59 protein-coding genes, 1 tRNA gene and 1 pseudogene (1 of these 61 only partly in view) are annotated in these 55,073 nt (G+C 73.3%); 29 read left to right on the top strand and 32 right to left on the bottom strand.

Going from position 1 to position 55,073, the window contains the following annotated elements:
* The first annotated feature begins 185 nt into the window (after positions 1-185).
* Positions 186-1,601, top strand: a complete 1,416-nt coding sequence (gene sthA / locus FB388_RS06655) for a Si-specific NAD(P)(+) transhydrogenase (RefSeq protein ID WP_142098325.1) — start codon at positions 186-188, stop codon at positions 1,599-1,601.
* 9 nt (positions 1,602-1,610) lie between these two features.
* Here the strand turns inward: sthA and FB388_RS39815 are convergent, their stop codons facing one another.
* A complete protein-coding gene (locus tag FB388_RS39815; RefSeq protein ID WP_246121680.1) occupies positions 1,611-2,534 on the bottom strand; it encodes a M23 family metallopeptidase in 924 nt (307 codons plus the stop codon).
* A gap of 508 nt (positions 2,535-3,042) precedes the next feature.
* Between FB388_RS39815 and FB388_RS06645 the strand changes: the two genes are divergently transcribed.
* The 4 genes from FB388_RS06645 to FB388_RS06630 all read left to right on the top strand — a co-directional run bounded on the left by FB388_RS06645 (position 3,043) and on the right by FB388_RS06630 (position 6,921).
* Positions 3,043-4,233 carry a hypothetical protein gene (locus FB388_RS06645; protein WP_142098322.1) on the top strand — a complete coding sequence of 397 codons (1,191 nt, stop codon included), beginning with the start codon at positions 3,043-3,045 and terminating at the stop codon, positions 4,231-4,233.
* The gene (locus tag FB388_RS06640; protein WP_142098319.1) at positions 4,226-5,014 is read left to right on the top strand and encodes a GNAT family N-acetyltransferase; all 789 of its coding nucleotides are present in this window, start codon (positions 4,226-4,228) and stop codon (positions 5,012-5,014) included. Before FB388_RS06645 ends, FB388_RS06640 begins: the two co-directional genes overlap by 8 nt.
* Before the next feature lie 129 nt (positions 5,015-5,143).
* A complete protein-coding gene (locus FB388_RS06635; protein WP_142098316.1) occupies positions 5,144-6,256 on the top strand; it encodes a sensor histidine kinase in 1,113 nt (370 codons plus the stop codon).
* Positions 6,253-6,921, top strand: coding sequence for a response regulator (locus tag FB388_RS06630; protein ID WP_142098313.1), 669 nt, complete (start codon positions 6,253-6,255; stop codon positions 6,919-6,921). The genes FB388_RS06635 and FB388_RS06630 overlap by 4 nt, the downstream gene beginning before the upstream one ends.
* Positions 6,922-6,957: 36 nt before the next feature.
* On the opposite strand, the gene FB388_RS06625 is transcribed toward FB388_RS06630, so the two are convergent.
* Positions 6,958-7,356: a hypothetical protein gene (locus tag FB388_RS06625; protein ID WP_142098311.1), complete on the bottom strand. Its 399-nt coding sequence runs from the start codon at positions 7,354-7,356 to the stop codon at positions 6,958-6,960.
* Between the two features lie 122 nt (positions 7,357-7,478).
* On the opposite strand from FB388_RS06625, the gene FB388_RS06620 reads away from it, so the two are divergent.
* Genes FB388_RS06620 through FB388_RS06610 form a run of 3 tightly spaced genes read left to right on the top strand, consistent with a single transcriptional unit; the run spans position 7,479 to position 10,431 of the window.
* Positions 7,479-8,153 carry a response regulator transcription factor gene (locus FB388_RS06620; protein ID WP_142098308.1) on the top strand — a complete coding sequence of 225 codons (675 nt, stop codon included), beginning with the start codon at positions 7,479-7,481 and terminating at the stop codon, positions 8,151-8,153.
* Positions 8,150-9,394 (top strand): sensor histidine kinase, encoded by a 1,245-nt coding sequence (locus tag FB388_RS06615; RefSeq protein WP_246121678.1) that lies wholly within the window; start codon positions 8,150-8,152, stop codon positions 9,392-9,394. The genes FB388_RS06620 and FB388_RS06615 overlap by 4 nt, the downstream gene beginning before the upstream one ends.
* A 50-nt stretch (positions 9,395-9,444) precedes the next feature.
* Positions 9,445-10,431, top strand: coding sequence for a CapA family protein (locus FB388_RS06610; protein ID WP_142098305.1), 987 nt, complete (start codon positions 9,445-9,447; stop codon positions 10,429-10,431).
* A gap of 67 nt (positions 10,432-10,498) precedes the next feature.
* Here the strand turns inward: FB388_RS06610 and FB388_RS06605 are convergent, their stop codons facing one another.
* Positions 10,499-11,437, bottom strand: coding sequence for an NADP-dependent oxidoreductase (locus FB388_RS06605; RefSeq protein WP_142102662.1), 939 nt, complete (start codon positions 11,435-11,437; stop codon positions 10,499-10,501).
* A gap of 103 nt (positions 11,438-11,540) precedes the next feature.
* On the bottom strand, positions 11,541-11,945 hold the full coding sequence (locus tag FB388_RS06600; protein WP_142098302.1) for a PaaI family thioesterase: 405 nt from the start codon (positions 11,943-11,945) through the stop codon (positions 11,541-11,543).
* A 77-nt stretch (positions 11,946-12,022) separates the two neighbouring features.
* On the opposite strand from FB388_RS06600, the gene FB388_RS06595 reads away from it, so the two are divergent.
* From FB388_RS06595 to FB388_RS06585, 3 genes are read left to right on the top strand one after another with little or no spacing between them, the layout of a single operon-like run.
* Entirely contained in the window at positions 12,023-12,820 is a 798-nt protein-coding gene (locus FB388_RS06595) for a helix-turn-helix domain-containing protein (RefSeq protein WP_142098299.1), read from the top strand.
* A gap of 55 nt (positions 12,821-12,875) precedes the next feature.
* The gene (locus tag FB388_RS06590; protein ID WP_246121675.1) at positions 12,876-14,792 is read left to right on the top strand and encodes an ABC transporter ATP-binding protein; all 1,917 of its coding nucleotides are present in this window, start codon (positions 12,876-12,878) and stop codon (positions 14,790-14,792) included.
* A complete protein-coding gene (locus FB388_RS06585; RefSeq protein ID WP_142098296.1) occupies positions 14,789-15,559 on the top strand; it encodes an enoyl-CoA hydratase-related protein in 771 nt (256 codons plus the stop codon). The genes FB388_RS06590 and FB388_RS06585 overlap by 4 nt, the downstream gene beginning before the upstream one ends.
* Before the next feature lie 121 nt (positions 15,560-15,680).
* Here the strand turns inward: FB388_RS06585 and FB388_RS06580 are convergent, their stop codons facing one another.
* Positions 15,681-16,238 carry a TetR/AcrR family transcriptional regulator gene (locus FB388_RS06580; RefSeq protein ID WP_142098294.1) on the bottom strand — a complete coding sequence of 186 codons (558 nt, stop codon included), beginning with the start codon at positions 16,236-16,238 and terminating at the stop codon, positions 15,681-15,683.
* A 62-nt stretch (positions 16,239-16,300) separates the two neighbouring features.
* Between FB388_RS06580 and FB388_RS06575 the strand changes: the two genes are divergently transcribed.
* Positions 16,301-17,272 carry an SDR family NAD(P)-dependent oxidoreductase gene (locus tag FB388_RS06575; RefSeq protein ID WP_211361796.1) on the top strand — a complete coding sequence of 324 codons (972 nt, stop codon included), beginning with the start codon at positions 16,301-16,303 and terminating at the stop codon, positions 17,270-17,272.
* A 35-nt stretch (positions 17,273-17,307) separates the two neighbouring features.
* Here the strand turns inward: FB388_RS06575 and FB388_RS06570 are convergent, their stop codons facing one another.
* Both FB388_RS06570 and FB388_RS06565 read right to left on the bottom strand, forming a co-directional pair.
* Positions 17,308-17,730: a nitroreductase/quinone reductase family protein gene (locus FB388_RS06570; protein ID WP_142098292.1), complete on the bottom strand. Its 423-nt coding sequence runs from the start codon at positions 17,728-17,730 to the stop codon at positions 17,308-17,310.
* A 17-nt stretch (positions 17,731-17,747) separates the two neighbouring features.
* Complete coding sequence (locus FB388_RS06565; RefSeq protein ID WP_142098290.1) at positions 17,748-18,338, bottom strand: TIGR03086 family metal-binding protein; 591 nt, start codon at positions 18,336-18,338, stop codon at positions 17,748-17,750.
* Positions 18,339-18,566: 228 nt separating this feature from the next.
* Here FB388_RS06565 and FB388_RS06560 point away from each other — a divergent pair, with 228 nt between their 5' ends.
* Entirely contained in the window at positions 18,567-19,394 is an 828-nt protein-coding gene (locus tag FB388_RS06560; protein ID WP_246121673.1) for an NAD-dependent protein deacetylase, read from the top strand.
* A gap of 6 nt (positions 19,395-19,400) precedes the next feature.
* On the opposite strand, the gene trpS is transcribed toward FB388_RS06560, so the two are convergent.
* Positions 19,401-20,456 (bottom strand): tryptophan--tRNA ligase, encoded by a 1,056-nt coding sequence (trpS, locus tag FB388_RS06555; protein ID WP_142098287.1) that lies wholly within the window; start codon positions 20,454-20,456, stop codon positions 19,401-19,403.
* A 186-nt stretch (positions 20,457-20,642) separates the two neighbouring features.
* Entirely contained in the window at positions 20,643-20,834 is a 192-nt protein-coding gene (locus tag FB388_RS06550; protein WP_142098284.1) for a hypothetical protein, read from the bottom strand.
* A 43-nt stretch (positions 20,835-20,877) separates the two neighbouring features.
* On the opposite strand from FB388_RS06550, the gene FB388_RS06545 reads away from it, so the two are divergent.
* A complete protein-coding gene (locus tag FB388_RS06545; protein ID WP_142098281.1) occupies positions 20,878-21,843 on the top strand; it encodes a zinc-binding dehydrogenase in 966 nt (321 codons plus the stop codon).
* Positions 21,844-21,991: 148 nt separating this feature from the next.
* Positions 21,992-22,402 (top strand): MarR family winged helix-turn-helix transcriptional regulator, encoded by a 411-nt coding sequence (locus FB388_RS06540; RefSeq protein WP_170225501.1) that lies wholly within the window; start codon positions 21,992-21,994, stop codon positions 22,400-22,402.
* A gap of 29 nt (positions 22,403-22,431) precedes the next feature.
* Here the strand turns inward: FB388_RS06540 and FB388_RS06535 are convergent, their stop codons facing one another.
* The 3 genes from FB388_RS06535 to FB388_RS06525 are packed head-to-tail and all read right to left on the bottom strand — an operon-like array spanning position 22,432 to position 24,560.
* Positions 22,432-23,079, bottom strand: coding sequence for an MOSC domain-containing protein (locus tag FB388_RS06535; RefSeq protein WP_142098275.1), 648 nt, complete (start codon positions 23,077-23,079; stop codon positions 22,432-22,434).
* Positions 23,076-24,110 carry a nitronate monooxygenase gene (locus FB388_RS06530; protein WP_142098273.1) on the bottom strand — a complete coding sequence of 345 codons (1,035 nt, stop codon included), beginning with the start codon at positions 24,108-24,110 and terminating at the stop codon, positions 23,076-23,078. Before FB388_RS06530 ends, FB388_RS06535 begins: the two co-directional genes overlap by 4 nt.
* Positions 24,111-24,164: 54 nt before the next feature.
* Positions 24,165-24,560 (bottom strand): hypothetical protein, encoded by a 396-nt coding sequence (locus FB388_RS06525; protein ID WP_142098270.1) that lies wholly within the window; start codon positions 24,558-24,560, stop codon positions 24,165-24,167.
* A 69-nt stretch (positions 24,561-24,629) separates the two neighbouring features.
* Here FB388_RS06525 and FB388_RS06520 point away from each other — a divergent pair, with 69 nt between their 5' ends.
* Complete coding sequence (locus tag FB388_RS06520; RefSeq protein WP_142098267.1) at positions 24,630-25,016, top strand: hypothetical protein; 387 nt, start codon at positions 24,630-24,632, stop codon at positions 25,014-25,016.
* Here FB388_RS06520 and lepA read toward each other — a convergent pair whose 3' ends face one another.
* The gene (lepA, locus tag FB388_RS06515) at positions 25,017-26,855 is read right to left on the bottom strand and encodes a translation elongation factor 4 (protein WP_211361795.1); all 1,839 of its coding nucleotides are present in this window, start codon (positions 26,853-26,855) and stop codon (positions 25,017-25,019) included. It abuts the gene before it with no gap.
* Between the two features lie 206 nt (positions 26,856-27,061).
* Here lepA and FB388_RS06510 point away from each other — a divergent pair, with 206 nt between their 5' ends.
* Positions 27,062-28,774, top strand: a complete 1,713-nt coding sequence (locus FB388_RS06510; RefSeq protein WP_142098261.1) for a GGDEF domain-containing protein — start codon at positions 27,062-27,064, stop codon at positions 28,772-28,774.
* Positions 28,775-28,889: 115 nt separating this feature from the next.
* Here the strand turns inward: FB388_RS06510 and FB388_RS06505 are convergent, their stop codons facing one another.
* A complete protein-coding gene (locus tag FB388_RS06505; RefSeq protein WP_142098258.1) occupies positions 28,890-29,468 on the bottom strand; it encodes a TetR/AcrR family transcriptional regulator in 579 nt (192 codons plus the stop codon).
* Between the two features lie 97 nt (positions 29,469-29,565).
* Between FB388_RS06505 and FB388_RS06500 the strand changes: the two genes are divergently transcribed.
* The 3 genes from FB388_RS06500 to rpsT all read left to right on the top strand — a co-directional run bounded on the left by FB388_RS06500 (position 29,566) and on the right by rpsT (position 32,149).
* Complete coding sequence (locus FB388_RS06500; protein ID WP_142098255.1) at positions 29,566-30,525, top strand: NADP-dependent oxidoreductase; 960 nt, start codon at positions 29,566-29,568, stop codon at positions 30,523-30,525.
* 55 nt (positions 30,526-30,580) lie between these two features.
* Positions 30,581-31,795 carry an MFS transporter gene (locus FB388_RS06495; protein WP_142098252.1) on the top strand — a complete coding sequence of 405 codons (1,215 nt, stop codon included), beginning with the start codon at positions 30,581-30,583 and terminating at the stop codon, positions 31,793-31,795.
* 93 nt (positions 31,796-31,888) lie between these two features.
* Positions 31,889-32,149 (top strand): 30S ribosomal protein S20, encoded by a 261-nt coding sequence (gene rpsT, locus FB388_RS06490; protein WP_142098249.1) that lies wholly within the window; start codon positions 31,889-31,891, stop codon positions 32,147-32,149.
* A 75-nt stretch (positions 32,150-32,224) separates the two neighbouring features.
* Here rpsT and FB388_RS06485 read toward each other — a convergent pair whose 3' ends face one another.
* Complete coding sequence (locus FB388_RS06485; protein ID WP_142098246.1) at positions 32,225-33,091, bottom strand: LLM class F420-dependent oxidoreductase; 867 nt, start codon at positions 33,089-33,091, stop codon at positions 32,225-32,227.
* A 95-nt stretch (positions 33,092-33,186) separates the two neighbouring features.
* Positions 33,187-33,852 (bottom strand): B3/B4 domain-containing protein, encoded by a 666-nt coding sequence (locus FB388_RS06480; protein WP_170225500.1) that lies wholly within the window; start codon positions 33,850-33,852, stop codon positions 33,187-33,189.
* A 28-nt stretch (positions 33,853-33,880) separates the two neighbouring features.
* On the opposite strand from FB388_RS06480, the gene pdxR reads away from it, so the two are divergent.
* Positions 33,881-35,287 carry a MocR-like pyridoxine biosynthesis transcription factor PdxR gene (gene pdxR, locus FB388_RS06475; protein WP_211361794.1) on the top strand — a complete coding sequence of 469 codons (1,407 nt, stop codon included), beginning with the start codon at positions 33,881-33,883 and terminating at the stop codon, positions 35,285-35,287.
* Between the two features lie 25 nt (positions 35,288-35,312).
* Complete coding sequence (locus tag FB388_RS06470) at positions 35,313-36,047, top strand: TetR/AcrR family transcriptional regulator (RefSeq protein WP_142098239.1); 735 nt, start codon at positions 35,313-35,315, stop codon at positions 36,045-36,047.
* Here the strand turns inward: FB388_RS06470 and FB388_RS06465 are convergent.
* From FB388_RS06465 to FB388_RS06445, 5 genes are all read right to left on the bottom strand, one after another.
* Positions 36,037-36,483: a hypothetical protein gene (locus FB388_RS06465; protein WP_142098236.1), complete on the bottom strand. Its 447-nt coding sequence runs from the start codon at positions 36,481-36,483 to the stop codon at positions 36,037-36,039. The genes FB388_RS06470 and FB388_RS06465 overlap by 11 nt on opposite strands.
* A gap of 85 nt (positions 36,484-36,568) precedes the next feature.
* Positions 36,569-37,273 carry a DUF3618 domain-containing protein gene (locus FB388_RS06460; RefSeq protein ID WP_142098233.1) on the bottom strand — a complete coding sequence of 235 codons (705 nt, stop codon included), beginning with the start codon at positions 37,271-37,273 and terminating at the stop codon, positions 36,569-36,571.
* Positions 37,270-37,773: a phage holin family protein gene (locus FB388_RS06455; RefSeq protein WP_142098230.1), complete on the bottom strand. Its 504-nt coding sequence runs from the start codon at positions 37,771-37,773 to the stop codon at positions 37,270-37,272. Before FB388_RS06455 ends, FB388_RS06460 begins: the two co-directional genes overlap by 4 nt.
* Positions 37,770-38,549, bottom strand: a complete 780-nt coding sequence (locus tag FB388_RS06450) for a hypothetical protein (RefSeq protein ID WP_142098227.1) — start codon at positions 38,547-38,549, stop codon at positions 37,770-37,772. Before FB388_RS06450 ends, FB388_RS06455 begins: the two co-directional genes overlap by 4 nt.
* A 230-nt stretch (positions 38,550-38,779) precedes the next feature.
* Positions 38,780-39,661: a LysR family transcriptional regulator gene (locus tag FB388_RS06445; RefSeq protein WP_142098224.1), complete on the bottom strand. Its 882-nt coding sequence runs from the start codon at positions 39,659-39,661 to the stop codon at positions 38,780-38,782.
* An 87-nt stretch (positions 39,662-39,748) separates the two neighbouring features.
* Between FB388_RS06445 and FB388_RS06440 the strand changes: the two genes are divergently transcribed.
* The gene (locus FB388_RS06440) at positions 39,749-41,056 is read left to right on the top strand and encodes an FAD-binding oxidoreductase (protein WP_142098221.1); all 1,308 of its coding nucleotides are present in this window, start codon (positions 39,749-39,751) and stop codon (positions 41,054-41,056) included.
* On the top strand, positions 41,053-42,399 hold the full coding sequence (locus tag FB388_RS06435; protein ID WP_211361793.1) for an MFS transporter: 1,347 nt from the start codon (positions 41,053-41,055) through the stop codon (positions 42,397-42,399). The genes FB388_RS06440 and FB388_RS06435 overlap by 4 nt, the downstream gene beginning before the upstream one ends.
* Here FB388_RS06435 and FB388_RS06430 read toward each other — a convergent pair.
* From FB388_RS06430 to FB388_RS06415, 4 genes are all read right to left on the bottom strand, one after another.
* On the bottom strand, positions 42,366-43,160 hold the full coding sequence (locus FB388_RS06430) for an SCO1664 family protein (RefSeq protein ID WP_142098218.1): 795 nt from the start codon (positions 43,158-43,160) through the stop codon (positions 42,366-42,368). The two genes, FB388_RS06435 and FB388_RS06430, sit on opposite strands and share 34 nt — an antisense overlap.
* Before the next feature lie 12 nt (positions 43,161-43,172).
* The gene (locus FB388_RS06425; RefSeq protein WP_142098213.1) at positions 43,173-43,742 is read right to left on the bottom strand and encodes a DUF3090 domain-containing protein; all 570 of its coding nucleotides are present in this window, start codon (positions 43,740-43,742) and stop codon (positions 43,173-43,175) included.
* Between the two features lie 62 nt (positions 43,743-43,804).
* Complete coding sequence (locus FB388_RS06420) at positions 43,805-44,488, bottom strand: histidine phosphatase family protein (RefSeq protein WP_142098210.1); 684 nt, start codon at positions 44,486-44,488, stop codon at positions 43,805-43,807.
* The gene (locus tag FB388_RS06415) at positions 44,485-44,892 is read right to left on the bottom strand and encodes a winged helix-turn-helix transcriptional regulator (protein ID WP_142098207.1); all 408 of its coding nucleotides are present in this window, start codon (positions 44,890-44,892) and stop codon (positions 44,485-44,487) included. Before FB388_RS06415 ends, FB388_RS06420 begins: the two co-directional genes overlap by 4 nt.
* A 96-nt stretch (positions 44,893-44,988) precedes the next feature.
* Between FB388_RS06415 and FB388_RS06410 the strand changes: the two genes are divergently transcribed.
* Positions 44,989-45,834: an NAD(P)H-binding protein gene (locus FB388_RS06410; protein WP_142098204.1), complete on the top strand. Its 846-nt coding sequence runs from the start codon at positions 44,989-44,991 to the stop codon at positions 45,832-45,834.
* A 5-nt stretch (positions 45,835-45,839) separates the two neighbouring features.
* On the opposite strand, the gene FB388_RS06405 is transcribed toward FB388_RS06410, so the two are convergent.
* Positions 45,840-46,661, bottom strand: coding sequence for an undecaprenyl-diphosphate phosphatase (locus tag FB388_RS06405; RefSeq protein ID WP_142098201.1), 822 nt, complete (start codon positions 46,659-46,661; stop codon positions 45,840-45,842).
* A 51-nt stretch (positions 46,662-46,712) separates the two neighbouring features.
* On the opposite strand from FB388_RS06405, the gene FB388_RS06400 reads away from it, so the two are divergent.
* Complete coding sequence (locus tag FB388_RS06400) at positions 46,713-47,657, top strand: aldo/keto reductase (RefSeq protein WP_142098198.1); 945 nt, start codon at positions 46,713-46,715, stop codon at positions 47,655-47,657.
* A gap of 97 nt (positions 47,658-47,754) precedes the next feature.
* Complete coding sequence (locus tag FB388_RS06395; RefSeq protein ID WP_142098195.1) at positions 47,755-47,994, top strand: DUF5703 family protein; 240 nt, start codon at positions 47,755-47,757, stop codon at positions 47,992-47,994.
* Positions 47,995-47,998: 4 nt separating this feature from the next.
* Here FB388_RS06395 and FB388_RS06390 read toward each other — a convergent pair whose 3' ends face one another.
* Positions 47,999-48,835 (bottom strand): helix-turn-helix domain-containing protein, encoded by an 837-nt coding sequence (locus tag FB388_RS06390; RefSeq protein ID WP_142098192.1) that lies wholly within the window; start codon positions 48,833-48,835, stop codon positions 47,999-48,001.
* A 102-nt stretch (positions 48,836-48,937) separates the two neighbouring features.
* Between FB388_RS06390 and FB388_RS06385 the strand changes: the two genes are divergently transcribed.
* Positions 48,938-49,804 carry an aldo/keto reductase family oxidoreductase gene (locus FB388_RS06385; RefSeq protein ID WP_142098189.1) on the top strand — a complete coding sequence of 289 codons (867 nt, stop codon included), beginning with the start codon at positions 48,938-48,940 and terminating at the stop codon, positions 49,802-49,804.
* Here FB388_RS06385 and FB388_RS06380 read toward each other — a convergent pair.
* Positions 49,801-50,571, bottom strand: a complete 771-nt coding sequence (locus FB388_RS06380; protein ID WP_142098186.1) for an SDR family oxidoreductase — start codon at positions 50,569-50,571, stop codon at positions 49,801-49,803. The genes FB388_RS06385 and FB388_RS06380 overlap by 4 nt on opposite strands.
* Positions 50,571-51,887 (bottom strand): M20/M25/M40 family metallo-hydrolase, encoded by a 1,317-nt coding sequence (locus FB388_RS06375; RefSeq protein ID WP_142098184.1) that lies wholly within the window; start codon positions 51,885-51,887, stop codon positions 50,571-50,573. Before FB388_RS06375 ends, FB388_RS06380 begins: the two co-directional genes overlap by 1 nt.
* Before the next feature lie 71 nt (positions 51,888-51,958).
* Between FB388_RS06375 and FB388_RS06370 the strand changes: the two genes are divergently transcribed.
* Positions 51,959-52,042: transfer RNA gene (locus tag FB388_RS06370), tRNA-Leu, on the top strand.
* Here FB388_RS06370 and FB388_RS40240 read toward each other — a convergent pair.
* From FB388_RS40240 to FB388_RS06360, 3 genes and pseudogenes are all read right to left on the bottom strand, one after another.
* Positions 52,024-53,124 carry a recombinase family protein gene (locus tag FB388_RS40240; protein WP_246121671.1) on the bottom strand — a complete coding sequence of 367 codons (1,101 nt, stop codon included), beginning with the start codon at positions 53,122-53,124 and terminating at the stop codon, positions 52,024-52,026. The genes FB388_RS06370 and FB388_RS40240 overlap by 19 nt on opposite strands.
* 176 nt (positions 53,125-53,300) lie before the next feature.
* Positions 53,301-53,795 (bottom strand): annotated as a pseudogene (locus FB388_RS40235) (recombinase family protein); the annotation flags it as partial.
* A gap of 467 nt (positions 53,796-54,262) precedes the next feature.
* On the bottom strand, positions 54,263-55,073 hold the 3' portion of the coding sequence (locus tag FB388_RS06360) for a cell division protein FtsK (protein ID WP_142098181.1). The gene runs 1,187 nt beyond the window's last position; 811 of the gene's 1,998 nt are visible here — the last part of the coding sequence; its start codon lies beyond the right edge, outside the window; it ends in the stop codon at positions 54,263-54,265.

The raw sequence follows: 55,073 nt of genomic DNA, 5'->3' as shown, positions 1-55,073 counted from the left end.
TTCGGCTGTGGGCAACTCGGAGCTGAACGGGCTGGATCGGCGCGAGGTGGACAACCTCCGTTCGCTCTCGCCGATCTTGTCGTCGACGACTGTTAACCTCCCGCGCTTGCCGCGGGGCGGCAGTACGGCAACGCTGTCCTCCTGCGGGGCGTGAACGGCCCGCCGACCGTGGGGAGGAGCGCCGCGTGTACGACTACGACCTGCTCGTGATCGGCTCGGGCCCGGGTGGCCAGAAGGCAGCGATCGCCGGTGCGAAGCTGGGCAAGCGAGTCTGCGTCGCGGAGCGCCGGAACATGATGGGCGGCGTCTGCGTCAACACCGGCACGATCCCGTCCAAGACGCTGCGGGAGGCGGTGCTGTACCTCACCGGCTTCGCGCAGCGCGACATGTACGGCGCGAGCTACCGCGTCAAGAGCGAGATCACCATCGCCGACCTGCTGGCACGCACGCAGCACGTGGTCGGCCGCGAGGTCGAGGTGATCCGCAACCAGCTGCTGCGCAACCACGTCGAGATCATCGGCGGCACCGCCCGGTTCGAGGACGAGCACACCGTCACCGTGCAGGGCGACGCCCGCGGCGACCGCAGCACGGTCACGGCCGAGAACATCGTGATCGCCACCGGCACGAAGCCCGCTCGTCCATCCGAGGTCGAGTTCGACGACGAGCACGTGCTCGACTCCGACGGCGTGCTCAAGCTGCAGCGGGTGCCCGGGTCGATGGTGGTCGTCGGCGCAGGCGTGATCGGGATCGAGTACGCGTCGATGTTCGCCGCGCTCGGCACCCGGGTCACGGTGGTCGAGAAGCGGCCGTCGATGCTGGACTTCTGCGATCCCGAGGTGGTCGAGTCGCTGAAGTTCCACCTGCGCGACCAGTCCGTCACGTTCCGGTTCGGCGAGGAGGTCTCGAAGGTCGAGGTGACGCCGCGGGGCACGCTCACCAGCCTGGCCAGCGGGAAGCGGATCGCGGCCGACATGGTGATGTACTCGGCTGGCCGCCAGGGCGTGACCGACGAGCTCGACCTCGAGAAGGCCGGGCTGGCCGCGGACCGGCGCGGCCGCATCACGGTGGACAAGGAGTACCGCACCGAGGTGCCGCACATCTTCGCCGTCGGCGACGTGATCGGCTTCCCCGCGCTCGCCGCCACCAGCATGGACCAGGGCCGGCTCGCGGCCTACCACGCGTTCGGCGAGCCGGCCCGCGAGCTGCAGGAGCTGCAGCCGATCGGCATCTACACCGTGCCGGAGATCTCCTTCTGCGGCCGCACCGAGGAGGAGCTGACGTCCGCGGCCGTGCCGTACGAGGTGGGGATGTCGCGCTACCGGGAGCTGGCGCGCGGCGCGATCGTCGGCGACTCCTACGGGATGCTCAAGCTGCTCGTCTCCACCGACGACCGCACCCTGCTGGGCGTGCACGTCTTCGGCACCGGCGCCACCGACCTCGTGCACATCGGCCAGGCGATCATGGGGTGCGGCGGCACCGTCGACTACCTCGTCGACACGGTGCTCAACTACCCGACGCTCTCCGAGGCGTACAAGGTGGCCGCCCTGGATGCGACCAACAAGATCCGCGCGCTGGATGTGTTCGGCAACGAGCCGGCGTGACCGCGGAGCTCAGTAGCCGATGGCGTGCTGGTCGAGCCACGGACGCGGGTTGATCTTGTTGCCGTTCGGCGTGATCACCTCGATGTGCAGGTGCGGTCCCGTGGAGTGACCACGGTTGCCCACCTCGGCGATCTGCTCGCCGGCCGCGACCCGCTGGCCCTCGCGGACCAGCGAGCGGTTGATGTGGCCGTACACGGTGACCGTGCCGTCGTCGTGGCGCACCCGGACCCACAGGCCGAAGCCGCTCGCGGGACCGGTCTCGATCACGGTGCCCGCCAGCGGGGCGCGGATCGGGGTGCCGATCGGGGCGGCGATGTCGAGGCCCTGGTGGGCGCGTCCCCAGCGGGATCCGAACCCGGACGTCACGCGTCCGGCGATCATCTGCAGGGCGCTGCCGGCCGAGGTGGCCGCAGCCTTTTCCGCAGCCTTCTTCGCGGCCTCCGCGGCCACGCGCGCGGCCTCCGCCGCCTTGGCCTCCTCGGCGGCACGAGCCGCCGCCTCGGCCTCGGCGGCCGCGCGCTGCATGTCGGCGGCCTTGACCACCGACGCCGCGTCCGCCACGGCGAACTCGGCCGGCAGATCGGCCGCCACCTCGGGAACCACCGGCGCGAACGCCACCGACGCCGCTTCGGTGACGTCCGGCGCCTCCGCGGGCTCCGCGGCGGATCCGCTGCCGAACAGCTCCTCGACGGCGACGCGCAACGCGGCGCCGTCGGCAGCGACGGGGAGGGTCTGGGCGAGAGCGTGCTGGGCCGTGGCCGCGATCGCTCCGCCTGCCACGACGGTGGCGACGAATCGTGCGGGCAGCGACGAGGTCAACTGCTGGACGGGTATCGACCGGTGCGCGCCACCGACCCCCGCTGCCGCCAGTGCGGCGGACAGCGGGGGCCCGAGGTGCGCGTGCCGGCCCTGGGGGGAGCGGTGCCGAGCCACGACCTTTCCTTCCGGATCTCTTGGCGACCCGGCCGGACGTCCCGCTCGGGGGTGCGGGGCGGACCGTCGGGGGGCGGTGCGGTCCGTGTCCGGTTTTCGTGACCGGGTCGTTATCGATCCACGAGCAACGTTAACGGCCGTCGAGCGTTCTACAACGCGTCGGGACGCGAGCTGAGGTCGTCGGCCGAGGTCGCGCGCCGAGCGGCTGGTCACCCCGACCAGCGGCATCGGGGCCCGTCGACCGCCCGCCGTTCACCGCATGGTCACGTCCTGTCCCCCGCCGACGACCGCTCAGCACGTCGTTGAGAGGACAACGACGCGCATCGGTACCGGCGAACGGGGCATCCTCGCCCGCCGATCACCGCAGCTGCTGCGACGGGCGGCGATCGCCGATGATCAGGAACGAGTGGAACCGCGCCCGTCAAGCGCGGCGAACCGATCTCCCAACCGATGTCCCCACCCCCACCGTCCGGGTACCGTTGAGCCGCCGGCGCGCGAGGGGAGCGAGGTGTTCCGCAGGTCAGACCGTGGAGGCGAACTCCCCGACGAGCGCGTCCTGGCCGCGCGCAACGCGGCCACCCAGGCCTTCCTCGCCCTGGACGACGAGCAGCGCGCCGTCGCCGACACCGTGCGCACGGCGGCCGAGCTGGGCACCGGCTCCCGCCTCGCGCAGGAGTGGAACGAGATCGCGGCGGCGGGCGACGCCGCCACCAGCGCGTACCTCACCGCAACCCAGGAGCACCCGCTCGACGGCACCCGCCCCGTCCGCGGCGCACGGGATGCCGACGAGAAGGCGCTGCGCGAGATCGAGCGGGCCCGGGAGGCGATCCGCCGGTTCCGGGCGACGCACGCGCGCACGCTCGACGAGGCCGAGTTCGCGCTGAAGAACCTGCCGCGCATCGTGCAGGAGGCGCGCACCACCCTCGTCGACGCACGCGCGGCCGTGCAGAACGCTGCCGCGTCGGGCGTGCGGTCGCGGCGGGCCGAGGAGCGGCTCGCCGAGGCCGAACGCGCCGCCACCGCGCTGGATGCGCCGGTGAGCGGGCTGCGGGAGCGCCGGGACGCCGCGCAGCGCACCCTCGAGCTCGCCCGCTCTGCTGCGGCGCTCGCCGCCGAGGCACCCCGCACCGCGCAGCAGGTGCGGTCCGCACTGGCCAGCATCGCCACCCGCCGGTCCGCCGCGGAGACCAAGGCGGGCCGCATCCCGCCGTCGCTCTCGGCACTGCGGCGGGAGTTCTCCGAGCCCTGCTCCCGCGACCTGACCAACGCCGAGGCCGCCGCGCGTGCCGCCATCGCCGACGCCGAGCGCGCGATCACCGGGGCCGGTCGCCTCGCCGACGCGGGCGACTGGGACGAGGCGGCCGACCAGGTCAGCGCCGCCCGCTCCGCGCTCGCTCGCGCCGAGGAGCGGCACGACGCGGTCGTCGACCGGCTCGCCGCGCTGCGCGACATCCGCGCCGACCCGGCCCGCTACGCCGCCGACGCCCGCTTCGTGGTGCGCGACGCACAACGCCTCGTGGTGGACCGCGGCCTCGTGCGGGAGTACGGCGCGATCCTCGACGCGCAGTCGGTGCGGCTGGAGAACGCCCAGCAGCGGCTGACCGGCGTGCACCCCGACTACTGGCTCTACCTCACCGAACTGCGCGGCATCCGCGAGCGGGTGCGCGAGCTGGTCGGGCGGGTGCGCCGCCATGGATGACGATCTCGACCTCCGCGCCGAGCGCAACCTCGCCGTGCACGCGAGCCACCTGCACCTCGACACCCCGGGGATGGCGGTGCACGACCCGGGCGACGTCCTGATCGCCGACAGCGGGTTGCCCGACGACACCTACAACATCGTGGCCATGGCGCGGTTCGAGCCTGCGGTGGCCGACCGGCGGATCGCCGACGTCGTCGCCCGTCTCGAGGCCACGAGGCGACCCTTCTCCTGGTGGGTCGGCCCTGCCTCGCGACCGGCCGACCTCTCCGCCCGGCTGTCTGCGGCGGGCCTGCCCGCGGTGGAGAGCGAGACCGCCATGCACGCGGACCTGACCCGGCTGCCCCCGGCGGCCGTCCCGGACGATCTGGAGGTCAGGCCCGTCACCACGGCGGCCCAGCTGGCCGACTACGCCACGGTCCTCGCCGCGAACTGGGACCCACCGGCGCCGACCGTGCTGCGGTTCGCGGAGCTCACGGCTCCGGCGGCCCTCGCCGCCGGCGGCAGGGTCCGCTACTTCGTCGGCTACCACGACGGGATGCCGGTCGCCTCCGCCGAGGTGTGCTACGGCGGAGGGGTCGCGGGCATCTACAACATCTCCACGCTGGCGGCCTGGCGGCGGCGGGGGTACGGAACCGCACTGACCCTGGCCCCCCTGCACGCCGCGCTGGCCGACGGCTACCGGTACGCGGTCCTCCAGGCCTCGGCCGACGGCGAACCGGTGTACCGGGCCATCGGGTTCCGCGCCACGGGCCGGTTCGTCGAGCACAAGGCCGGGTCGTGACAGAGCTCGGTGGTGGACCCGACCCGGCCGGGCGCGTCCGCCCGGCAGCGGCACCCCGCCTACGCAGATCCGCGTAGCTCGCATCCGGCGAGGTCCGCTGCGTTCACGGGGCCGCTAGCCTCGGCGATCATGATCGGTCGGAGCGGGCACGGTGCGCTGCCGACCGGTCGCGTCGCCGCCGTGGCGGCGGGGCTCGCGGTCGTGGTGCCGGCCGGGACCGCGCTCGTCGCCCGCCTCCAGCCGCAGGCGGTGTTCGACGTCCGCGGGGTCGCGGCGATCCTGGTCGCCGCGGTGGCGTGGAGCTGGCACGGGCGGGCGCCCGCGATCTCTGCTGCCGCCGTCGTCGCCACCGTGGTCGGCTACGTGCTCGCGGGCCAGCCCTACGGGCCGATCCTGTTCTTCGTCGTGCTCGCGAGCTTCGCACTCGCCCGGCGGCGCAAGGCCCGCGTGACCGTGCCCGTCTGCGTCGGGGCCGGCCTGGCGCTGGCCTTTGCGTTGTGGACCCGGCTCGACACGCAGCCCGCCCACCTGGTCTGGACGCTCCTGCTGGCGTGGCCGACCGGGTTCGTTGCGGTTCCCGCGCTGGCCGGGGCGCTGACGCGCACCCGGGCGGAGGCCATGGCGCGCGAGCGCGCCACGCTGATCGCGCGGGGCGCGGACGAGGAGCGGCTGCGGGTGGCACGCGAGGTGCACGACATCGCGGGGCACGGCTTCGCGGTGGTCGCGATGCAGGCGGGCGTGGCGCTCACCGTGTTCGACGAGCAGCCCGCGCAGGCCCGGGTGTCCCTCGAGGCGATCCGGACGGCCAGCGAGCACGCGCTGGCCGAGCTGCAGGCCACGCTCGACACGCTGCACGCGAGCGCGCCCACCGCCCGGGACGTCCCGGACCTCGTCGAACGGGTCCGGGTCGGTGGGCTGCCGGTGGCGCTCACCGTCACCGGTGACCCGGGAGGGCTCGGCGAGCGCGAGTCGGCAACCGTGTACCGGCTCGTGCAGGAGGCGCTCACCAACGTGCTGCGCCACGCCGGTCCGACGACGGCGGAGGTGGACGTCGACTACGGCGCGCACGAGGTGTGCGTCGCCGTCCGCGACCGGGGCACCGGCGGTGCGGCGCAGCCGGGGCGCGGCCTGCGCGGCCTGCGGCAGCGGGTCGAGGAGCTGCACGGCACGTTCACGGCGCGGGAGCGGCCGACCGGCGGCTACGAGGTCGCGGCGACCATCCCCTGCGGAGGCCGGCGATGATCAAGGTCGCGCTCGCCGACGACGACGAGCTCGTGCGGATGGGCCTGCGCGTCCTCGTCGACCGCGAGGACGATCTGGAGCTCGTCGGCGAGGCGGAGAACGGCGAGCGCGCGCTCGCGCTGGTGCGTTCGGCGCGCCCGGACGTGCTGCTGCTCGACCTGAAGATGCCCGGCCTGGACGGGATCGGCGTGCTGCGGGCCATCGCGGCCGACTCCCGGCTGTCCGGGACGCGGGTGATAGTCGTGACGACGTTCGAGATCGACCGCTACGTCGCGGAGGCCCTGCAGGCGGGGGCGAGCGGGTTCCTGCTGAAGAGCAACGTGCCCGCCGAGCTGGTGCGGGCGATCCGCGTGGTCGCCGCAGGTCAGGCACTGCTCTCGCCGTCGGTGACCCGCCGGGTGGTCGGGATGTTCGGGCGGCACCTCGCCGGGCCGACGCCACCGCGGGTCGCGTGGGACTCCCTCACCACGCGGGAACGCGAGATCGTCGCCTGGGTGGCCACCGGCCTGTCGAACGACGAGATCGCCCGTGAGCTCGTGCTGAGTCCCGACACCGTTCGCACCCACGTGAGCCGGGCGATGGTCAAGCTGGCCGCCCGCGATCGGGCCCAGCTCGTCGTCTTCGCGATCCGGCAAGGCCTCACCATCCCCGACGTCGCCGGATGAGAAGGGGTGGCGGCCCCCCGACCGCCACCCCTGTCCTCAGCGCGGGCGGGCGGGCACCGCCGGCTCGACCCGGCCGACGCGCGGCGGCTCGGGCGGACCGTCGGCGTCGCACGTCACCGGCGCCGGCGACCCCGGTTCGGCGGGCACGACCCGGATGACTCCCCCGTCGGGCAGGACGCGGCTGTGCCGATCACCCGGCTCGACCCGGTGGCGCCTCCCCTCCTCCACACGCGGACGGTCGGGCGGGGCGGGCACGGCCCTGAGCCGCTCCCGGTCCTCCTCGGTCGGCTCACGCGTCACGAGATCACCGTTCTCGCACCTCACGATCAAGGGGCCGCGCTCGTCGTCCGGCTCTCCCGCCGAGGCGGCGCCGGTCGTCAGGACCGACAGACCCGCTGCCACCAGCAGTGCCGCTGCGATGCTGCGTTTTCGCACCGTTCACCCTCCACTCGTCTTCCAGGAACGGGAGGAGCCTCGCGGGGACCGGCTGAACCGGGGCTGAACGCAGCCGAACGCATCTTCAGGTTCACCTCAGCCCGGCGCGCGACACTCCGGCCGTGCGGATGTTGCTGGTGGACGACGAGCGGCGGCTGACCGACGTGCTCGTGAGCGGGCTGGCGAACGAGGGGTTCGCCGTCGACGTCGCCCACGACGGGCGGGACGGGCTCTGGCTGGCCGGCGAGAACGACTACGACGTGATCGTCCTCGACGTGATGCTGCCGCGGCTGTCCGGCTACGCCGTCTGCCGCGAGCTGCGGGCGGCGCGGAACTGGACGCCGATCCTCATGCTCACCGCGAAGGACGGGGTCCACGACGAGGCCGAGGCACTCGACACCGGGGCCGACGACTACCTGTCGAAGCCGTTCTCGTACGTCGTGCTGCTGGCGCGGCTGCGCGCGCTCGTGCGCCGCGGCGGCCCCGCCCGGCCGGTGTCGATCGCCGTCGGCGACCTCACGCTCGACCCGGCAGGCCTGCGCTGCAGGCGCGGCGAGGTGGAGATCGCGCTGACGCCGAAGGAGTTCGCCGTGCTGCACGGGCTGGCCCGCCGGGCGGGTGAGGTCGTGTCCAAGCGGGAGCTGCTCGCACAGGCGTGGGACTTCGCATACGACGGCGACCCGAACATCGTCGAGGTCTACGTGAGCGCGCTCCGGCGCAAGATCGACGCGCCGTTCGGCCGGTCCTCGCTGGTCACGGTGCGGGGCGCGGGCTACCGGCTGGAGGCGACGTCGTGAAGGTGCGCTCCCGGATGTCGGTGCGGCTGCGGGCGACGCTCGCGGCCACGGCCGTCGTCGCCGTCGCGCTCGGCGTGGCGTCCGCGGTGCTGGTGGGCGTGCTGGCCGGCAACCTGGCCGACAGCGCCGCCGCCGAGGCGGAGCGCCGGGCCGCCCTGACCGCCGAGCTGCTCACGGTGCCGAGCCCACCGGAGGTCGCCGGGGGCGCCCGGCTGGTGGTCGCGCCGGACATCGTCGTGCGGCCTGCGGAGCCCGGGGTCCCGCCGCCCACGTTCACGGACCGCTTCGCGGTGGCCAGCCGGCCCGCGCTGACCGCGGACGGAGAGGTGCTCGTGCAGGCCAGGGCGTCGCTGCACCCGGCAGCCGCGGCACTCGACACCCTGCGCTCGGTGCTACTGCCGGGCGTCCCCGCCCTGCTCCTGCTGGTCGCCGCGCTCACCTGGCTCGCGGTCGGTCGCGCGCTCGCGCCGGTCTCGGCGATCCGCCGCGAGCTCGCCGACATCACCGCCACCGACCTGCACCGGCGCGTACCTGTGCCGCCTGCCCGTGACGAGGTCCGGCTCCTCGCCGAGACCACGAACCGCACGCTCGACCGGCTCGAGCAGGCGGTCGAGCAGCACCGCCGGTTCGTCGCCGACGCGGCCCACGAGCTGCGCAGCCCACTGGCGGTGCTGCGCACCCGCCTGGAGATCGCCCCGCCCCAGCCGCTCGCGGCCGAGGCGCTCACCGATGTCGAACGGATCCAGGGGCTCACCACCGACCTGCTGCTGCTCGCCCGGCTCGACGCGGACGAGCCCGCCGAGCACCGCGAGGTCGACCTTGGGCAGGTCGTCGCGGAGGAGGCGGCGCTGGCCCGCCCGCGGACCGACGTCCGGGTCGACATGCGGGTCGACGCCGGCATCGTCGTGCGTGGCTCTGCGGAGCAGCTGCGCCGGCTGGTGGCCAACCTCGTGGACAACGCCGTGCGCCACGCCGCGAGCACAGTGACCGTCCGGTTGCGAGAGCACGACGGCGAGGCCGTGCTGGAGGTCGAGGACGACGGCCCGGGCATCCCGACCGACCGGCAGGAGGTGGTCTTCGACCGTTTCGCCCGGCTCGACGAGGCGCGCGCCCGCGACGCAGGCGGCTCGGGGCTGGGCCTGGCCATCGCCCGCGAGATCGCGGTGCACCACGGCGGTTCGCTCGCGGTTGCGGGCGGGCCGCCGGGCGCGCTGCTGCGGGCCCGGTTCCCGATCGGCTGATCACGCGCGGCCACCGAAACACCGGCTGCGTCCCGTTCGACGAGATCAGCATGAGGCTCCGTGCGATCGCCGCGGTCGTGCCGGCTCTGCTCGCCCTCGCGGCCTGCGCGGCGCCACCGGTGGAGCCCGCGGCCGAGCAGGAGGTGGTCGCCGGCGCGCCCGGTGCGGGCCGCGAGCGGATCGTCGTGCACGGCACCGGCGATGTCAGCCTCGATCCCGACTACATCCCGGCTCTTCGAGCAAATGGGTACGCCCACGCCTGGTCCGGTCTCGACGGCCTGTTCGCCGACGACGACCTCACGATCATCAACCTGGAGTGCCCGGTCTCGACGAGGGGCGCCCCGGTGGAGAAGGCGTTCACCTTCCGCTGCGACCCCGCCGCCCTGCCCGCAGCGCACGCCGCGGGCGTGGATGTGGCCAACCTCGCGAACAACCACGTCCGCGACTTCGGCCGGGACGCCATGCTCGACTCGATCCGGCACACGCGCGACGCCGGCATCGCCCCGGTCGGTGTCGGTACCGACCTCGCGGCCGCGACCGCACCCGCCATCGTCGAGCGCAACGGCTGGCGGATCGCGGTGCTCGGCTTCGGCGGAGTGGTCCCCGACGCCGGGTGGCTCGCGACCCCGCGCTCCCCCGGCCTCGCGTCCGGCGACGACCTCGACCTGATGGTCGAGGCGGTGCGCGCCGCTGACGCCATGGCCGACCTGGTGTTCGTCACCATCCACTGGGGGATGGAGCTGGACACCGAGCCCCGCTCCGACGACACCCGCTTCGCCGAGGCCATGATCGAGGCGGGCGCGGACGGCATCTTCGGCCACCACCAGCACCGGCTGGGGCCGCTCGGTGCCCACCGGGGCCGGCCGATCGCATGGGGCCTCGGCAACTTCGTGTGGCCCCGGCTGTCGCAGGAGTCGGCCACCACCGCCGTGGCGCGGTTCGTCGTCGAACCGGACGGAACCGTGCGCGGCTGCCTGATCCCCGCGATGATCACCGGCCACGGGCATCCGGAGCTGGTGGGCAGCCCGGCCTGCTAAGTGCCCGTTCCGAGGCGGTCGAGCGCCCTTCACAGGGCGTTGCGGCCGACACCGGCCGTGGTGCTCCTCAGACGGTCAGCACCAACTTGCCGGTCGTGTGGCCCATCTCCCCCGCCCGGTGGGCGTGCGAGGCCCGCTCCAGGGGGAAGGTCTCGGCCACGAGCACGCGCAGCCGCCGGTCGTCCACGAGACGGGCGAGCTCCTCGAGCCCGTCGCCGTCGGGCTCGACGAGCATCGCGGTCGCGCGCAGGCCGCGCTCGGCAGCGGCGGCGAGGGCGTCGGCCGCGGCGGCGGACGGCAGGCAGACGAGCCGGCCCTCCGGGTCCATGATGTCGAGGGAGCGCACCGACACCTCGCCGCCGATCAGGTCCAGCACCAGGTCGACTGGCTCGACGGCCTTCTCGAACGCCTCGGCGCGGTAGTCGATCGCCTCGTCGATGCCGAGGTCGTGCAGCAGGTTGTGCTTGCCGGCCGACGCGGTGCCGATCACGTACGCACCCCGCGCCTTGGCGATCTGGACGGCGAGGTGCCCGACCCCGCCCGCCGCGGCGTGCACGAGGACGCGCTGCCCCGGCTGCACGGCGGCGATGTCGACGAGGCACTGCCATGCGGTGAGGCCCGCGAGCGGCAGGCCGGCCGCCGCCACCTCGGAGAGGCCGGCCGGGCGGTGGGCGAAGTGGCGGGACGGGGCCGTGACGAACTCGGCGTACGCGCCCGCCTGGCGCGGGAACCACGGCATCCCGAACACCGCGTCACCCACCGCGAAGCGCGTGACGCCACGCCCGACCGCGTCGACGGTGCCCGCGACGTCCCAGCCGACCGTGAACGGCGGCGGCCCGATCACCGGGGCCATCCCGGCGCCTGCACGGGTCTTCCAGTCCACGGGGTTCACGCCGGCCGCCCCGACCCGGACGCGGATCTCGGTGGGCAGCGGCTCCGGGATCTCCGCCTCGCCGAGCTCGAGCACCTCCGGTCCGCCGGTCGACAGCTGCGTGATGACGCGCATCGTTCCCACGGCGGATGCCTACCACCGGCACGGCCCGCCCCGCGGGCTCGACCGGCCTCCCCGCACCCCCTGCGCGACGAACGGCAGCTTCGACGCGCCGGGACTATCCCCGGAGCACCGCCTGGGTCTGGGTGACGCGCGCGGCGAGGCGGCCCTCGGCGTCGCGCAGCTCGGTGTCGGCCACGACCACGGTCCGCCCGACGCTGAGCGGCCGGGCCGTCGCCTCGACGTGGCCGCTCGTCACCGGTCGCAGGAAGTTGGTCGCCGACGTCACGGTGGCGGTGCCGGTCGCGCCCTCGGGCAGGTTGAGGAAGGCGCACCAGCCGCCCGCTGCGTCGGCGAGCGCCATCAGCGCCCCGCCGTGCAACAACCCGCCGGTCGTGCAGCGGGTGGCGTCCCAGTCGAGCCGCAGCACCACCTCGTCCGGCGCCACCTTCAGCGCCGATGCGCCCAGCACCGCGGTGAACGGCATGGCGACGTGCAGCTGCGCGGTGAGCTCGTCGGTCATGCCGATCACAGTGCCACGCCGGTCCATTACCCCGGACGTCATCGAGCGGCCGCGCGTCGGCGGCTAGCGTCACGGGCATGACCGCCGCGACCATCACCGGCACCACGTTCGGCGCCATGCTGCGCGACTGGCGCCAGCGCCGCCGGCTCACCCAGCTCGACCTCGGCATCCAGGCCGACGTGTCCGCGCGGCACCTCAGCTTCCTGGAGACCGGGCGGTCCCGGCCGAGCCGGGAGATGGTGCTGTTGCTGGCCGAGGAGCTGGACGTGCCCCTGCGTGGACGCAACGAGTTGATGATGGCCGCCGGCTACGCCCCCGCGTACGGGGAGCACGCGCTGGACGACACCGAGATGACCGAGGTCCGGCGCTCGCTGAACCGGATCCTCGAGGGCCACTCGCCCTATCCGGCCGTGCTCGTCGACGGGTCGTGGAACATGCTGGGCGCCAACCGCGCGGTCGCGCTGCTCACCGACCTCGTCGACCCCGCACTGCTCACCCCGCCCGTCAACGTGCTGCGCGCGAGCCTGCACCCGCGCGGCCTCGCCCCGCACGTCGTCGACCTCCCCGAGTACGCGGCGCACCTGGTGTCCCGGCTGCGCAGGCAGGCCGAGCGCGCGGCGACCACGGGGCTGCGGGCCCTGCTCGACGAGCTCACCCGGTACTGCCGCGACGCCGGGCTCGACCCGAACGCCCAGCCGCGCGACCGGATCGTGCTGCCGCTGCGGCTGCGCCACCCCGACCAGGAGCTCACGCTGTTCAGCACCGTCGCGGTGCTGGGCGCCCCGCTCGACGTGACGCTCGACGAGATCGCCATCGAGAGCTTCTTCCCAGCCGACGACGCCACCGCCGCGTACCTGCGGGAGCGGTTCGGGTAAAGCCGCCCGGAATGTCGGTCCCACCCGGCACCATGGAAGGCCGGGGGTGGGGCGGGTGGCCGAGCCGCTGATCGGTGTCGAGGACATGGAGACCCCGCGCTGGGCCGAGGGCTACGCGGCCACGGCGAACGCGGGCTTGCGGGCAGTGGCCGCGAAGGTGCCGGGCACCGTCGCGCTGGCCGTCCGGTGGGCCTGGCGGGCTTCACCTCCGCTCACGCTGCTCGCGGGCGTCGTGCAGCTCGCCGCGGGCGCGGTCACCGCGTTCGGGCTGCTCGCCACGGCCGACGTCTTCACGCAGCTGCTGGCGCAAGGGCCCACGCCGGAGCGGGTGGTCGCGGCGCTGCCCGCGATCGCCACGGTCGTCGCGGCCGGGGCGGCGCGCGGACTTCTCGACGCCGCGGTGGCCGCGGTGCAGGGGGCGCTCGTGCCACGGGTCGAGCAGCGGGCGCAGGACGACCTGCACGCCGCAGTCCTCCGCGTTGACCTCGCGGCGTTCGACGACGCCGACTTCACCGAGCTCGTCGAGCGGGCCAGCTCGGAGGGGCCGTCCCGGATCAGGAGCTGCGCGCAGGACACCGGCGACCTGATCGCCAGCCTCGTGTCGGTGTCGGCGGCTGTCGTCAGCGCAGGCGTGCTGCACCCGGCGCTGGCCCCGGTGGTGCTGCTCGCCGCCCTGCCGCGGGGCTGGGCCACCGTGCGGTCCGCTCGCCTGATGTTCGCGTCCTTCGTGCGGATGACGTCCGCTCGTCGCAGGAGCTCCGTCACGGGCAGGTTGATCACCCACCGCGACTCCGCCGCAGAGGTGAGGGCGTTCACCACCCAGGCGGCACTGCTGGGAGAGCACCGCCGGATCAGCGATCTGATCACCGCCGATGCGGTGCGCCTCGAACGCGACCGCGCGATCGTCCAGCTGATCGGCCGCACCGTCTCCGGCGTCGGCACGGGCCTGGCGTACGGCGTGCTCGCGCTGCTGCTCTACGCGGGCGGCATGCCGCTGGCGCTCGCCGGCGCCGCGGCGCTGGCCATGCGTACGGCCGGCCAGTCCGTCGCCAACACGATCTACGAGGTCAACCACCTGTACGAGGCGAGCTTCTACCTCGACCTGTACCGGTCCTGCGTCGGCGAGGCCGGGCGCCGGAGCCGCGGGTCGGCCGGGGGACGGCTGTCCGGCGATCCGGCCGAGATCAGCCTCACCGACGTCTCGTTCCGGTACCCGGGGCAGGAGCAGCCGGCCGTCGACGGCGTCAGCTGCACGCTGCGCCGCGGTGAGGTGATCGCGCTCGTCGGGGAGAACGGGTCGGGCAAGTCCACGCTCGCCAAGCTCGTCACCGGGCTCTACCTCGCCGACGCCGGCACCGTCGCGTGGAACGGCGTCGACGTGGCCACGGTCGAGCAGCGCGAGCTGCACGAACGCGTCGCCGTGGTGTTCCAGGACCCGCTGCGCTGGCCGATGCACGCGGAGAACAACGTCCGCATCGGCCGGCTCGGCCACCCCGATCCCGACGGCGCACGGCTCGCCGAGGCCGCGGCCCGCTCGGGCGCCGACGCCGTGGTGTCCGAGCTGCCCGCAGGGTGGGCCACGGTGCTGTCGCGGCAGTTCCAGGGCGGGCGCGACCTGTCCGGCGGTCAGTGGCAGCGCCTCTCGGTGGCCCGCGGGCTCTACCGGGACGCACCGGTCGTGATCGCCGACGAGCCCACGGCCGCGCTCGACGCCCGGGCCGAGCACGCCGTGTTCGCCGCACTGCGGGGCCTCGCCGGCAGCGGCGGCGACCGGATCACCGTCCTCGTCACGCACCGGCTGGCGAACGTCCGGCACGCCGACCAGATCCTGGTGCTGGAGCAGGGCCGGCTGATCGAGCACGGCACCCACGAGCAGCTGATGGCGCGCGGCGGCACCTACCAGGAGCTGTTCACGCTCCAGGCCAGTGCGTACACCGGTGAGGGGGATGCGCGGGATACGGTCCCGGCATGACGGAGCTGGTGCACCTCGACGTCGCCGCCGGCGTCGCCACGATCACCCTCGACTCCCCCGGCAACCGCAACGCGCTCTCCGCCCAGCTGCGCGGGGAGCTGCTCGCGCACCTGCAGGCGGCGATCGACGACGCAGATGTGCGGGTGATCGTGCTGAGCCACACCGGGCGGGTGTTCTGCTCGGGGATGGACCTCAAGGAGTCGCGCGGCGCGGGAGCGCAGAACCAGGGTGTGAACGAGTTCCCGGCGATCCTGGAACTGATCTGGAGCTCGCCAACGCCGGTCGTCGCCCGGGTGGCCGGGCCGGCCAGGGCGGGCGGGGTCGGCCTGGTGGCTGCATGCGACATCGCGGTGGCGGCCGACGACGCCACGTTCGCGTTCAGCGAGGTGCGGATCGGCGTGGTGCCCGCGGTCATCTCGGTCACCGTGCTGCCGCGGCTGCTGCCGAGGGCGGCCCACGAGCTGTTCCTCACCGGCGAGACGTTCGACGGGCCACGGGCCGTGCGGATCGGGCTGATCAACAGCACCGTCCCGGCCGGCGACCTCGACGCCGAGGTCGCCCGCTATGCCGAGATGCTCCGGTTGGGCGCCCCGGGAGCGCTCGCGGCCACGAAGGAGATGCTGCGCCGCGAGCGCCCGGCCGCCCTCGGCGCGCAGTTCGCCGAGATGCAGCAGCTCTCCGCGCGGCTCTTCGCCGCGGAGGAGGGGCAGGAGGGCATGCGGGCCTTCGCGGAGAAGCGGCCACCGGCATGGGCGGTCGGGTCGTGACGAGCAACAGCACCACCGCCGTCGCTTCGCGGGCGCAACGCAGCGATGTGGATCGAACGGCGTCGTCGTGCCGACACCCAGGCGCCGCCGGGGTCCCGGCTCGCGCCTCCGGTGGCGCCGCTCATCCGGGCACGAGCAGGCGAACCGCGACGGCGAGACGCGCGAGGTAGCTGTCCCGGGTGTCGGCCTGGTACTTCAGTCCCAGCGAGGTGCTGATCAGTGTCTGCGCGATGTCCGTCGCCGACTGCCGGTCGGTGACCTGGGCGATCGCGTCGGTGACCGACTGCCGGAACCTGACCGGTGCCGTCTCGACGATCCCGCCGAGCAGGTCGGGGTTCTGCTCGATGACCGCCATCACATCGCGCGCCGGCCCGACGTAGCGGCCCGCCCATCGGTCGAAGGCCTCGACGAGGCGCCCCCGCAACGGTCGCTCGGAGTCCGCGAGCACCTGTTCGGCTGCGGCGAGGTCGCACTCCAGGGCTCGCGTCGCCGCGGCCCGGAACAGCTCCTGCTTGGACGAGAACAGGAAGTACAGGCCGGGCCGCGAGATTCGAGCCTCGCCGGCGATCTCCTCCATCGACGTCTTCCGGTAGCCGAAGCGGGCGAAGGTGTGCAACGCGGACTCCAGCACCTGGTCACGACGCCCCGCTTCGCCGCCCTGTCCCTCCGAACCGGCCATCGCCAGATCCTAGGCACACTAGTCCAGCTATACATAGTTCGTACTTTCCGTATAGTCGACGCGTGACGACACCCGCCCGCATCACCACGCCGTTCACCGCGTCGAGCACCGCGGCGGAGGTGCTGGAGGGACACGACCTGTCCGGCCTGCGCGCGGTCGTGACCGGTGCGTCGTCCGGCCTCGGGGCCGAGTCGGCGCGCGCCCTGGTCGCCGCGGGCGCGGAGGTCACACTCGCGGTGCGGGACTCCCGCGCCGGCGCTGTCGCTGCGCGCGCCATCGCGAGGTCCGCCGGTACGCCGGCTCCTCAGGTGGCGGTCGTCGATCTCGCCGACCGCAGGTCGGTCGCGAGGTTCGTCGATTCCTGGGCCGGGCCGCTGCACCTCCTGCTCGCCAACGCCGGCGTGGTCACCGGCGGCTTGGAGCGGACGTCCGACGGGTGGGAACTGCAGTTCGCGACCAATCACCTCGGGCACTTCGCCCTGGCGACCGGTCTGCATCGCGCCCTCGCCGAGGGCGCCGCCGGTCGAGGTGAGGCCCGGATCGTGGCGGTGAGCTCGACCGCGCACATGCGCGCCGACGTCGACTTCGACGACCTGCACTTCGAGCGGCGCGACTACGACCCCCAGATCGCCTACGCGCAGTCGAAGACCGCCAACTCCCTGTTCGCCGTCGGGGCGACGCAGCGGTGGGCTCGCGACGGCATCGTCGCCAACAGCGCCAACCCGGGCGGTGTCGCCACCGGCCTGCAGCGGAACTTCACCCGGCGCCAGAAGGAGTCACTCGCGGCGGCCGAGGCCGCGGGCATCTTCACGTACAAGACCGTCGAGCAGGGTGCGGCGACGATCATGGTGGCCGCGGTCGCCGGGGAACTGGCCGGTTCCGGAGGTCACTACCTCGACGACTGCCAGGAGGCGTACCCGGTCCCGAACGACGCCGATCTCGCCGACCACCCGCACGGCGTCAAGGCGTGGGCCCTCGACCGCGTTCGGGCCGACCGGCTGTGGAGCGTGTCGACCGCGTTGCTGCAAGCCTGATCCAGAGCCGACGAGGTCGGGGGTACCCGACGGTCCTACGGCTCCTCCACGGGTGTCAGTGCCACCACCGGGATGGTCCGCGTCGTCTGCCGCTCGTGCTCGGCGAAGAACGGGTAGGTCGCCTTCAGCATCTCCCACACCGGCTCGCGCTCGGCGCCTTCGAGGGTCCGCGCCACGGCAGGCCGCGGAGCCCCTGACTCGTCGCCCACCTCGATGGTGACCTGCGGGTCGGCCGCCAGGTTCAGGTACCAGTCGGGGTGCCGGGACGCGCCGATGTTCGACGCGATGACGAGCACCGCGTCGCCGTCGCGGTGGAACATCATCGGAGTGGTGCGGGGCTCACCGGTGCGGCGTCCGGTGGTGGTGAGCAGCACCAGGCGCTCGCGGTGCATCCCGTCGACGTCGCTGCCGGCGCGGAACTGCTCGACCACCCGCTTGTTGACCTCACGCACGTCCATCGGCACAGCCTGCCCCGTCACGGCGTCCACCGCGCATCACGACCGGACGCCGCGAGGGCACGTTCGAACGCGGGCGCGTCGGTCGGCACCGTGACCTCGGGACCGAACCACCCGCCCTCGCGCCCGGACGGTGCCATCGCGAGCACGCCGTCGAGCACCACGGCTCCGAGTCCCTCGGGGACGTCGAGGGAGCGGCCGGTGCCGCGGGCGAGGTCCCAGGCGTGCACGGCGAACTCGGCGCTCATCATCGAGCCGATCGCCGCCGCCGGCATCGCGGCCCCACCCATGCTCGCCTCGCCCTCCCACGCGGACGGCTCCGCCCACGCCCGGGCGGCGGCCGCTGCCTCGTCGGCGCAGGCCTGCGCCCACTTCTCCTCGGGCAGCCCGACGAGGTAGGGGGTGCGGTCCTCCCCGCTCCACGACGGGTCCCACGGCTCGCGCGCACCGGACCGGTGGGCCAGCAGGAACCCGAACGCCAGGTGGTTCACGACGTCGCGGACGGTGTAGTCCGCGCACGGCGACGGGTCGCCGTAGCGGGCGACGTCGGTGTCGCGGATCGTCGCGACGGCCAGTTCGATGCTGTGTCGGAGGTGGTCTGCCGAATCCATGCGTCGATCGTGCGCCGCCCGCAGGGCGCGGTATTGCACGAACGCGACAGCCAGTGCCCCCGACCGGAAGTCCTGCACGAATCTCGACGGCCCAGCTTCCCGCTGAACGCACCGCCGAACCGGCCGAGTACGCCCGGTACGAGGCCGGCTCGCCGGCACGCTCAGCGGAAACCTGGATCCGCCGATATACGCACCGGACTCCCGGCCGGGGGCACTAGCCTGGACCTCGTGGATGTGCTGCTCGACCGGGCGCTCGGTGTGCTCGCGCGCCGGCCGATCGTCGCGCTGACGGGTGCCGGCCTGTCCACCGACTCCGGTATCCCGGACTACCGCGGGCCGGGCTCCCCGCGGCGCACCCCGATGACCTACCAGGAGTTCCTCTCCGGTGAGGCCGCGCAGCGGCGGTACTGGGCGCGCAGCTACATCGGCTGGGCCCGCATGGCCCACGCCGCGCCGAACACCGGGCACCACGCGCTCGCCGCGCTGGAGCGGTGCGGTGCCCTGCACGGGCTGATCACGCAGAACGTCGACGGGTTGCACGGGGAGGCCGGGAGCCGGGCCGTGATCGACCTGCACGGCCGCATCGCCGACGTCGTCTGCGTGGGATGCCGGCGGCGCACCAGCCGCGCGCAGCTGCAGGAACGGTTCACCGCGCTCAACCCCGGGTTCGTCGAGGCGGCCGGCACCGCCGTCGAGGCGGCTCCCGACGGCGACGCCGAGCTCGCGGCCGTCGACGGGTTCCGGCTCGCGTGGTGCACCGAGTGCGGCGGCGTGCTGAAGCCCGACGTGGTGTTCTTCGGCGAGAACGTGCCGCGCGAGCGGGTGGCCCGCGCCTACGCGATGGTCGACGCCGCGGCGGCACTGCTCGTCGCGGGCTCGTCGTTGACCGTGATGTCGGGCCTGCGGTTCGTGCGGCACGCGCACAAGGCCGGCATCCCGGTCGTGATCGTCAACCGCGGCGCGACCCGCGGCGACCCGCTGGCCACCGTGCGGGTGGACGCCGGGTGCTCGGAGACCCTGTCCGCCCTGGCCGCGGTGGCGAGCACGGCGGCCTGAGCGGCCTCAGGGCGTCTTCATGGCGGCGCGAACCTCGCGCAGGGTCTCCTCGGCGATGGCGCCTGCGCGCTCGTTGCCGGCCCGGAGGATCTGGCGCAGGTGGTCGCGGTCGGCGAGGTAGGCGGCCCTGCGGGCCCGGACGGGCCGCAGGAACTCGTTGACCGCCTCGCTCGCGAGCCGCTTGAGCGCCGCCGCTCCCCCGTCGCCGACCTCGTCGGCCACCTCGTGCGGGTCGCGGTCCTGGCAGAGCGCGGCCAGCCGGACCAGGTTGGACACCTCGGGCCGGGTCTGCGGCTCGTAGGTGATGCGGCGGAGGGAGTCGGTCCTGGCGCGCCGGATCCGCTCCGCGGTCTCGTCGGCGGACAGGGACAACGCGATCGCGTTGCCGCGGCTCTTGCTCATCTTCTGCCCGTCCAGGCCGAGCAGGTGCGGGACGGACGAGAGCAGCGCGTCCGGAACCGGGAAGACCGGCCCGTACCGCTCGTTGAAGCGGCGGGCGACGGTGCGCGTCGTCTCCACGTGGGGCAGCTGGTCCTTGCCGACCGGCACCAGGTCGGCCTTGCAGAAGAGGATGTCGGCGGCCTGGTGCACCGGGTAGGTGAGCATCAGGCCGCTCACCGAGGATCTCCTGGACGCCTCGATCTCCTCCTTGACCGTGGGGTTGCGCTCCAGCTCGGCGACCGACACCAGCGACAGGAACGGCAGCATCAGCTGGTTGAGCGCGGGCACGGCGCTGTGGGCGAAGATCGTGCTCTTGCCCGGGTCGATGCCGACGGCCAGGTAGTCGGCGACCAGGCCGTCGACGTGCTCGGGCAGGTTCTCGGCGACGTCCCGGTCGGTGAGCACCTGATAGTCGGCCACGAGCACGAACAGCTCGACGCCGAGCTGCTGCAGGCGCACGCGGTTGGCCAACGTGCCGAAGTAGTGGCCCAGGTGCAGCGGCCCGGTCGGCCGGTCCCCGGTGAGGATCCGGAACGCCGCCGGTTCGTGGGCGATGCCGGTCTCCAGCTCGGCGCTGCGGCGCTGCGCGGCGAGCACGGTGTCGGAACTGATGGCGGTCACGGAGGCTCCTTCGGGGTCTTCAGGACCGCCCGGCCGCGACAGCCGACGAGAAGGAAGAAGGCCGCCCCGGCGGGACGGCCCTGTTCGTGCTTGGGAAGACGGCCGTCCTAGGACGGCCACCAGCTCAGGCACGAGAGGCTACGCACGCTGCCCAGGATAGAGGATTCCGCGACGCGGCGGCCGGGCTCAGTCCTGCCGGGCGGCCCGGCGGGCGGCGATCCGGGCGGTCGCGGCGTCCACCACGCGGTCGGAGAGCACCGCCGTGCCCCAGCACAGCGGCACCAGCACGACGGTGGCGAGCACGACCTGGAACCCGAACGGGAGCTGCGTGAGCCACAGCTCGACCGCGTCCCACCAGTCCGCCATCGCCCGCAGCACGACTCACACAGTAGACGGCCCGGATCGTCGCTAGATTCGCGCCATGTTCGCCGTCTACGCCGCAGAGCCCAACGCCGACGCTCCGCTCGACTCGCTCACCGTGGGCGAGCGCCCCGCCCCGGACGTGCCCGACGGGTGGGTCGCCGTGAACGTCAGCGCGGCGAGCCTCAACATGCACGACATCTGGACGCTTCGCGGCGTCGGGATCAAACCGGACCAGTTCCCGATGATCCTGGGCTGCGACGGGGCGGGCACGCTGCCCGACGGCACCGAGGTGGTCCTGCACTCGGTGATCGGCGACCCGGGGTGGGACGGCGACGAGACCCTCGACCCGAAGCGCACGCTGCTCACCGAGAAGCACCAGGGGACGTTCGCCGAGACCGTCGTGGTGCCCGCTCGCAACGCCGTGCCGAAGCCGGCCGGGCTCACCGCCGCCCAGGCGTCGGTGATGGGCACGGCGTGGCTCACCGCCTACCGGATGCTCTTCACGAAGTCGGGTCTGAAGCCGGGGCAGACGATGCTCGTGCAGGGCGCATCGGGCGGGGTCTCGACGGCGCTGGTGCAGCTGGGCCGCGCCGCCGGGATGCGGGTCTGGGTGACCGGTCGCACGGAGGAGAAGCGGGCCGTCGCCGAGCGGCTCGGGGCCCACGCCACGTTCCCGTCGGGCGAGCGGCTGCCGGAACGCGTCGACGCCGTCTTCGAGACGGTTGGTGACGCCACGTGGTCGCACTCGATGCGCGCCCTCAAGCCGGGTGGGGTGATCGTTGTCTCCGGCTCGACCAGTGGGCCCAACCCGGGGGCCGACCTCCAGCGGCTGTTCTTCCTCCAGCTGCGCGTGATCGGTTCCACCATGGGCACCCGCCAGGAGCTCGTTGACCTGCTGCGTTTCGTCGAGAACGCCGGGATCTCGCCCGAGATCGGGCTCGAACTGCCGATGGATCAGGCCGCCGAAGGCTTCCGCGCGATGCTCGACGGAGACACGTCTGGGAAGATCGTATTCACTCAATGAGGCCGTTTGTCGCGCTGAATCCGCCGTTCGTCTAGAGCTTCGGCTTCCTGAGAACCCCCTTTGGCCCTCTCAGGACGTACAGTCTGTGACCGTGTCTGAGCCACCAAGTCGAATGGCGCCGGGGAGCCGACCCGCCCCGGCGCCGCGAATGACAGGTCTCGTCGAGCTTCTCGACCGGCTGGACCGCGCCGTTGCCGCCGCGCTCTCGCCGGTCACCTCGGCGGAGGGCGTCAGTCGGGACGGCTGGCGCGTGTTGCTGATGCTGGCCCGCGGAGGTGGTCGGAGCATGGGCGAGATCGCGTCGCACACCGCTCTGCCCGCGCCCACGGCCACCCGCGTCGTCGACCGCCTGGTCGCCGCGCAGCTGGCCTACCGCCGCACCGACCCCATCGATCGTAGGCGCGTGCTCGTCCACCTCGCGGGCGGAGGCCGCGCCGTCGTCGAGAGAGTCTGCGGCCGGGTCGAGCGCCGGGCGAGTGAGGCGCTCGGCTCCCCCCACACCGCCGAACGCGCGCAGCTCGCCGAGCTCCTCGAAGCGCTGGCGAGCCAGCCCGCCTGACTCCCCGACCCCCGACCCCCGACCCCCGACTAAGCCCCCGACAACTCCAACGCCCGATCCAGCCAGGCCCGGACCCGCACCCCCATGTACTCCCGGGCCACGGCCACCTCGGGTACCCGCTCGCGCGCCACGGTGGACGCTGCCATCAGGTCGGCCACGGTCACCCCGTGGTCCGGCCGGTCCAGCAGCTCCACCGTGTCGCCCGCGCGCACCAGCCCCTGCCGCTCCACGGCCAGGTACGCCCCTGGCCGCCCGGCGGCGATGAACCGCTTGACGAGATCGGGTACCGCCCGGAAGCCGGCGAACACCCGGCACGGGGTGCGGCAGCTGCGCACCTGCAGCACCGCGTCGCCCACCTGCCAGCGCTCGCCGAGCACGGCGCCGGTGCAGTCGACGCCGGACACGGTGAGGTTCTCGCCCACCCCGCCCGGCCGGAACTCCTGCCCGAGCTCGGCCGTCCAGAACGCGAGGTCCTCGGCCGCGTAGGCGTAGACGGCCTGGTCGGGGCCTCCGTGGTGCTTCGTCTCGCAGATGGTGTCGCCCTGCACCCCGGCGGCCGTGAGCAGCACCGGCCCGTCGACCGGTCGCTTGTCGATGCCCGTGCGCCCGTCCGGGGCCCGGGTGTCGATGTCGCTGCGCACGAAGGCGACGTTGACGGACTCGACCCTCCCGGTCATCGGGCGAGACCCGCTGCGGCGCGGGAGGCGGCCTCGCGGGCCTCCGCCAGGAGCGTGGTCACCAGCTCGGCCGCCGGCAGCGGGCGGACCAGCGGGTAGGCCTGCCCCGCCCAGAAGTTCATCGAGGCGGGGTCGCCGTTGGCCCTGATCGGTCGTGTCATGTGATGCACCTGGGGGTAGCCGGCCGGGGCCGCGGCGGTGTGGTCGTCGAGGAACGGGTTGCGGATGCCGCGCGCTGGGCGGCCGGTGAACGCGCGCGTGATCGCCGTCGCGGCGCCGTCCGAGTCGAGGAGCGCGGCGCGGTGTGCGGGCTTCGTGCCGGCCTCGGGGCAGGCCAGGAACGCGGTGCCGAGCTGGGCGGCCACCGCGCCCCCGGCCAGCACTGCGGCGATGCCTGCGCCGTCGGCGATGCCGCCCGTGGCCACCAGCGGGAGGTCGACGGACGCCGCGACGAGCCGCAGCAGCGCGAGCAGCCCGTACAGCTCGCCGCCTGCGGGGTCGGCCGGGTCGTTCTCGAACACGCCCCGGTGCGCGCCCGCCTCCATGCCCTGCACGACGAGCCCGTCGACGCCCGCCGCGGCGGCGCGTCGAGCCTCGGCGGGGCTGGTGACGGTGGCGAGCACCTCGCTGCCCACTGCGTGCAGGCGCGACACGGCGTCCGGGTCGGGGCAGCCGAACGTGAACGACACCACCGGCACCGGGTCGGCGAGCAGCAGGTCGAGCTTCCCGGGGTACCCGTCGTCGTCCCACCGCGGCTCCCCCGGCTCGAGGCCCGCGGCGACGAGCCGCTCGCGGTACTCGGCCACGCCGGCGTCGCGCCGCTCGCCGGGGAGGAACAGGTTCACGCCGAAGGGCCGTTCGGTGCGCTCGCGGACCGCCGCGACCGCGGCACCGAGCGCGCCCGGGTCCAGGTAGCCCCCTGCGAGGAACCCGAACCCGCCTGCGCCGGACACCGCGGCGACGAGGTCGGGGGTGGTGGGGCCGCCTGCCATCGGAGCCAGTACGAGCGGGGAGTCCAGTGCGGTCAGCACCGCCTCACGCTAGCCCGGCCGTCCCGGCGCGGCACCGGAGTTGTGAGCGGCGAGTCAACGGCCGTGCAGGAAGGCGTCGGCGGTGGCCTGACCGGCCGCTGCGTACGGGAAGGCCACGAGCAGCAACGCCCCCACCGCGATGACGAGGACGCGGCGCAACCAGCCGCCCCGGACGAGGAGCCACCCGGCGACGTAGGCGATCACGAGCGGCAGGGTGATCGTGAAGAGCGCGGTGAGCTCGGCCGCCCCGTCCTGGACGGCACCGCCTTCACCGGCAGGCGGGTCCGCGACCGCAGTGAGCACCACGCCCGCGGCGGCGAGGACCACGAGACCGGCCGCGAGGAGCGTCCACCTGCCCTTCGCCCGCCCCGCCGCGACGCCGATGAGCAGCACGACCAGCAGGACCGCGCCCGTGACGGCAGGGGCGTACGGGAGGGGGCCGGCACTCATGGGTCTCATCGTGCCCCCGACCGGGTCATCCAGGCAGCCGCCGCGCCGGTGCTGATCTAGCGTCGGGGTATGCGCCGCTCGACCGTCGCAGCCGCCCTGTTCACCGCGCTCGTGCTGGGCGTGGCCGGTCCACCCGCCACCGCGTGGGCGCAGCCACCCGCCGGCGGTGACACCGACGTCGCCGCGTGCCTCGACGGGAACTGCACGCTGCGGGTGACCGGGCCGGTGAACATCCCCCTCGACGGCCGCGCCGGGGCGACCGGGCTCTCGGTGTCGTCGATCGGGCCGTTCGCGGTGGCGTTCTGGGTGCACCGGACCGGCGGCGGCGACGGGTTGGGCGTGGTCGGCCGCGCCGGCTCCGTCCGGTTCACGTCCGGCAGTGGTTCGCTCGCCGTCCGCGTGCTCGAGCTCGATCCCGGCGCCGCGGTGATCGAGCTGAGCACCCAGCCGGGTTAGCTACTTCTTCGCCTTGTCGGCGGTGGACTCGGTGGACAGCGCCGCGACGAAGGCCTCCTGCGGGACCTCGACCCGCCCGATGGTCTTCATCCGCTTCTTGCCCTCCTTCTGCTTCTCCAGGAGCTTGCGCTTGCGGGTGATGTCACCGCCGTAGCACTTGGCGAGCACGTCCTTGCGCATCGCGCGGATGTTCTCGCGGGCGATGATGCGGGACCCGATCGCAGCCTGGATCGGCACCTCGAACTGCTGGCGCGGGATGAGCTCGCGCAGCTTGGACGCCATCGTGGTGCCGTAGGAGTAGGCCTGGTCCTTGTGCCGGATGGCGGAGAACGCGTCGACCGGCTCGCCCTGCAGCAGGATGTCGACCTTCACGAGGTCGGCCTCCTGCTCACCGGCCTCCTCGTAGTCGAGCGAGGCGTAGCCGCGGGTGCGGGACTTCAGCGCGTCGAAGAAGTCGAAGATGATCTCCGCGAGCGGCATCGTGTAGCGCAGCTCCACGCGGCTCTCCGACAGGTAGTCCATGCCGCCGAGCTGGCCGCGCCTGCTCTGGCACAGCTCCATGATCGCGCCGATGAACTCCGACGGCGCCAGGATCGTGACCTTGACGACCGGCTCGTGCACCCGCGCGACCTTCCCGGTCGGCCAGTCCGACGGGTTGGTGACGATCAGCTCGGTGCCGTCGTCGAGCTCGACCCGGTACACGACGTTCGGCGCCGTGGAGATGAGGTCGAGGCCGGCCTCGCGCTCGAGCCGGTCGCGGGTGATCTCCAGGTGCAGCAGGCCGAGGAAGCCGCACCGGAACCCGAACCCGAGCGCGGCGGACGTCTCCGGCTCGTAGGTGAGGGCGGCGTCGTTGAGCTGCAGCTTGTCGAGCGCCTCGCGCAGCTCCGGGTAGTCCGAGCCGTCCACGGGGTAGAGCCCGGAGTAGACCATCGGGCGCGGCTCGCGGTAGCCGGTGAGCGGCTCGGTGGCGCCGCGGCGCTGGCTCGTGACGGTGTCGCCGACCTTCGACTGGCGCACGTCCTTCACGCCGGTGATCAGGTAGCCCACCTCGCCGACGCCCAGCCCGTCCGACGGCTTCGGCTCCGGGGAGACGATGCCCACCTCGAGGAGCTCGTGGGTGGCGCCGGTGGACATCATCTTGATCCGCTCGCGCGGGGTGATCTTCCCGTCGACGACGCGGATGTAGGTGATGACGCCGCGGTAGGTGTCGTACACCGAATCGAAGATCATCGCGCGGGCCGGCGCGTCGGAGTTGCCCTGCGGCGCCGGGACCACGTCGACGACCTGGTCGAGCAGCTCGACCACGCCCTCGCCGGTCTTAGCGCTCACCCGCAGCACGTCCCACGGCTCGCAGCCGATGATGTGGGCGATCTCGGCGGCGTAGCGGTCGGGGTCGGCGGCCGGCAGGTCGATCTTGTTGAGGACCGGGATGATCGTGAGGTCCTTGTCGAGCGCCAGGTAGAGGTTGGCGAGGGTCTGCGCCTCGATCCCCTGCGCCGCGTCCACGAGCAGGATCGCGCCCTCGCACGCCTCGAGCGCGCGCGAGACCTCGTAGGTGAAGTCGACGTGGCCGGGAGTGTCGATCAGGTGCAGGACGTGGTCCTTGCCGTCCACCCGCCAGGGCAGCCGCACGTTCTGGGCCTTGATCGTGATGCCGCGCTCGCGCTCGATGTCCATCCGGTCGAGGTACTGGGCGCGCATCATGCGCTCCTCGACCACGCCGGTGAGCTGCAGCATCCGGTCGGCCAGGGTGGACTTGCCGTGGTCGATGTGCGCGATGATGCAGAAGTTCCGGATCAGCTCCGGCGGGGTGAACGTCTGATCGGCGAAGCTCACTCTGTTCCTTCTCTTACGGGGTCTCCCCATCGTCCCACGACGATGGGGGCCGCGATCGGAACGGGGCGCACGCTCGTTCGACGATCACCAGGAGTGATCGCCTCGTGACCTTTCGTTGGATCTCGGGGCCATGATCGGTGACGGTACCCCTCCGAAGCCCTCTGACATGCCACGATGCTGATCTGGAGAACCCCGGGGAGCGAGCGGTGACTTCGACGCGCACGGCTGCCGAGTGCGCCCTGCTGAGAGGGGCGCCGGAGTGCGAGTGCACGCGGGACAGCGCAGGCCTCACCGAGGAGCAGATCGTCACCCGGGCGCTCACCAAGATGCGTTTCGAGCAGCGGGCCGACCGCGCCGGCAAGGCCGCCGCACGCCGCGGGCTGGACGCGATGCTCGACCAGGCCCGCGCGGCAGGCCCGTCCACGCTGGTCTCCGAGCTGCTCCGGATGAGCATCATGATCCGGCTCCTCGGCGAGGACGAGACCGACGCCGACGAGGTCGAGGCGCTGCTGCAGGAGTTCATCGAGCTCGCCGAGCTCGACGCCGACCTGCGCCGCCTCGGCGAGGCCGCCACCCTGCGCGCGCACCGCACCACCGTGTTCGGTCACGGGGAGAACGCGCTCGCCGACGCCGCCTCCGCGTTCGCCATCCTCACCGAAATCGGCGGGCCGGCACCGGACGAGGACCCGGCGCGCTGGTCGCGCTACCTGTCCCGCAGCCTCAACGGGCTGGTGATCGTGCTGCTCAAGCTGGGCTCGCACGAGCTCGCCGACGAGGTATCCCAGCGCGCCGTCGCCGTCGCCGAGGGCACGGGCTCGCTGATGGACCGGCTGGTGCACCAGCTCAACCGGGTCCGCCTGCAACTGTCGTGGGCGTTGCGGCTCGAACGCGGCGGGCGCGACGCAGCCGCCACCACGCGGTTCGCCGCCGCCGCGCACACCGCGCAGTCAGCGGCGGCGCTCTGGACCACCGCGATGCGCACCGGGCGACCCGCCACCGAGGAGTGCTCGGTGATCGGTGCCGCGTACGCGCTGGCGCAGCCGGGGCCGCACCACCTCGACATGCTCGTCGCCCTGCACCCGATGGCGCACTTCGCCGAGGACCGCGTCGTGCTGGCCATCGCCACGGCGCGGTGCCTGCTCACGGCGGGCCACCCCGACGACGCCATCGCGGCGCTCGTCCCCCTGCAGGCCGAGCTGCGCGACGGCTCGCCGGCAGGCACCGTGCTCGCGCTCGCGCTGCACCGCGAGGTCGCGCGGGTGGACCACATCGCCCGCGGCGGCACCCCGTCCGAGACGCTGCAGCTCTACGCCGCCGCGCTGGAGAGCGAGCTCTGGGCGCTGCACGAGGCACGCCACACGGCGCTGCGCAGCCACGCCGAACACCACCGCCTCGCCCGCGAGCACGACTCCGTCGCCGCTCAGGCGTTGCAGGACCCGCTCACCGGGCTGCCCAACCGCAGGGCCCTCGACATGTGGCTGGCCGAGGTCGTCGCCGACCCCGCCGGGCAGCCGTGCGCGGTGGCGCTCATCGACCTCGACGGCTTCAAGGACGTCAACGACGAACGCTCGCACGCGGCGGGTGACGAGGTGCTGCGCGTGATCGCCGAGTCCCTGCGCTCCACCCTCCGGGCGCGGGACCTCGTGGCCCGCTACGGTGGCGACGAGTTCGTGGTCGTCATGCCGGCCACGCCGCTTCCGATCGCCTGCGCGGCGCTGGGGCGTGCCGCCGCCGCGGTGGCAGCACTGCCGTTCGAGGTCGCGGCAGGCGTCACGACGTCCATCGGCGTGGTCCGCGCCCCGCTGGACGGCGAGCCGGCCGCCGCGCTCGCCGCGGCCGACGCCGCGATGTACCGGGCCAAGCACGCAGGCGGCAACCGGGTGGTCAGCGGCGCCGCGGTGCCCGTCGCAGGGTGCTGAGGGCACTGGGATCAGCAGGGCACTGGGATCAGCAGGGCAGTGTGATCAGCACTGGACGGCACGAGACCTCGACGCCCGTCCCCGGACCGACGGGCCGACCACCTCTTCGCTCTCCTCAGCCACCTCGGGTTGGCCGGAGTCCGTCCATCAGGAGGTTCAGCAGGCGAGCCGCCATCCCTTCGTGCTCTGGCGAGCCGGCCACGGTGAAGATGCCGATGAGAGCGGCAGCGATGTCTTCAGCGGGGACGTCGGCGCGGAGTTCCCCGCTCCTGCGGCCGGCTTCGAGGATGTCGTCGATGGCCGCGAGCAGCTCGGTCCGGGTGTGGGCATGGGCGATCTCGCCCGATTCGACCATCGCGAGCAGAGTGTCGAGCATCCCGTTCTTGGTCGCGATCCACTCCCCGAACAGGTCCATCCAGCGTCGCAGCGCCGCGGGCGGGCCGAGCCGGGCGAGTAGCTCACGGGCACCGGCGGTGAGCCGCGAGACCTGGTCCCGGTAGACCGCGTCGACCAGCGCCTCGCGCGTGGGGAAGTGCCGGTAGAGGGTGGCGATGCCGACCCCGGCTTCGTTGGCGATCGCGCGCATCGACGGCTCGGCCTCGGCCGAAGCGAACAAGCGGGTCGCCACGGCCAGCAGCTGTTCGCGGTTGCGCGTCGCGTCCGCCCGCGGTCTGCGGATCTCTGCGGCGGCCAAAACGGATCACGCTCCATTTGTGGTACACATGGACTCACTTAAACGGAGCATAGTTCGTTTACGTTGCTGCACGAGCCGCTACAGGAGACAGGTGAACATGGAAGCACCGAGCCTCGACACGTCGGCGACCACGAGCCGGGCGGTCCAGTTCGAGTCGTTCGGCGGACCGGACGCCTTGAGCGTCCGCGAGGTACCCGTGCCGCACGCCGTCTCGGGGCAGATCCGCGTGCGGGTCGCCGCGGCCGGCCTGAACCCGATGGACTGGTTCATGACCTCTGACGCGGAGACCGCCGCGCGATTCGGCTTGAGCCTGCCGTGCGGGTTCGGCACCGACTACGCCGGGGTGGTGGACCAGGTCGGTGACGGCGTGAGCGAGTTCGCGGTCGGTGACCGGGTGTTCGGCGGCGCCCTGTCCCGCGCGGTCGCCGACCACGTCGTGGTGGACGAGGCGGGGACCATCGCGGTGGGCGGCGAGGCGCACCGCACCCCTGACGGCGTCGACGACCGCACCGCTGCCACCCTCGCCATTGCGGGCTGCACGGCGGCCGCAGCTCTGGCCGTGGTCGACCCGGGCCCGGGCGACACGGTGCTCATCGGCGGCGCGGGAGGCGGGGTAGGCGTGTTCGCCGTCCAGCTCGCGCGCCTCGCGGGCGCGCGGGTGATCGGGACGGGGTCGGCGACCTCGGCCGATGCCCTGCGAGCCCTGGGGGCCGAGCCGGTCACCTATGGCGATGGTCTGGTCGACCGGGTCCGTGCGCTGGCTCCCGCCGGCGTCACCGCGGCCATGGACCTGCACGGGACGGACACGGCGCAGGCGGCACGCGAACTCGGCGTGCCCGACGAGCGCATCACCACCATCGCCGCCCAGGTCGACGGGATCACGCCGGCGAACGGCGCCGACGCAGCCCCGGGCGCCATCGAGGAGATCGCCGGCCTGGTCGCGGCGGGTCGGCTCCGGGTGCCGATCGCGGCGAGCTTTCCGGTCGAGCAGATCCGTGCAGCAGTCGAGCTCCAGGCGGGGCGCCACGTGCACGGGAAGGTCGTCATCGACCTCTAGGAAAGGTCGGGAACTCGTAGAGATCCGCGGCGGCCACCGGACGTACGCTCCGGTGGTGGCAGCGGCGCCGGGATCCGAGCTCGACTCGGCTGCCGGCTGGCGCACGGTCGCGGCGGCCTTCGTGTCCATGGCCGTCGTGTTCGGCGTCGGGTACAGCTTCGGGGCCTTCTTCGTGCCGATGGCCACGGAGTTCGGCACCGGCAGCGGTGCCACCTCCCTCGTCTTCGCGATCACCGCCTTCTGCTGGTTCCAGCTCAGCCCCGTCACGGGGCGCATCGCCGACCGGGTCGGCCCCCGGCCGGTGCTCCTGGCCGGCGCGGTCGCGCTCGCCGCCGGGCTGCTGCTCACCGCGACCGTGCGCGAGCTGTGGGTCGGCTACCTCACCTACGGCGCAGGGGTCGGGATCGCCGTCGCCTGCGGGTACGTGCCGCTGGTCGCTGCCGTCGGCGGCTGGTTCGAGCGGCGCCGGGCCGTCGCGATGGCGGTCGCGGTGGCCGGGATCGGCGTCGGCACGCTGCTCGGCGCGCCGCTCGCGGCCGCGCTGATCGAGGCGATCGGCTGGCGCGGTACGCACGTCGTGTTCGGGGTGGCCGGCGCGGTGCTGCTCGTCGGGTGTGCGGCAGCGGTCCGGCGCCCGCCGCAGCCGCCCGACGGCGCGAGCGGCCCATCGCTGCGGGCGTTGGCCGGGACGGCGGCGTTCCGCTGGATGTACGCCACCACGCTGCTCGCCGCGTTCGCGCTGTTCGTGCCGGTGGTGCACCTTCCGGCGTACGCCGCGGCGCGCGGCGCGAGCCCGGTGGCGGGAGCGGCGCTCGTCGGGATCATCGGGGTCGCCAGCGTCGTCGGACGGATCGCGCTCGGGGCGGTCGCCGACCGGTTGGGGCGGGTGCGCACCTTCCAGGCGAGCTTCGCCGTGCTCGCGGCGGCGTTCGCGGTCTGGCTCGGCCATGTCGCGCTGGGAGGGCCCTTCGCGGTGCTGGTCGCGTTCGCCGTGGTGCTCGGCGTCGGTTACGGCGGCTGGATCGCGCTGCAGCCCGCGGTGATCGCCGACATGTTCGGCGTGCGCGGCCTGGGCTGGGTGGTCGGGCTCATGTACACCGCGGCCGGGATCGGGGCGCTGCTGGGCGTCCCCGTCGCGGGCGCGCTGGTGGACGCGACCGGCGGCTACGGCTGGGCCGCGGGGGTGGCGGGCCTCTGCGGGCTCGGCGCCTTCGCCGCCACGATCCCGCTGAGCCGGGCCGATTTCGTGGGGGAATCCGACGCGCTGTAGCATGGACCGTCGAGCGCCCGGCGTGACGAACGATCCCCACCGCCGGTGCGGAGAGCGAGCAGTCCACCGGCAGGAAGAACTCGAGGCATTCGCGTGGCCAACATCAAGTCCCAGATCAAGCGGGTCAAGACCAACGAGAAGCGCCGTCTGCGCAACAAGTCGGTCAAGTCCGCCGTCCGCACGGCCGTGCGGCAGTTCCGCGAGGCCGCCGAGGCAGGCGACACCGAGAAGGCCACGCAGCTGCAGCGCGCGGCCTCCCGGGCCCTGGACAAGGCCGCCAGCAAGGGCGTCATCCACAAGAACCAGGCCGCCAACCGCAAGTCGGCGATGGCCAAGCGCGTCGACGCGCTCTGATACCGCCACAACGGCGCCGATCCGCATGATGCGGATCGGCGCCGTTGTGTTGCGCGGGGTCGGAAGGTTGCGGAGTCAGAGCTCCTCGGCCACCGGCACCAGCTCGCGGCCGATGATCTCCAGCGGGGTCAGCTCCCAGACCCGTGGCACCCAGCCGTGCACCTCGTGCACGCCGAGCTTGGCGAGCCGCTCCAGCTCCGCCCGCAAGGCGTCGACCTTCTCACCGCGCTCCCCGACGTCGAGCGGGAGCATCACGGTCTTCTCGATCTCGTCGTAGTCGCGGCCCACGGCCTCGCAGTGCCCGCGCAGCACGTCGAGCTTGCGATCGACGTCGTCGAAGGCGAACAGGTTGCACGCCTGCGCGTACTGCGCCACCAACCGCAGCGTCTTCTTCTCCCCGCCCCCACCGATCAGGATGGGCGGGCGGCGCAGCGGCTGGGGCCGGTTGAGCGTGCGGTCGAGCCGGTAGTGCGTGCCGGCGTAGGGCTCCTCCTCCTCGCTCCACATCTGCTGCACGATCTGCAGGGTCTCCTCGAGCCGCTCGAAGCGCTCGGCGGTGGGTGGGAACGTCAACCCGAGCCCGTTGGCCTCGTCGCCGTTCCAGGCGGCCCCGATCCCGAGCATGGCCCGCCCGCCGGACAGCACGTCGAGCGTGCTGACGATCTTGGCCAGCATCCCCGGCTCGCGGTAGGTCACCGCGGTGACCCAGGCCAGCAGCTCCACGCGCGACGTGCGCGCGGCCAGGTAGCCCAGCGTCGTGTAGGCCTCGAGCATCTCGTGCTCGGGTGGGCCGAGCACGCTGATCTGCCACAGGTGGTCCATGACGCTCACGCGGGTGAACCCGTGTTCTTCGGCGGTGGTCGCGATGCGGGTCAGGTCCTCGGCGAGGTGCGCCGGGCCCGACGGGTAGGTGAAGTCCGCGATGTGCAGGCCGATCTTCACGTCTGATCCTCCGTGTCTGCTTCTCGATCAGCGTCCTCATCGACGCTAACCCCGGCAGCCGGCACGAGCGTGGTCCTGCTGGTCCCAGGATGTGCTCAGGCGAGCGTCGCGCCCGGTTGGAACTCGCGCAGGAGCGCCACGATCTCCTCCCGGGCCGCGGCGACGTCGCGCTCCGCCCCGTCGTGCAGGCCCTCGACGACGACGAGTGCGTCCGTGGTGGTCTCCCGGGTGGCGCTCTGGGCGCTCTGCCGCCAGCACCAGCGCCGGGCGCACGCGACCCCGGACCGGTCGACGAACACCACCTCGCCCGGGTCCGGGGCGACCGGTTCGTCCGACCCGAGGTCGGTGAACCGCTCGGATCCGGTGGCGAAGCGCACGGTGATGTCGCCGTCGATCCCGGCGAGGTCCACGACCGCGACCGGGAGCGCGTGCCGGATCGACACGAGGTTGCCGAGATCGACGAGCGTGTTGATCGACGGGATGTCGCCCTGCTTGCCGAGCCGCCGCAGCAGGGCCTCCGCGGCGCTGCGGTACTGCGTGGGTTTCGCCCCGAACGCGGCGAACGCGCGGCGCCAGGCGGCGATCGAGGGCAGCGCGGCGGGTGGGGTGGTCGCGAGCCGGTCCGCGACCTCCTTCTGGGCGGTGCGGTAGCGCTCGAAAAGCGCGGGTGGCGTCGGGCCGTTGGTGAGGCCGGCGGCGACGACGACCCCGGCGCGGACATCCGGGTACCGGTCGAGCACGGCTCGGTCGTAGCGGAACACCCCCGACACGGTAGGCCAGACTGGTCCCGTGACCGAGTCCACCGAGCCCGTGATCAACGAGACCAATCCGGGGTTGCGCATCGAGCTCGGCGATCTCGGGACCCGCGGCTCGCGGGCACTAGCCGACGGGCTCGCCGACGCCCTGCGGCACGCCGTCCGCGGCGGCAGGCTCCCCGCCGGCACGCGGCTGCCGGCGTCGCGCAGCCTCGCCGCCGACCTCGCGGTCTCCCGCGGGGTGGTCGTCCGCGCGTACGAGCAGCTCGTGGCCGAGGGCTACCTGCAGGCGCACACCGGGCGCGGCACCGTGGTCAGCGACGTCCACACGGGCGGGAGCGCGGCACCGCCGCCCGTGCGCCCGTTCGAGCCGGGCAACCCCGGCGTCCCGGCGCTGGGCGCGTTCCCCCGCACGGAGTGGCTGCGGGCCCTGGAGACGGCGATGCGGTCGCTGCCCGACGCCGAGCTGGGCTACGGCGACCCCAGGGGCCACCCCCGGCTGCGCCGCGCGCTCGCCGCCTACCTGGGGCGGACCCGTGCCGTTGTGGCCCCGCTGGACCGCATCGTCGTGACCGGCGGATTCGCGCAGGCGGCCCGCGTGATCGCCGAGGCGCTGGTCCGCCACGACGTCACCGCGGTCGGCGTCGAGGATCCCGGCTCGGTCGGGGTCGTCGAGACCTGGCGGGTGGGCGGCCTCGGCACGCACCCGATCCCGGTGGACGAGCACGGCATCGACGTCGACGTGCTCGCCGCGTCGGATCTGCGCGCCGTGTCGGTGACCCCGGCCCACCAGTTCCCCACCGGCGCCGTACTCGCCCCCGCCCGCCGCACGGCGCTGCTGGAGTGGGCCGTCGCCCGGGACGCCGTGGTGATCGAGGACGACTACGACGCCGAGTACCGCTACGACCGCTCCCCCGTCGGCGCGCTGCAGGGCCTCGCCCCGGACCGCGTCGTGTACGGCGGCAGCATCTCCAAGACCCTCGCCCCCGGCCTGCGGCTCGGCTGGGTCGTCGCGCCCGCCTGGCTCGCCACCACGCTCACCGAGGTCAAGCACTGGGCCGACATCGCGGAACCGGTGCTCGACCAGGTGGCGCTCGCCGTGTTCATCGAGACCGGCGCGCTCGACCGGCACATCCGCCGGATGGCCGTCCGGTACGCGGAACGCCGCCGCGCGCTGCTGGCCGCGGTCGCCCGGCACCTGCCCGGCTGGTCCGTCACCGGCGTCGCCGCCGGCCTGCACGCCGTGCTGACGCCCGTGCGCCCGATGCCACCCGACGCGCTCGACGCCATGGCCCACGCCCCCGGCGCGCTGCGCGCGATCCCGCTCTCCGCCTACGCGCAGTCGGCCCGGCCGCGGACGGGCCTCGTCGTCGGCTACGGCTCCCTCACCAACGACCGGATCGAGCGAGGAATCGCCGCGATGGCATCGATGGTGCAATGAGGCGGAACCGAATGAGGAGACGGGCATGAGCAGCGACGCCGACGCCGACCGGGACGAACGTGCCGGGCCCGGGCGTCGCCCCCTGTCCCGCGAGCTGATCATCGACACCGCGATCGAGTTCGTCGACCAGCACGGCCTGACAGCGCTGACGATGCGCCGCCTGGGCAAGCAGCTCGGTGTCGAGGCGATGTCCCTGTACCGCTACGTCAACGGTCGGGAGGACCTCCTCGAAGGCATCGTGGACCGCATGGTGGCCGAGCTGCACCTGAACCAGGGCCGCAACGAGCTGCATCCGGCGACCGGGTGGCAGGCCTACCTCCAGTGGCTCGCCCACGCCGTTCGGAGGCTGGCGCGCGAGCACCCCGACCTCTTCCCGCTGATCGCGACGAGGCACCCCGCCGCGCCGTGGCTGCGGCCGCCGCTGCGCAGCGTGCGCGTGGTCGAGGACTTCCTCGCCACGTTGATCGCCAGGGGGTTCAGCGACGCCCACGCGGTGATGGCCTACCGGGCGTTCTCGAGCTTCCTGCTCGGGTACCTGCTGCTCGAGGCGAGCCTCCTGGGGGCGCGGTCGTCGCTCCCGGAAGAACCGCTCGACGAAGGGGAGTCCGACGTTCCGGGCGCCGACCAGAAGCTCGACCTCGACACGTTCCCGCACATCCGACGGCTGGAGGAACAACTCTCCGAGGACCACGCGGGCGCGGAGTTCGAGCAAGCGCTGGAAGACCTGCTGGACCGGCTCGACCGCTTCCTCACGGAGTAGCGGTCGACGACGGCCCGGCTTCCGCTCCTTCCGCGAAGTACGCCGTTCCGGCCTGCAGCTGGGCAACCTGCGCTGGTCCCGGTACGCGGGCCACGTCCTTGCGGGCGGCGTCTTCGTCGCGATAGGGGCCGATCACGACCGGCCGGCCGCTGCTCTCGGTCACGATCACGCAGCGGCGCGCGACCCGCTTCTCGCGCATGCTCCGAGCGCGACCGGCGACGGCTCGCCCGCCCTCGGCGCCACGCCCGGCGACCGCCCTGCCGACCTTCCTGGCCAGCGTGACCACGCCCCTGACCGGTGCCGCGATCTTGGCCTTCGCGCCGCCGCCCGATCCCGCATCCGCCGGCTGTTCGCCGTCGGTCGAGCCGGGTGGCGCCGCAGGAACGTCCGAGGGCTCCCGGTGGGCGGCGTCGGGGGCGTCAGGAGAAACGTTCATCTCAGCTCCTCGTCTTGCGGTGGTCGACGGCAGGACCGCCGCGACGGGGAGGGGGCCGCCGCCGGAGGTCCTGCCGCCCAGCCGATCAGCCGTTCGTCGCGCGCTCCCGGACGGTGCCGGTGGCGTCCTGCGCGCGGCCCTGCACCTGCCCGGCGGCCGCCTTGCCCTCCTCGGCGACGGTCTGACCTGCCTCGGTGGCGGTCGACCTCACCGACTCCACCGCCTGCTGCGCGGGCTCGCGGAGGTTCTCCTTCACCTCGGAAGCTGCCTGGCCCACGGTCTGGCCGAGCGGCTGCGCCACCTGCTGGGCCATGTCCTTGGCCTGACCGGCGAGCTCCTGCTCCTTGCGGCTCGCCGGGAGCAGTGAGGAGACCAACCAGCCCGCGCCGAAGGCGATGAGCCCGGCTGCCAGCGGGTTGCCCCTGGCCTGCTGCCGGATCACCTCCGGTGCCTGCTGCAGCGCCTGGGCGCCGGTCGAGGCGGCATCCGACACCGTCGAGGCGGCTTCCGACACCGTCGAGGCAGCCGTACCGGAGACCGACTGCGCGGCCTGCGAGACGGTCCCGGCCGCTCCCTGAGCCGCGGACGTCACGTCACCCCTGCCCACCGGGCTCGCGCCCATCACGTTCTCCTTCCACCTGCCCATGGTCGACCGGGCGCGGTCGACCCGGCGCTCGACGATCTTCTTCGGAGTCACCTTCTCGGTCAGGGCGTCGACGTCCTGCCCCAGCGCCGTCTGCGTCCGCTCGATCTCCGCGCGGATCTGCTCGGGCTCGCTCGCAGTGGTCACGGGGTACCTCCTCGCTCGCCCTTGAGGGCGTCCGGAATGGTCTTGAGGGTGTCGACCGTGCGCTCGGGAGTCGGGTTGACCTCGCGGAACTTCCTGCGTCCCACGGCGGCGAGCACCGCGGCGACGATGCCCCAGATCACCGCGACGATCAGCGCCGACCAGCTGTGCCCGACCAGGTGCGACAGCGCCCACCACAGCGCGATCGACAGGAACAGGACCGTCATGTAGCCGGCGAACCCGGCCCCGCCGAACGCGCCGGCCCCCTTCGCGGACTTCGACGCCTCCTGCTTGAGCTCGGCCCTTGCGAGCGCGAATTCCTGGCGCATCAGCGTCGACAGGTCGCGGGTGACGTCACCGACCAGCTCGCCGAGCGACACATCCCCGACGTCCTCGTGACGCCCGGTGGTCTGGGTCGGGCGGGCGTGGGCTCCGCCCGTCCCGCGCGGTTGCTGCGGCTCGGCCGGGTAGCCGCCCGCTGGCGGGTACGGCGGTGCCGTCATCGCGGGCCTCCCTGCCCCTGCCAGGTCGGCGCCCCGCGCTCCGGCTCGTAGACCGGCTGACCGGTCGCGGTCCCACCGGGCGCAGGCGGGTACGGCGGCGGCGGGACCGGGCCGCCCGGTGGCGGCGGGACCGGCTGGTTCGGCGGCGGAACGGGCGGTCCGCCCGCGGGGACCCCACCCGGGACGCCGGACGGGCCGCTGGGCGGCGGCGGGAGCGGTACTCCCGTGCGCTCGTTCGGCATCGGGCCCGCCGGGTAACCGGCGGCGGGCTGGGGCGGAGGCTGCGGCGAGGGCTGCGGCTGCGGCGCGGCGCTCTGACCGCTTCCGCCGGATGCCGCCGCGGCGGCGCCGCGGGTCAGCCGGCCCGCGATCACGCCGGCCGCGGCCGCCCCGAGCAGGAACATGCCGGGACGGCGGCGAGCGACGCCCCGGACCTCCTCGAGCAGGTCACCGGGCTCGCGCTGCCCGATCCAGTCCGCGACGCCCGTGAGCTTGTCGGCCGCCTGGCGGGCGACCTCGGACACGGCGCCGGACTGAGAACCGCTCTGCGCCATCTGCTGGAGCTCGTCCGCGAAGCTGCGCAGCGCGTCGGCCGCCTTCTGCTGACCGTTCTGCGCCTGGCTCCGGACCTGCGTCCGGGCCTCGCCCATCAGGTCCCGGGCCTGCGTCTTCGCCTCCTGCGCGACCTGCGTTGCCTGCTCGGCCGCTGTGCCGGCGACGCTCTTGCCCGCGTCGGCGGTCGTGCGTCCGACGTCGGTCACCTCGTCCCGCGCCACTTGCGTCGTCCCCTGGTCCGTCCTAACGCCGCTCCCGCTGCCTGGAGCACGACCGCTGGTCTGCTGGCTCATTCCGCACCATTCCCCTGCTAGGCCTGGTTTACGTTGTATGCGTACCCAGTAAGGCTGAGCACAACCGCTGTCGCGCCGAGCATTCGTGCAGGTCGGAGCCACGAAGATCGCGAGGCCCGCGTGTCGCAGGGCTATGGGCCGCGCGCCGGGTACCGCCGTCAGTGCGCGTCGGCCACCGGGGCGCAGGCCCGCAGCAGCGCCCGTACCGGCGGTGACGGCACGCCCGGCGGAGCGGCGAGCGAGACGAGCACGCTGAGCCCTTCCAGCGGCCGCAGCGCCACCCGCCGCACGACCGGCAGCTCCGCCCGGTGGTAGAAGACCGTCCACGACGGCAGCCCGGTGCCGATCTCGGCGAGGGTGTCCTGCAGGGTCGTGAAGTGCGGGCCCGGCGGCGGGTCGACGCCGGCGTCCCGGAGCGCCGTGGTGATCAGCCGGTGGAACGGCGGGTTGTTGGCCGGCGGCGCGAGCCGCACCGGCAGCTCGCCGAGCTGGTCGAGGCGGATCGTCCGGTGGGCGGCGAGCGGATGCCGATCGGGCAGCGCGACCACGAGCGGCTCCCGCCAGACGGGCACCAGCTCCAGCCCCGGCGCCGACTCCAGCACCCGCACGAACGCGGCGTCGAGCTCACCGGCGCGCACGGCGGCGAGCCGCTCCTCCTGGCGGGACCGCACGAGCCGCACGGACAGGTCCGGTACCGCGGAGGCGAGCTCGTCGAGCACCCGGTACAGGCGGTCGCCGAGGCCGTGGCTGGTCCCGAGGCGCAGCACCGCTCCCACGTCGACCAGCGCCTCGGCTGCGACCGTCCGGAGGCGGTCGGCCGCAGCGAGCACGGCCCGCGCCTCCGCCAGCAGCCGCTGCCCGGCGGGCGTGATCCGGACGTGCCGGGTGGTCCGCTCGAACAGCCGCACCCCGAGCTCGCGCTCCAGCCGCCCGACCTGCTGGCTCACAGCGGGCTGCCCGATGTGCAGGCGCTCGGCGGCGTGCACGAACGTGCCTGCGTCCGCGACCGCGACGAAGTACCGCAGCTGCCGCAGCTCCACCCGTCCCCCGGATTCATCACGATCGTCGATAACTGCCAGCTGCAACTGCCCGTTGGCCGCGATCTCTTCCCGAGGTCTCCTCGGGGTGTGCGAGATGTACTCACTCCCGGCCACCCGCGCTACGACGCGGAGCGCACCGGGTTCAACCGCGTCGTGGACCACCGGCCCGCTCTCGTCGTCGTTCCGGCCGACGTCGCCGACGTGCGGGCCGCCGTCCGGCACGCCGCCCACCACGACCTGCCCATCGCGATCCACGCGACCGGCCACGGCGTCACCGTCCCAGCCGACGGCACGCTCATGATCGCCACCCGCCGGCTGGACGCCGTGTCCGTCGACCCGGTCGCCCGAACGGCCACCGTGGCCGCCGGGGTGCGGTGGCGGCAGGTGATCGACGCCGCCGCACCGCACGGCCTCGCGCCGCTGAACGGCTCGTCGCCGTCGGTCGGGGCGGTCTCCTACACACTCGGCGGCGGGCTGGGCCCGGTCGCGCGGACGTTCGGCTACGCCGCCGACCACGTCCGCCGCTTCCGGCTCGTCACGGCCGACGGAGAGCTGCGCACCGTCACCCCGGACGAGCACCCCGAACTGTTCTGGGCTCTGCGCGGCGGCAAGAGCGGGTTCGGCGTCGTGGTCGAGATGGAGATCGGCCTGGTCCCGCTCCCCCGCCTGTACGGCGGCGCGCTGTTCTTCGACGGCGCGGACGCCGCGCGGGTGGTCGCCGGGTGGCGCGAGTGGCTCGAGACCGTTCCCGAGGAGCTGACGTCCTCGCTGGCGCTGCTGCGCCTGCCGGCCGACGCCCCACCACCGCTGCGTGGCCGGTTCGTCGTGCACGTCCGGATCGCCTACACCGGGCCGGCGGCGGACGGGGAGCGCCTGCTTCGACCACTGCGAGCGCTCGCCGCGCCGGTCGTCGACGACGTGGGCGAGATGCCCTACCGCGACGTCGCCGCGATCCACCGGGACCCCGACGGCCCCCTCGCCTACCACGAACACTCCGCGCTGCTGCACCACCTCGACGCGGCAGGCGTCGACGCCTTCCTCGCGGTGGCCGTGCCGGCGGCGGCCGACCATGGGCTGCTGGTGGAGCTGCGGCACCTCGGCGGAGCGCTCGCCCGCCCGCCGGAGGTGCCCAGCGCGATCGACCGCCGGGACGCGGCCTTCTGCCTCATGGCCCTCACGCCGGCAGGCGCCGACCCGCACCCCCGACGGCTCCTGCTGAAGGCGATCGCCCCGTGGGCCACCGGTGGGGTCTACGTCAACTTCCTGTCCGGCCCGGACGCAGCTGCCGACATCCCCCGCGCCCACACGCCACCGACCCGCGACCGGCTGCGCGCCATCCGGCGCACGTACGACCCGGCGGGCCGGTTCCACCGCACCCCCGAGGAGGCATCGTGACCGACCTTCGGACCCACCCGGAGCCGGCCCCGCGATCGGCCGGCATCCGGCTCGGGCTGCTGTTCGGTCCGTCGATCTTCGGCGTGAGCGCCGCCGGCATCGCGCTCCCGGCGGCGGGCGGGGAGCTCGGCGTCGGCCCGTCGACGACCGCCTGGATCCTCACCGTGCACGCGCTCGCGCTCGGGATCGGAACCGCGCTCTTCGGCCGGCTCCTCGACTCGTGGGGCGCCCGGCGCGTCCTGCTCGCCGGCGGCGCCGCGATGGCAGCCGGTACCGCGGTCATCGTGCTGTCGCCCGGGCTCGGCCCGGTCATCGCGGGCCGGTTCGTCCTGGCCGCGGGCTCCGGCGCGATGACGGCCACCGCCGTCACCCTATCGACGTCCGGCCCGCCGGAACGGCGGATCGCGGTGCTCGGCTGGTACGGCCTGGTCGTCCCGGTGTTCGCCGGGGCAGCCACGCTCGTCGGCGGGGCGGTGACGGCAGCGCTCTCCTGGCGGTGGGCACTCGTGCTCCCGGTGCTGTCCCTCGTCGGCGCCGTGCTGACGCTGCGACTGGCCCCCGCGCCACGCCAGGGCACACCGCTGGACGCCGTCGGAGCCGCGCTGCTCACCACGATGACCGCGGCCGGGCTCGTCCTGCTGCAGTCACCCGCCCTGGGCCTCGGCACGAGCGCGGTGGTCGGGCTCGCCGCGCTCACCCTGGCAGCCGCCGGTGCGCTCGCGATGTGGGTGCGCCGGACCCCGGAGGGGTTCGTGCCGCATGGCCTGCTGGCGCGCCGCGGCTACGTGCGGGCCGCGTTCACCGGCTTCGGTGTCTTCGGCGGCCTCTTCGCCTCGGTCTACGCCGCACCCGCGCTGCTGGTCGGCGGTCGCGGCTGGAGCGTCCTCGCCGTCGGCGCCGCCCTTCTGCCCGGAGCGGCGCTCGGGGCGGTGGTCGCCCGGCTGACCGGTCGGCTCGGTCCGCGCGTCCAGCAGCGGGTGCTGGCGGCGGTGGCCGCGACCAGCGCGTCGGCGCTCGTGGCCGCGGGCGTCACCGGTGCGCCCGCACTCGTGCTGGCCGGCACGTCGCTCGCGTTCGTGGCGTTCGGCGTGGCCCAGGTCGTGCTCAACGGCCAGGCGGCCGCCGCCGTGCCACCGCAGGAGCGCGGGTCGGCGATGGGCCTGCTGGCGCTGACGTTCATGATCGGCGGTGCGGCCGGCTCCGCGGTGGCGGGCGGCCTCACCGCACCGATCGGCGTCGGCCTCGCGCTCGCCGTGGCCGCGGCGCTGCCCCTCGCCGCCGCGCTCATGGCCGCCACCCAGGGCTCACCTCAGAAGGCGGGCCAGGGGATCGCCGGCCCGTAGCCGGACGGCTCGGGGTAGCAGGAGTCGTCGAGCAGGTGCTCGACCCGGTGGACGAACGTGCGCAGCTCGCGCCGCGTGATGTGCTCGGACAGGTCATCCGACAGGCTGCCAGCCAGCTCGGAACGCAGTCGTTCGAGCTTCTCGACGACCGCGCGCGGCAACGGCTTGCCGACCCACCCCCACAGCACGGTGCGGAGCTTGTCCTCCGTGTGCATGCACAGGCCGTGGTCCACGCCGTAGACGTTGCCGTCGACGCCCGCGAGCACGTGCCCGCCCTTGCGGTCGGCGTTGTTGGCGACCACGTCGAACGCGGCCATCGCCTGCAGCTCAGGCGTGTCGGCGTGGACGAGCACGGCGGGCTCACCGCGGTCACCGCGGGCGCGCAGCACGCCGATCCAGCCGGCAGGCACCTCCGAGGGGCGGCAGACGTCCACGAGCTCGCGTTCGTCGTCGGTGTCGACCCACACCTGCACCATGCCCGGCCCGAACGGCCCGTCGCGCAGCACCGTGGGCGGGACGACGTGGAAGCCGCCGGCCTCGGACACCAGGTAGGCGGCCACCTCGCGCCCGGCGAGCGTGCCGTCGGGGAAGTCCCACAGCGGACGCTCTCCCCGCACCGGCTTGTAGACGCACTCCGCGGTCAGGCCGTCGAGGGTGATGCTTCCGAAGAGGGTGGCGTTCGACGCGTCGACCAGCCTGCCGGTGATCTCGATGCGGCCGTGCCGCAGCAGTCCCGGCACGGCCGGGTCGCGAGGGTCCACTCGAGTCTCGCGTCAGTCCTCGGCCGGGGACCGCTGGTGGTACCCGTTGAGCCGCACGCAGACGTGGCCTTGGGGGTCGAGCGGCTCGGCGCACAGCGGGCACGGCGGCCGGCCAGCGGACACCACGCGCTCGGCGCGGTCGGCGAACGCCCGAGCCTGCTCCGGCGACAGGAACACGCGCAGGGCGTCCGGCCCTTCCTCGGTGTCGTCGAGGACGACGGACTCGTCGACCTCCTCCTCGGTGACCGCGAGCAGCTCCACCACGATCGAACCGGACTCGGCGTCCCAGCCGAGGCCCATCGTGCCGACCCGGAACTCCTCCTCGAGCGGTACCGCGAGGGGGTCGAGGTCGGTGCGGGGCTCCTCGTCGGTGAGGCCGTCGGAGCCGAACCGGCGGGCCACCTCCTGCAGCAACGCGCTGATCCGGTCGGCGAGGACCGACACCTGCTGTTTCTCCAGCAGCACGCTCACCGTGCGCGCCTCCTGGATCGCCTGGAGGTAGAACGAGCGGTCGCCGGGCTCGCCGACGGTGCCCGCGACGAAGCGCTCGGGCTGGCGGAAGACGTGGATGACGCGTGTCATGGCGTCATCGAGGGTAGACCGCCACGGCCCGGACGGCACGTCCGTGACTGCTGGGACGCGGCCTAGGCACCGGTGTCACCGCCCACGACGGCGTCCGAACCGCGGGAGGGCGGCGGTGGGACGAGCCCGGCCACGTCGCCGCCCAGATCGTTCACGCGGGCCACGAACGGGCGGGTCTCGGTGTAGTGCACGACGCTGATCGAGCCCGGGTCGACCACGATGCGCTGGAAGTTGTCCAGGTGAGTGGCCAGCGCGTCGGCCAGGATCGACTTGATCACGTCGCCGTGGCTGCACGCCAGCCACACCGCCTCCGGGCCGTGCTCGGCCGCGATCCGGGCTCCGTGCCGGCGCACCGCGGCCACCGCACGCGCCTGCATGCCGGCGAGCCCCTCGCCGCCCGGGAACACCGCCGCGGACGGGTGGGCCTGCACGACCTTCCACAGCGGCTCCTTGACCAGCTCCTTCAGCTCGCTGCCGGTCCATGAGCCGTAGTCGACCTCGGCCAGCTCCGGCTCGGTGATCGGGACCAGCTCGCGGGCCCCGGCCAGCGGCGCGACCGTCTGCTCGCAGCGCAGCATGGGCGAGCAGACGATCTCCGCGATCGGTACCCCGGCGAGCCGGTCGGGCAGCTTCGCGGCCTGGGCCCGGCCGGTGTCGTCGAGCTCGACGCCCGCGGAGCGGCCCGCGAGCACGCCGTTGGCGTTGGCCGCCGACCGGCCGTGGCGGAGCAGGATGAGCGTCGTCACGAGCGCCGAGCGTACGTGCGCTGGTCGAGCGGCTCGCGGGCGTCGTCGTGGTCCCGGCGGGCGCGCTCGACCTCGTGGAGGTGGGCGGCGCCCCACTCGGTCAGCGTCGCGAACACCGGCGCGAGGCTGCGCCCGAGCTCGGTGATCTCGTACTCGACCCGGGGTGGGACCTCGGGGTGGTAGGTGCGCAGCACGAGGCCGTCGCGTTCGAGCTGCCGCAACCGCTGGGTCAGGACCTTGGGCGTGATCGTCGCGACGCGCCGTTCGAGCTCCACGAACCGCAGCCGCCCGTGCTGGTGGAGGGCCCAGAGGATGGGGGTGGTCCACCGGCTGAAGACGATGTCGACGACCGGCGCGATCGGGCAGGCCGCCTCCTGGCCCGTCCACTTCGTGTTCTCGATCACAGAACGCCCCTCCGCCCATTACTTTCCTCTGGGTACCTACTGTATCCGCGCCAGTAGCTTCCGGTCCGTACGCAGATGACCGGGAGGAGAACGAACGTGATCGTGGTGACGGGAGCGACCGGCAACGTGGGGCGCCCGCTGGTGGCGGCTCTGGCGACGGCGGGCGAGCGGGTGACGGCGGTTTCGCGGAACGTGTCGGCGGCGAACGTGGCGGAGGGAGTGCGGTTCCGGCCGGTCGACCTGACCGACCCCGAGAGCCTGCGGCCGGCCGTCGACGGAGCCGACGCGCTGTTCCTGCAGGACGCCGGCATGAACGCCCACCTGCTCAGCCCGCGGGACATCCTCGCCGTCGCGAAGGAAGTCGGGGTCGGCCGCGTCGTGCTGCTGTCCTCGATAGGCGTCGTCACCCGGCCCGACTCGGCCTCGCACGGGATCGTTGCGCGGTCCTTCGAGGACGCCGTCCGGCAGTCGGGCCTCGAGTGGACGATCCTGCGTCCCGGCGGCTTCGCCTCCAACGCCTACGCGTGGGCCGAGTCCGTTCGGACCCGCCGCACGGTCGCCGCCCCGTTCGGTGACGTCGGCCTGCCCACCGTCGACCCCGCCGACATCGCGGAGGTCGGGGCGGCCGCCCTCCGCGACGACCGGCACGCCGGCCAGGTCTACGAGCTGACCGGCCCCGTTCTGTGCACCCCTCGCCGGCAGGCCGATGCGATCGGTGAGGCGATCGGCGAGCCGGTGCGGTTCGTCGAGCAGACCCCCGACGAGGCCCGCGCGCAGATGCTGCGGTTCATGCCCCCGCCGGTGGTCGAGACGACCCTCGCCGTGCTCGGCGCGCCCACACCCGCCGAGCAGCGGATCAGCCCCGACGTCGAGCGGGTCCTCGGGCGGCCCGCACGCACGTTCGCCGAGTGGGCCGCCCGCCACGCCGGCTCGTTCCGCTGAGCGGTTCAGTAGGCAGCGATCCAGCCCGCACCCAGGGCGACGAACAGCACCGCGCCCAGCGCCACCCGGTACCAGACGAACAGGTAGACGCTGTGGTGCTCCACGTAGCGCAGGAGCCACGCGATCGATGCGAAGCCGATCGCGAACGCGATCACCGTGGCCACCACCATCTGCACCCCGGTGGGCCCGTCGCCCGAGAACACGTCCGGGATCTGGAAGATCCCCGATGCGACGACGGCCGGGATCGCCAGCAGGAACGAGTACCGCACCGCCGCCTGGCGCGTGAAGCCGAGGAAGAGGCCTGCGGTGATCGTGCCGCCGGAACGGGAGACCCCCGGGATCAGCGCCATGGCCTGCGCGAAGCCGAGGATGATGCCGTCGGCGGGCTTCATCTGCTCCAGCTGCGTGCGCTGCCGGCCGAGCCGCTCGGCGAGCCCGAGCAGCAGGCCGAACAGCACCAGCGTGGTCGCGATCAGCCACAGGTTGCGGGCCGCGGTCTGGATCTGGTGCTCGAAGAGGAAGCCGAGCAGGCCGATCGGGATCGTCCCGACGATCACGAGCCAGGCGATCCGGTAGTCGGGGGTGGCGCGGACCGCCGGGAAGCGGAAGCCGCGCACCCACGTGAGGAACAGGTGTCCGATGTCGCGCGCGAAGTAGACGAGCACGGCCGCCTCCGTGCCGAGCTGGGTGACCGCGGTGAAGGCCGCGCCCGCGTCCCGCCCGAAGAACACCTCCGACACGATCCGCAGGTGCGCCGACGAGGAGATCGGCAGGAACTCCGTCAGTCCCTGCACGACACCGAGCACGATCACTTCCAGCCACGTCACTCGCGGGACCGTACCGAGGGCCCCCGAGCCCGCCGCACATAGGCTTCCCCCGTGCGGCGGCGACGGGTCGGGAGCAGCGGACTGGAGGTCTCGCAGATCGGGCTCGGCACGATGACCTGGGGCGCCGCCACCGGCGTCGAGGACGCGACCGAGCAGCTCACGGCCTTCGTCGAGGCCGGTGGCACCCTCGTCGAGACCGCGGAGAGCTACGGCCACGGCGCCGCCCAGGAGGTGCTCGGCGAGGTGCTCGCCACGGCGGTCCGGCGCGACGACGTCGTCCTCGCGGGGCGCGGCGGCCTACCCGGCGGCCCGCTCGGCGACGGCGCGGCCCGCGGCACGCTGCTGGCCGGGCTCGACGCCGTCCTCGACCGCCTCGGCACCGACCACCTCGACCTCTGGCAGCTGCCCGGGTTCGACGCGCGCGTCCCCCTCGAGGAGACGCTCTCGGCCGTGCAGGTCGCGGTCTACTCGGGACGGGTCCGCTACGCCGGGCTGGTCGGGCCCGCGGGCTGGCAGCTCGCCACGGTGGCCGAGCACGGGCGGGCGCTGGGCAGCGTCACCGTGCCGGTCTCGGCGCAGGTGGAGTACTCGCTGCTGTGCCGCGACCCGGAGCCCGAGCTGCTGCCCGCGGCGCTGCACCACGGCGTCGGGGTGCTCGCATGGGCGCCGCTGGGGCGCGGCGTGCTCACCGGCAAGTACGCCGACGGCACCCCCGCCGACTCCCGCGGCGCCTCCCCCGACCTCGCCCCGTACGTCGAGGCCCGCCGCACCGGACACGCGGCCCGGATCGTCCACGCCGTGCTGACGGCCGCGGACGGGCTCGGCACGTCGCCGCTGTCCGTCGCACTGGCCTGGGTGCGCGACCAGCCGGGTGTCGCCGCTGCCATCGTCGGCGCCCGCGACGCGGCTCAGCTCACGGCCTCGATGGCCGCCGACAACCTGATCCTCCCGGCGGAGATCCGCGCCGCGCTCGACGACGTGAGCGACGTCCGCTGATGGTGGCACGCGCGGGCGGGCGGGCCTATCGTGTGGGCATTCCACCCGGCGTTCACGTGGGCGTCAGGTGGCGGTGAGGTGCTAGGGAGGTGAGCCGGTGGCGCGTAGCGGCCCGACCGGCACGGTCGAGGGGGATTCGGTCGACGGGGACTGGGAGTACCGCCCGGTCCAGCTTCCGGGGGACGTGTCCCGGATGACCGCGGCGGTACGACTGGCGATCCAGGCCGAGTTCGGCGGCTGGGAGCTGTCTCGTGTACGCCTCTACCCGGGCGGGGTGCGAAAGGTGGTGCTGCGCAGAAGGCGCAGCTCCAGAATGCTGCCGGAGCTCTCCGTCTGACTCCTCACCCGCGAGCCGCACGTGGCTCGTCCTGGGCCGGCGCGTCGAGCAGCGCGAGCGCCCTTGCGGTCTCCGAGCCCGGCTCCGCGTGGTAGATCACGAGGAGCTGCCCGCCCGAGTCGCCGATCGGTAGCTTCTCGCGGCGCAGCTCGAGCATCCCGACGCGCGGATGGCGCATCCGCGTCAGCCCGCCGGCCAGCGGCTTGACGTCGTGGCGCGCCCACAGCTGCCGGAACAGCTCGCTCCCGAGCGACAGCTCGCCCACGAGCTGCGCGAGCCGCGGATCGTCGACATCGGTGCCGAGCGACGTGCGGAACGCCGCGACCATCCCACCGCTCCACCGCTCCCACTCGGGGTGCATCTCCTGCTCGTCCTCGTCGAGGAACAGCGACCGCATCCGGTTCTCCCCCGGCCGGATCCTCGGCGACAGGGCGGTGGCGAGCCGGTTCGCGGCGAGCACGTCGAACAGGCGGTTCTCGACGAACGCCGGCGGCCCGATGACGTCGAGCAGCTGGCGGATCCCCGCCGGCACGACCTCGCGGCGCGGCCGCTTCGACCGCAGTGGCCGAGCGGTGGAGAGGCTCAGCAGGTACTGCGTCGCGGTGGCGTCGAGCCCGAACACCCGCGCCAGCGCCTCGAGCACCTGCGGCGACGGGTTCCGGTCGCGCCCCTGCTCGAGCCGCAGGTAGTAGTCGGCGCTGATGCCGGCGAGGGTCGCGACCTCCTCGCGGCGCAGGCCCGGCGTTCGCCGTACCCCCGCCACGTGCAGCCCGACGTCAGCGGGGTCCACGAGCTCGCGCCGTGCACGCAGGTACTCGCCCAGAGCGTTCGGCCTGGTCACCGACCCATCGTAAGCTCGCGAGCCGCCTCGGTCCCTGGTCCTGCTGACCCCAGGATGATCCCGGCCTCCCTGTCACCGGGGCCGGCGACGACAGTGGACGGCATGACATCCCACGATCTTCCCGGTGGCCGCTACCGCGTCGGCGACCTCGACCTCACCCGCGTCGGCTACGGCGCCATGCAGCTCGCCGGCCCCGGCGTCTTCGGGCCGCCGAAGGACCACGACGCGGCGATCGCCGTGCTGCGCGAGGCCGTCGAGCTGGGCATCAACCACATCGACACCTCGGACTTCTACGGCCCGCACGTCACCAACCACCTCATCCGCGAGGCGCTCGCCCCGTACCCGGACGACCTGCACATCGTCACGAAGGTCGGCGCCCGCCGCGACGAGCAGGGCGGATGGCCGCCGGCCAGGACCCCCGACGAGCTGCGCGCCCAGGTCCACGACAACCTGCGCAACCTCGGTCTCGACGCGCTCGACGTCGTCAACCTGCGCCTCGGCGGCGTCGAGGGACCCGAGCCGGGCTCCCTCGCTCCGCAGTTCGAGGCGCTCGCCGAGCTGCAGCAGCAGGGGCTCATCCGCCACCTCGGCCTCAGCACCGTCACCGCCGAGCAGCTGGCCGAGGCCCGGTCGATCGCGCCCGTCGTCTGCGTGCAGAACCTCTACAACATCGCCCGCCGCGAGGACGACGCCCTCGTCGACCTCACCGCACAGCAGGGCATCGCGTACGTCCCGTACTTCCCCCTCGGCGGCTTCTCGCCGCTGCAGTCCGACGCCCTCGAGTCCGTCGCGAAGCAGCTCGACGCGACCCCGATGACGGTCGCGCTCGCGTGGCTGCTGCAGAGGTCCCCGAACATCCTGCTGATCCCGGGGACGTCGTCGGTGGCACACCTTCGCGAGAACGTCGCAAGCGCCGGGCTCGAGCTGCCCGAGGACGCGATCGCGGAGCTGGACGCGATCGGGGGCTAGTGATCAGACCACGTCACGTCCGGTGGACGGGGCGCGCCTGCCGGCCCCGGCACGCCCCGGAACCCGTACGGCGCCGCCTCCCGGCCGGGCTGCACGAACCAGCACTCCCCCGGCTCGCCGCGGTCGAGCACGGTCTCGATCGCGTCGGCCACGTCCTCGGCGGTGAGCAGCGGGAAGTCACCGAACTGCGGTCTCGCCCGGGCGATCAGCGGGGTGTCGGCGAAGCCGGGGCACACCGCGTTCACGCGGATCCCGTCGGCCGCGAGCACCGGCGCGGCCGCCCGCACGTAGCCCACGACGGCGTGCTTGGTCATCGTGTACAGCGCGTCGCCCGGCATAGGCACGAGCCCGGCGAGCGAGGCGGTGGCGATGACCTGCCCGCCGCCGGCGCGTCGCAGGGCGGGCACCGCGGCGGCGAGGCCGAACACGACGTGGTCGACGTTCACGCCGACGATCCGGCGGTAGCCGGCCACGTCGAGGTCCTCCACCCCCGACTGGCCCGCCGTGACCCCGGCGTTGAGCAGCACGACGTCCAACCCGCCGAAGGCGTGCTCGGCGGCTGCGACGTGGGCGGGCATGCGCTCGGGTTCGGCGACGTCCCCGCCGAGCGCGATCCCGCCGACCTCACCTGCCAGCTCCTGCGCCGCGGCCTCGTCCCGATCGGCGACGGCGACCCGCGCCCCGGCCGCGGCGAGCCGCCGCACCGCAGCCGCCCCGATCCCCGATGCACCTCCCGTGACGAGGGCACCTTTGCCCGTGAGGTCCATCAGCAGGTCCGCAGGAACCGGTCGAGCACCCGGGTGCCGAACTGCAGGGCGTCCACCGGCACCCGCTCGTCGATGCCGTGGAAGAGCGAGGCGAAGTCGAGGTCCGGCGGCAACCGCAGCGGGGCGAACCCGTAGCACTGCATGCCGAGCTCGGCGAACGACTTGGCGTCCGTGCCGCCGGAGAGCATGTACGGCACGGTCTTCGCGCCGGGGTCCTCCTCACGCAGCGCGGCCGCCATCGCCTCGGTCAGGGGGCCCCCGAACGGCGTCTCGACCGCAGGCAGGTGCTGCACCCACTCGCGCGTGACGTCGGGGCCGAGCAGCTCGTCGACCTCCCGCAGGAACGCCTCCTCCCGCCCGGGCAGCATCCGGCAGTCGACGACTGCCTCCGCCGTGGACGGGATCACGTTCGCCTTGTACCCGGCCGAGAGCATGGTCGGGTTCGCGGTGTCGCGGATGGTCGCCCCGACGAGGCGCGAGAGGGGCCCGAGCTTCGCGAGCGCGCCCTCCAGGTCGTCCTCGGGGAACTCCAGCCCGGTCAGCTGCGACATCTGTTCGAGGAACGCGCGGACGGTGTCGGTGAGCACCAGCGGGAACGTGTGGTTCCCGAGCCGCGCAACCGCCTCGGCCACGTGCGTGACGGCGTTGTCGTCGTGCAGGAACGACCCGTGCCCCGGCTTGCCGCGGGCGCGCAGCCGCATCCACGCGATGCCCTTCTCGGCCGCCTCGATGAGGTAGACCCGCTGGTCCTCGCCGAGGGTGAGCGAGAACCCGCCCACCTCCCCGACGGCCTCGGTACACCCCTCGAACAGGTCGGGACGGTGCTCCACGAGCCACTGCGCCCCGTACGACCCACCCGCCTCCTCGTCCGCGACGAACGCGAAGACGATGTCCCGCGGCGGCACCACCCCGTCCCGCTTGAACCGGCGCGCAACGGCCAGCGTCATGCCGACCATGTCCTTCATGTCGACCGCGCCCCGACCCCACACGTAGCCGTCCTGCACCGCCCCGGAGAACGGGTGCACCGACCACTCGGCGGCGTCGGCCGGCACCACGTCGAGATGCCCGTGCACGAGCAGCGCCCCCCGCGACGGATCAGCCCCGGCCAGCCGGCAGATCACGTTCGACCGCCCCGGCGCCCCCGAATCGAGCACCTCCACCTCGTACCCGACCTCGGTGAGCTTCCCCGCCACGTACTCGGCGGCCTCCCGCTCCCCCGTCGTCGTCTCGAGGTCACCGGTGTTCGTCGTGTCGATGCGGATGAGCTCCGACGTCAGCTCGACGACCTCGTCCTCGGCTGCTCCTTGCCTGGTCACGCGGATCTTCCTACCACTGCGAGGACCCGTCGCGGGGGTGCGGAGGGTGTGGGCTATCCTTCTCCCAGCAAGTCCGAGTGGCGGAATGGCAGACGCGCTAGCTTGAGGTGCTAGTCCCCGAGTAGGGGGTGGGGGTTCAAGTCCCCCCTCGGACACACGCGCTAACCACACGCGGAGCGAGCTGGACATCGACCGCTCGCTCGTGTGGTTGGTACCTCAGTTCGATCCGAAGCTCCCGGTAGAGCCGCTCCAGGCTCTCCGGCTTCGCATCCTTCAGCACCGCGCCGATGTCGCCCAGCGAATCGATCATGGCGTAGACCTCGGCGTCCGTGACCGTGGTCGGGGCGGGAGCGCCGTTCAGCTCAGCCTGCGCGGCGGCCCGCTGCGCCTGCGACTCGTTGATCGCGTCGACCATGGCGTTCGGGTCGATCCCAACCGCGATCGCATCCTGGAACCGCCTGAGCCGCTTCTCGGCGTCCGCGAGCCGCTTCTTCGCCGCCTCGCGCTTGCCCGACTTGCCCCCGCCGTCCTGCGAGGCGACCAGCGCCGCGACGGTCCGATCGACGTTGCGCCGGTCGAACAAGTGCCCTATCCACGCGTTCAAGGGCTCCAGCACGTCGTACTCGCGCAGGTTGACGGTCCGTGGGTGGTCCGCGTGCGCGGCGGCCCCAGGGGCGAGCGTCCGGGCAAGGCAGCGGTAGTAGATCTCGCGTTTGCGGATCACCGCGCCCTGCATCCTCCGACTGCACAGCGCGCACCGGACCATCCCGCGCAGCAGGTACAGCCGAGTTCCGGTCGTCCGGGTGCGCTCCAGCTTGGCTCGCTCGCGATTGCCGCCGGCGGCACGGGAGCGCCGTCGCAACTGGGCCTCAGTGAACGTCTCAACGGACACGATCGCCGGGTGCGCCTGCTCTCGCGACCGCACCACCCGATCCGCTCCCGCCCGCCGGAACCGGACCACATGCCCCGCCGCGACGTCATCTGGGTCGAGCAGGGTCTCGTGCTTCGTCCAGCGGCCGAAGAACGCATAGCCGGTGTAGCGAGGGTTGTCGAGGATCGCCCGAACCGTGCTGGCTTGCCACCCATCGGCGAGCCGGTGACGATTCTGATCAGGGCGCCGCGCCGACGGACACGGGATACCGTCGCGGTTGAGACCACCCGCGATCGCCCGGTCACCCTTACCGTCGAGGTACTCCGCGAAGATCCGCCGCACCACCTCGGCAGACGCGTCGTCCATCGCAAGCACTCGGAGCCGGTAGCCCTCGCCGCTTTGCGCGGGTTCGGGTGTGGCCCAGCATCGGCGACCACGTAGCCATACGGCGCCCGGCCGCCCTGGTGGCGCCCCTCGTTGACGACCTGTGCATCCATCGCGGCACGCACCCGCGCTTGCACGTGCTGTCGCTCCGACTCGCTCATTCCGCCGAGCACGCTCATCAGCATCTTGTGCGACGGATTCCGCGCATCGAACTTGCCACCCAGCTCCGGGACCCACAGATCGACCCCGTACGCGGCGAACTTCGGCGCAATCAGCGAGAACTGGTTTCCGAACCAACAGCGCGTTCCCTCGCCGACTACGACACCATTCCACTTCCGGTTCGGGTCTTTCAGCGCAGCAAGCAGACGTGCCCCGTCCACGCGTCGCTCCCATGGCACGGACCGTGACTGGCCAACGTCGAAGAAGACTTCGGCGATCCGCCCGCCGAGCGGCTCGACGAACTTCCGCGCGTTTCCTAGCTGCCACGCACGAGACGTCTCAGGATCTTGATTGTCTTCGGTTGAGCAGCGACCGTAGGCGGCGAGATCGCCGATACCCTCATCGGGTGCGGTGGCGGCGACTTCGATGCCGAGCAAGCCGTCAACGGTCGCCCACGGGTCGACGCCGCTGGTCGCAGGTGCCTGACTAGTCATCGAGCGATCCCCCCGGCCGCGCGTCGAGCACTTCGACGGTCGTGAGCTGAACCAGTATGTCGAGGAGTGTACGACTTGCTCGTGGAGTGAGCCTAGGGATTCCGTCAGGCAGACTTACATGGATTCTCCCGCCCTCTGCCCCGTCATCCCACTGCCTCGCATCCGCCCGCCGGTGAGGCTGCCGCTGGCCACGATCCGTAGCGGCCGGGTCGACGCTCGTCGGCGCGCCCTGCGCCGTCTGGCCGTCGCCAGAGCACGGCAACGAGGTAGCTCCTGAGTTAGGTGATCGTGATCGAGTTAGGTTCGTAACCTCCTGCGGTCGCGCGTCGGTCCAGCGGTCTACCTGCGGGTAGTTAGAAAGGTTAGGCGAGTTAGGCCGCGCCACCAGGCCTTCGTGTACCCCCGCATCGACACGTCGGCGCCGATCTCGCTCCGACCTAACTGACCTCACTCGGGTACCCACCGGACTACTCCTCATCGTCCCGGCGGGCCGCGTCGCGCTCGGCAGCGCGGGCACGCACCGTGATCGGATCGATGGGGTAGCGGTTGCCCGTCGACGGCACCCTGATGCCGTACTCGCGCTCCAACACCTCTCGAAGCTTGACGCCGTTCAGGCCGCGGTAGGTGCCGCAGCGCGGCGCGAGATCCCGAAGTCGAGCGGGCACATCAGCGGCAGGCACTCGCTGGTCAGCCAATACCGCAATCAGGTCGTCGAGTAGATCACGAGACTCCCCCACTTCCTCGTCTACCTCTGCTTCGATCGCCGCATTCGGTGTGTGCGCATCGAGGTAAGTCATCGCACGCCCGATGACTTCGGCAGCGGCGTCATAGCCCGTGTCGTCATCGGCTTCGATGTAGAACCACTTCAGGATCTCGAACCGCTCCTCGGTGGCTCCGGTCAGCAGCGAAGTTCCGACGTCCTTTCCAGGCCGCAGTTCGCTGGCCCGAATGCCTGCCTGGAACGAGCCGTCACCAAGGAAGCCATCATTGGAGCGCCAGGACTTCACCGCGAAACACGCGTTGATCTTCACCAGCTCGACGATCTTCGGAGGGATCGCGTCCGCTCGCGACGACTGGGTGTCGAACGCCAGCGTGATCGCGGTCTTCCGGCCGCGGCGCATGGTCTGCACCACCAGATCAGCGGCTTCTTTCCCGAACTGCTCATGGCCGGACAGCTCGTGACATTCGGAGAACAACGCCACCAGCGGCCGCAACTCCGGATGCTTCTCGGCAAGGGCGCGGGTGACCTTCTTCGCGCCCAGCTCGGCCAACCGCGCC

It is taken from the genome of Pseudonocardia cypriaca, from assembly GCF_006717045.1.
Classification (GTDB): Bacteria; Actinomycetota; Actinomycetes; order Mycobacteriales; family Pseudonocardiaceae; genus Pseudonocardia; species Pseudonocardia cypriaca.
The sequence above is the reverse complement of the archived record's forward strand: the minus strand, read 5'-3'. Positions and strand labels throughout refer to the sequence as shown.

Bases quoted from the DNA above. Each gene is read 5' to 3' on its own strand.
- FB388_RS06635 (WP_142098316.1), top strand. From the start codon at position 5,144: ATGATCGGTCGGAGCGGGCACGGTGCGCTGCCGACCGGTCGCGTCGCC.
- FB388_RS06465 (WP_142098236.1), bottom strand. From the start codon at position 36,483: ATGAACGTTTCTCCTGACGCCCCCGACGCCGCCCACCGGGAGCCCTCG.
- FB388_RS06385 (WP_142098189.1), top strand. From the start codon at position 48,938: ATGACATCCCACGATCTTCCCGGTGGCCGCTACCGCGTCGGCGACCTC.
- FB388_RS06600 (WP_142098302.1), bottom strand. From the start codon at position 11,945: ATGACCGACGAGCTCACCGCGCAGCTGCACGTCGCCATGCCGTTCACC.
- FB388_RS06500 (WP_142098255.1), top strand. From the start codon at position 29,566: ATGGAAGCACCGAGCCTCGACACGTCGGCGACCACGAGCCGGGCGGTC.
- FB388_RS06525 (WP_142098270.1), bottom strand. From the start codon at position 24,560: ATGAGTGCCGGCCCCCTCCCGTACGCCCCTGCCGTCACGGGCGCGGTC.
- FB388_RS06380 (WP_142098186.1), bottom strand. From the start codon at position 50,571: ATGGACCTCACGGGCAAAGGTGCCCTCGTCACGGGAGGTGCATCGGGG.
- FB388_RS06535 (WP_142098275.1), bottom strand. From the start codon at position 23,079: ATGACCGGGAGGGTCGAGTCCGTCAACGTCGCCTTCGTGCGCAGCGAC.
- FB388_RS06455 (WP_142098230.1), bottom strand. From the start codon at position 37,773: ATGACGGCACCGCCGTACCCGCCAGCGGGCGGCTACCCGGCCGAGCCG.
- FB388_RS06570 (WP_142098292.1), bottom strand. From the start codon at position 17,730: ATGGACGTGCGTGAGGTCAACAAGCGGGTGGTCGAGCAGTTCCGCGCC.
- FB388_RS40240 (WP_246121671.1), bottom strand. From the start codon at position 53,124: ATGGACGACGCGTCTGCCGAGGTGGTGCGGCGGATCTTCGCGGAGTAC.
- FB388_RS06470 (WP_142098239.1), top strand. From the start codon at position 35,313: ATGAGCAGCGACGCCGACGCCGACCGGGACGAACGTGCCGGGCCCGGG.
- FB388_RS06605 (WP_142102662.1), bottom strand. From the start codon at position 11,437: ATGCGCGTCATCACGCAGCTGTCGACCGGCGGACCGGAGGTGCTCGAG.
- FB388_RS06640 (WP_142098319.1), top strand. From the start codon at position 4,226: ATGGATGACGATCTCGACCTCCGCGCCGAGCGCAACCTCGCCGTGCAC.
- FB388_RS06610 (WP_142098305.1), top strand. From the start codon at position 9,445: ATGAGGCTCCGTGCGATCGCCGCGGTCGTGCCGGCTCTGCTCGCCCTC.
- FB388_RS06630 (WP_142098313.1), top strand. From the start codon at position 6,253: ATGATCAAGGTCGCGCTCGCCGACGACGACGAGCTCGTGCGGATGGGC.
- FB388_RS06565 (WP_142098290.1), bottom strand. From the start codon at position 18,338: ATGGATTCGGCAGACCACCTCCGACACAGCATCGAACTGGCCGTCGCG.
- FB388_RS06545 (WP_142098281.1), top strand. From the start codon at position 20,878: ATGTTCGCCGTCTACGCCGCAGAGCCCAACGCCGACGCTCCGCTCGAC.
- FB388_RS06580 (WP_142098294.1), bottom strand. From the start codon at position 16,238: ATGGCCGGTTCGGAGGGACAGGGCGGCGAAGCGGGGCGTCGTGACCAG.
- FB388_RS06425 (WP_142098213.1), bottom strand. From the start codon at position 43,742: ATGACACGCGTCATCCACGTCTTCCGCCAGCCCGAGCGCTTCGTCGCG.
- FB388_RS06595 (WP_142098299.1), top strand. From the start codon at position 12,023: ATGACCGCCGCGACCATCACCGGCACCACGTTCGGCGCCATGCTGCGC.
- FB388_RS06520 (WP_142098267.1), top strand. From the start codon at position 24,630: ATGCGCCGCTCGACCGTCGCAGCCGCCCTGTTCACCGCGCTCGTGCTG.
- FB388_RS06585 (WP_142098296.1), top strand. From the start codon at position 14,789: ATGACGGAGCTGGTGCACCTCGACGTCGCCGCCGGCGTCGCCACGATC.
- FB388_RS06540 (WP_170225501.1), top strand. From the start codon at position 21,992: ATGACAGGTCTCGTCGAGCTTCTCGACCGGCTGGACCGCGCCGTTGCC.